Annotated in this window: 45 protein-coding genes and 2 riboswitches (2 of these 47 cut by a window edge); of the genes, 21 read left to right on the forward strand and 24 right to left on the reverse strand. The window is 70.9% G+C overall.

From position 1 onward, the window contains the following. On the reverse strand, window positions 1–507 hold the 5' portion of the coding sequence (locus tag BJ963_RS07400) for an ATP-binding protein (RefSeq protein ID WP_179455616.1). Its footprint begins 1,650 nt before the window's first position; only the first 507 of its 2,157 coding nucleotides appear in the window; it begins with the start codon at window positions 505–507; its stop codon lies off the left edge, out of view. A gap of 4 nt (window positions 508–511) precedes the next feature. After that, window positions 512–2,119, reverse strand: coding sequence for a carboxyl transferase domain-containing protein (locus BJ963_RS07405; protein WP_179455618.1), 1,608 nt, complete (start codon window positions 2,117–2,119; stop codon window positions 512–514). 120 nt (window positions 2,120–2,239) lie between these two features. Here BJ963_RS07405 and BJ963_RS07410 point away from each other — a divergent pair, with 120 nt between their 5' ends. After that, complete coding sequence (locus tag BJ963_RS07410; protein ID WP_179455620.1) at window positions 2,240–2,863, forward strand: SACE_7040 family transcriptional regulator; 624 nt, start codon at window positions 2,240–2,242, stop codon at window positions 2,861–2,863. An 80-nt stretch (window positions 2,864–2,943) separates the two neighbouring features. Here BJ963_RS07410 and BJ963_RS07415 read toward each other — a convergent pair whose 3' ends face one another. The 5 genes from BJ963_RS07415 to BJ963_RS07435 form a co-directional block, all read right to left on the reverse strand. After that, complete coding sequence (locus BJ963_RS07415; RefSeq protein ID WP_343037239.1) at window positions 2,944–5,553, reverse strand: penicillin acylase family protein; 2,610 nt, start codon at window positions 5,551–5,553, stop codon at window positions 2,944–2,946. Window positions 5,554–5,666: 113 nt separating this feature from the next. Beyond that, on the reverse strand, window positions 5,667–6,995 hold the full coding sequence (locus BJ963_RS07420; protein ID WP_179455623.1) for a citrate synthase: 1,329 nt from the start codon (window positions 6,993–6,995) through the stop codon (window positions 5,667–5,669). Window positions 6,996–7,152: 157 nt separating this feature from the next. Beyond that, complete coding sequence (gene dapC / locus BJ963_RS07425; protein ID WP_343037240.1) at window positions 7,153–8,271, reverse strand: succinyldiaminopimelate transaminase; 1,119 nt, start codon at window positions 8,269–8,271, stop codon at window positions 7,153–7,155. A gap of 32 nt (window positions 8,272–8,303) precedes the next feature. Continuing rightward, window positions 8,304–8,624: a ferredoxin gene (gene fdxA / locus BJ963_RS07430; protein ID WP_018191484.1), complete on the reverse strand. Its 321-nt coding sequence runs from the start codon at window positions 8,622–8,624 to the stop codon at window positions 8,304–8,306. Window positions 8,625–8,658: 34 nt separating this feature from the next. Next, on the reverse strand, window positions 8,659–9,039 hold the full coding sequence (locus tag BJ963_RS07435) for a hypothetical protein (RefSeq protein ID WP_179455625.1): 381 nt from the start codon (window positions 9,037–9,039) through the stop codon (window positions 8,659–8,661). A 100-nt stretch (window positions 9,040–9,139) separates the two neighbouring features. Here BJ963_RS07435 and efeU point away from each other — a divergent pair, with 100 nt between their 5' ends. The 3 genes from efeU to efeB all read left to right on the forward strand — a co-directional run bounded on the left by efeU (window position 9,140) and on the right by efeB (window position 12,637). After that, on the forward strand, window positions 9,140–10,000 hold the full coding sequence (gene efeU / locus BJ963_RS07440; protein WP_089909760.1) for an iron uptake transporter permease EfeU: 861 nt from the start codon (window positions 9,140–9,142) through the stop codon (window positions 9,998–10,000). Between the two features lie 62 nt (window positions 10,001–10,062). Beyond that, a complete protein-coding gene (gene efeO, locus BJ963_RS07445) occupies window positions 10,063–11,286 on the forward strand; it encodes an iron uptake system protein EfeO (protein WP_179455627.1) in 1,224 nt (407 codons plus the stop codon). A 4-nt stretch (window positions 11,287–11,290) separates the two neighbouring features. Continuing rightward, a complete protein-coding gene (efeB, locus tag BJ963_RS07450) occupies window positions 11,291–12,637 on the forward strand; it encodes an iron uptake transporter deferrochelatase/peroxidase subunit (protein WP_179455629.1) in 1,347 nt (448 codons plus the stop codon). Here efeB and BJ963_RS07455 read toward each other — a convergent pair. The 3 genes from BJ963_RS07455 to BJ963_RS07465 all read right to left on the reverse strand — a co-directional run bounded on the left by BJ963_RS07455 (window position 12,634) and on the right by BJ963_RS07465 (window position 17,260). Beyond that, on the reverse strand, window positions 12,634–13,098 hold the full coding sequence (locus BJ963_RS07455; protein WP_179455631.1) for a hypothetical protein: 465 nt from the start codon (window positions 13,096–13,098) through the stop codon (window positions 12,634–12,636). The genes efeB and BJ963_RS07455 overlap by 4 nt on opposite strands. A gap of 131 nt (window positions 13,099–13,229) precedes the next feature. Then, window positions 13,230–15,155: a translational GTPase TypA gene (gene typA, locus BJ963_RS07460; RefSeq protein ID WP_089909748.1), complete on the reverse strand. Its 1,926-nt coding sequence runs from the start codon at window positions 15,153–15,155 to the stop codon at window positions 13,230–13,232. Window positions 15,156–15,409: 254 nt separating this feature from the next. After that, the gene (locus tag BJ963_RS07465) at window positions 15,410–17,260 is read right to left on the reverse strand and encodes an ABC transporter ATP-binding protein (RefSeq protein WP_179455633.1); all 1,851 of its coding nucleotides are present in this window, start codon (window positions 17,258–17,260) and stop codon (window positions 15,410–15,412) included. A gap of 50 nt (window positions 17,261–17,310) precedes the next feature. On the opposite strand from BJ963_RS07465, the gene BJ963_RS07470 reads away from it, so the two are divergent. Then, entirely contained in the window at window positions 17,311–17,937 is a 627-nt protein-coding gene (locus BJ963_RS07470; RefSeq protein WP_179455635.1) for a PH domain-containing protein, read from the forward strand. Window positions 17,938–17,969: 32 nt separating this feature from the next. Here the strand turns inward: BJ963_RS07470 and BJ963_RS07475 are convergent, their stop codons facing one another. From BJ963_RS07475 to BJ963_RS07485, 3 genes are all read right to left on the reverse strand, one after another. After that, a complete protein-coding gene (locus BJ963_RS07475) occupies window positions 17,970–18,983 on the reverse strand; it encodes an ABC transporter permease (RefSeq protein ID WP_179455637.1) in 1,014 nt (337 codons plus the stop codon). Continuing rightward, the gene (locus tag BJ963_RS07480) at window positions 18,984–20,516 is read right to left on the reverse strand and encodes an ABC transporter permease (protein WP_179455639.1); all 1,533 of its coding nucleotides are present in this window, start codon (window positions 20,514–20,516) and stop codon (window positions 18,984–18,986) included. It abuts the gene before it with no gap. Window positions 20,517–20,707: 191 nt separating this feature from the next. Then, complete coding sequence (locus tag BJ963_RS07485; RefSeq protein WP_179455641.1) at window positions 20,708–22,498, reverse strand: ABC transporter family substrate-binding protein; 1,791 nt, start codon at window positions 22,496–22,498, stop codon at window positions 20,708–20,710. A 230-nt stretch (window positions 22,499–22,728) separates the two neighbouring features. Between BJ963_RS07485 and BJ963_RS07490 the strand changes: the two genes are divergently transcribed. Beyond that, on the forward strand, window positions 22,729–23,523 hold the full coding sequence (locus BJ963_RS07490) for a CPBP family intramembrane glutamic endopeptidase (protein ID WP_179455643.1): 795 nt from the start codon (window positions 22,729–22,731) through the stop codon (window positions 23,521–23,523). A 106-nt stretch (window positions 23,524–23,629) separates the two neighbouring features. On the opposite strand, the gene gcvP is transcribed toward BJ963_RS07490, so the two are convergent. From gcvP to gcvT, 3 genes are read right to left on the reverse strand one after another with little or no spacing between them, the layout of a single operon-like run. Continuing rightward, a complete protein-coding gene (gcvP, locus tag BJ963_RS07495) occupies window positions 23,630–26,545 on the reverse strand; it encodes an aminomethyl-transferring glycine dehydrogenase (protein WP_179455645.1) in 2,916 nt (971 codons plus the stop codon). 16 nt (window positions 26,546–26,561) lie between these two features. Further along, window positions 26,562–26,936, reverse strand: coding sequence for a glycine cleavage system protein GcvH (gene gcvH, locus BJ963_RS07500; protein ID WP_089909723.1), 375 nt, complete (start codon window positions 26,934–26,936; stop codon window positions 26,562–26,564). Window positions 26,937–26,938: 2 nt separating this feature from the next. Further along, on the reverse strand, window positions 26,939–28,126 hold the full coding sequence (gene gcvT / locus BJ963_RS07505; protein WP_179455647.1) for a glycine cleavage system aminomethyltransferase GcvT: 1,188 nt from the start codon (window positions 28,124–28,126) through the stop codon (window positions 26,939–26,941). Window positions 28,127–28,189: 63 nt separating this feature from the next. Then, a riboswitch (glycine riboswitch) is annotated at window positions 28,190–28,295 on the reverse strand. A 1-nt stretch (window position 28,296) separates the two neighbouring features. Then, window positions 28,297–28,389, reverse strand: a riboswitch (glycine riboswitch). Between the two features lie 229 nt (window positions 28,390–28,618). On the opposite strand from gcvT, the gene BJ963_RS07510 reads away from it, so the two are divergent. The 10 genes from BJ963_RS07510 (at window position 28,619) to BJ963_RS07555 (ending at window position 38,948) form a co-directional block, all read left to right on the forward strand. Next, window positions 28,619–29,347 (forward strand): NUDIX hydrolase, encoded by a 729-nt coding sequence (locus tag BJ963_RS07510; RefSeq protein WP_179455649.1) that lies wholly within the window; start codon window positions 28,619–28,621, stop codon window positions 29,345–29,347. Then, on the forward strand, window positions 29,344–30,639 hold the full coding sequence (gene nadA / locus BJ963_RS07515) for a quinolinate synthase NadA (protein ID WP_179455651.1): 1,296 nt from the start codon (window positions 29,344–29,346) through the stop codon (window positions 30,637–30,639). Before BJ963_RS07510 ends, nadA begins: the two co-directional genes overlap by 4 nt. Window position 30,640: 1 nt before the next feature. After that, the gene (gene nadB / locus BJ963_RS07520) at window positions 30,641–32,269 is read left to right on the forward strand and encodes an L-aspartate oxidase (RefSeq protein ID WP_179455653.1); all 1,629 of its coding nucleotides are present in this window, start codon (window positions 30,641–30,643) and stop codon (window positions 32,267–32,269) included. Then, complete coding sequence (gene nadC / locus BJ963_RS07525) at window positions 32,263–33,117, forward strand: carboxylating nicotinate-nucleotide diphosphorylase (RefSeq protein WP_179455655.1); 855 nt, start codon at window positions 32,263–32,265, stop codon at window positions 33,115–33,117. Before nadB ends, nadC begins: the two co-directional genes overlap by 7 nt. Further along, complete coding sequence (locus BJ963_RS07530; RefSeq protein ID WP_179455657.1) at window positions 33,114–34,256, forward strand: aminotransferase class V-fold PLP-dependent enzyme; 1,143 nt, start codon at window positions 33,114–33,116, stop codon at window positions 34,254–34,256. Before nadC ends, BJ963_RS07530 begins: the two co-directional genes overlap by 4 nt. Before the next feature lie 136 nt (window positions 34,257–34,392). Beyond that, on the forward strand, window positions 34,393–35,880 hold the full coding sequence (locus tag BJ963_RS07535) for a DHA2 family efflux MFS transporter permease subunit (protein WP_179455659.1): 1,488 nt from the start codon (window positions 34,393–34,395) through the stop codon (window positions 35,878–35,880). Between the two features lie 122 nt (window positions 35,881–36,002). Continuing rightward, complete coding sequence (locus BJ963_RS07540) at window positions 36,003–36,572, forward strand: carboxymuconolactone decarboxylase family protein (protein WP_179455661.1); 570 nt, start codon at window positions 36,003–36,005, stop codon at window positions 36,570–36,572. Continuing rightward, the gene (locus BJ963_RS07545) at window positions 36,569–37,603 is read left to right on the forward strand and encodes an ADP-ribosylglycohydrolase family protein (RefSeq protein WP_179455663.1); all 1,035 of its coding nucleotides are present in this window, start codon (window positions 36,569–36,571) and stop codon (window positions 37,601–37,603) included. Before BJ963_RS07540 ends, BJ963_RS07545 begins: the two co-directional genes overlap by 4 nt. Further along, window positions 37,596–38,525 (forward strand): PfkB family carbohydrate kinase, encoded by a 930-nt coding sequence (locus tag BJ963_RS07550; RefSeq protein ID WP_179455666.1) that lies wholly within the window; start codon window positions 37,596–37,598, stop codon window positions 38,523–38,525. The genes BJ963_RS07545 and BJ963_RS07550 overlap by 8 nt, the downstream gene beginning before the upstream one ends. 63 nt (window positions 38,526–38,588) lie before the next feature. Continuing rightward, window positions 38,589–38,948, forward strand: a complete 360-nt coding sequence (locus BJ963_RS07555) for a DUF488 family protein, N3 subclade (RefSeq protein WP_179455668.1) — start codon at window positions 38,589–38,591, stop codon at window positions 38,946–38,948. A gap of 86 nt (window positions 38,949–39,034) precedes the next feature. On the opposite strand, the gene aceB is transcribed toward BJ963_RS07555, so the two are convergent. Both aceB and aceA read right to left on the reverse strand, forming a co-directional pair. Then, a complete protein-coding gene (aceB, locus tag BJ963_RS07560) occupies window positions 39,035–40,678 on the reverse strand; it encodes a malate synthase A (protein WP_179455670.1) in 1,644 nt (547 codons plus the stop codon). Between the two features lie 118 nt (window positions 40,679–40,796). Further along, window positions 40,797–42,113, reverse strand: coding sequence for an isocitrate lyase (gene aceA, locus BJ963_RS07565; protein WP_179455672.1), 1,317 nt, complete (start codon window positions 42,111–42,113; stop codon window positions 40,797–40,799). A gap of 125 nt (window positions 42,114–42,238) precedes the next feature. Here aceA and BJ963_RS07570 point away from each other — a divergent pair, with 125 nt between their 5' ends. Beyond that, window positions 42,239–43,720 carry a helix-turn-helix transcriptional regulator gene (locus BJ963_RS07570; protein ID WP_179455674.1) on the forward strand — a complete coding sequence of 494 codons (1,482 nt, stop codon included), beginning with the start codon at window positions 42,239–42,241 and terminating at the stop codon, window positions 43,718–43,720. 113 nt (window positions 43,721–43,833) lie between these two features. Here the strand turns inward: BJ963_RS07570 and BJ963_RS07575 are convergent, their stop codons facing one another. The 5 genes from BJ963_RS07575 to BJ963_RS07595 all read right to left on the reverse strand — a co-directional run bounded on the left by BJ963_RS07575 (window position 43,834) and on the right by BJ963_RS07595 (window position 50,278). Further along, window positions 43,834–45,765, reverse strand: coding sequence for a cellulase family glycosylhydrolase (locus BJ963_RS07575; protein ID WP_179455676.1), 1,932 nt, complete (start codon window positions 45,763–45,765; stop codon window positions 43,834–43,836). A 37-nt stretch (window positions 45,766–45,802) separates the two neighbouring features. Beyond that, a complete protein-coding gene (locus tag BJ963_RS07580) occupies window positions 45,803–46,642 on the reverse strand; it encodes a carbohydrate ABC transporter permease (protein WP_018191516.1) in 840 nt (279 codons plus the stop codon). Then, window positions 46,635–47,621, reverse strand: a complete 987-nt coding sequence (locus tag BJ963_RS07585) for a carbohydrate ABC transporter permease (RefSeq protein WP_089909675.1) — start codon at window positions 47,619–47,621, stop codon at window positions 46,635–46,637. The genes BJ963_RS07580 and BJ963_RS07585 overlap by 8 nt, the downstream gene beginning before the upstream one ends. Before the next feature lie 78 nt (window positions 47,622–47,699). Next, window positions 47,700–49,004, reverse strand: coding sequence for an ABC transporter substrate-binding protein (locus BJ963_RS07590; RefSeq protein ID WP_089909672.1), 1,305 nt, complete (start codon window positions 49,002–49,004; stop codon window positions 47,700–47,702). 242 nt (window positions 49,005–49,246) lie between these two features. Then, a complete protein-coding gene (locus BJ963_RS07595) occupies window positions 49,247–50,278 on the reverse strand; it encodes a substrate-binding domain-containing protein (protein WP_179455678.1) in 1,032 nt (343 codons plus the stop codon). A 174-nt stretch (window positions 50,279–50,452) separates the two neighbouring features. On the opposite strand from BJ963_RS07595, the gene BJ963_RS07600 reads away from it, so the two are divergent. Continuing rightward, window positions 50,453–51,868 (forward strand): FAD-dependent oxidoreductase, encoded by a 1,416-nt coding sequence (locus BJ963_RS07600; protein WP_179455680.1) that lies wholly within the window; start codon window positions 50,453–50,455, stop codon window positions 51,866–51,868. 69 nt (window positions 51,869–51,937) lie between these two features. On the opposite strand, the gene BJ963_RS07605 is transcribed toward BJ963_RS07600, so the two are convergent. Further along, window positions 51,938–53,590 carry a PucR family transcriptional regulator gene (locus BJ963_RS07605; protein ID WP_246298207.1) on the reverse strand — a complete coding sequence of 551 codons (1,653 nt, stop codon included), beginning with the start codon at window positions 53,588–53,590 and terminating at the stop codon, window positions 51,938–51,940. A 191-nt stretch (window positions 53,591–53,781) separates the two neighbouring features. On the opposite strand from BJ963_RS07605, the gene BJ963_RS07610 reads away from it, so the two are divergent. The 3 genes from BJ963_RS07610 to BJ963_RS07620 all read left to right on the forward strand — a co-directional run. Further along, a complete protein-coding gene (locus BJ963_RS07610) occupies window positions 53,782–55,275 on the forward strand; it encodes a CoA-acylating methylmalonate-semialdehyde dehydrogenase (RefSeq protein ID WP_179455685.1) in 1,494 nt (497 codons plus the stop codon). 48 nt (window positions 55,276–55,323) lie between these two features. Continuing rightward, a complete protein-coding gene (locus BJ963_RS07615; RefSeq protein WP_218857038.1) occupies window positions 55,324–56,742 on the forward strand; it encodes an aspartate aminotransferase family protein in 1,419 nt (472 codons plus the stop codon). Between the two features lie 127 nt (window positions 56,743–56,869). Further along, window positions 56,870–57,671, forward strand: the 5' portion of a protein-coding gene (locus tag BJ963_RS07620) for an NYN domain-containing protein (RefSeq protein WP_179455687.1). 320 nt of this gene lie beyond the right edge of the window; the window shows 802 of its 1,122 coding nt (coding positions 1–802); its start codon is at window positions 56,870–56,872; the stop codon falls past the right edge of the window.

Consider the following 57,671-nt stretch of genomic DNA (forward strand, 5'->3'; position numbering starts at 1 on the left):
GCCCCCGCCGCCCGCCGACGGCTTCACCAGCACGGGATACCCGATGCGCTCGGCGGCCGCGATCAGCTCGTCGTCGCTCAGCCCGGGTTCTGCGATGCCGGGGATCGTCGGAACGTCGTGCTCGGCGACCGCGTGCTTCGCCGTGATCTTGTCGCCCATGACCTCGAGCGCGTGGACGCCGGGGCCGACGAAGACGATGCCGGCCGCCGCGCACGCCTCGGCGAGCGCGGGGTTCTCGGAGAGGAAGCCGTACCCGGGGTGGACGGCTTCGGCGCCCGTGCGGCGGGCGGCCTCCACGATCCGGTCGACGTCGAGGTAGCTCTCGCGCGCGGCGGCCGGCCCGATGCGGACGGCGACGTCGGCGAGCGCAACGTGCGGAGCGTCGCGGTCGGCGTCGCTGTAGACGGCGACCGAGCGGATGCCGAGGCGCTGCAGGGTGCGGATAACGCGGCAGGCGATCTCGCCGCGGTTGGCGACGAGGACGGTGCGGAAGGGGGTGGAGGTCACGCGATCACATCCGGAAGAGCCCGAAGGCGGTGTCGGGCAGCGGAGAGCGGGAGACGACGTCGAGCGCCAGGCCCAGTACGGTACGGGTCTCGGCCGGATCGATCACCCCGTCGTCCCAGAGCCGGGCGGTCGAGTAGTACGGGTTGCCCTGCTCTTCGTACTGAGCGGCGATCGGGGCACGGAACGCGGCCTCGTCGCCGGAGGACCACTCCTCGCCGCGCGCCTCCAGCTGGTCGCGCTTGACGGTGGCGAGCACACTGGCCGCCTGCTGGCCGCCCATCACCGAGATGCGGGCGGCGGGCCACATCCAGAGGAAGCGCGGCGAGTAGGCCCGCCCGCACATGGAGTAGTTGCCGGCCCCGAAGGATCCTCCGATCACGACAGTGAGCTTCGGAACGCGAGCGGTCGCGACCGCGGTGACCATCTTGGCGCCGTTCTTGGCGATCCCGCCCGCCTCGTAGTCGCGGCCGACCATGAAGCCGGAGATGTTCTGCAGGAAGAGCAGCGGGATGCCGCGCTGATCGCACAGCTCGATGAAGTGCGCGCCCTTGAGCGCCGACTCGCTGAACAGCACGCCGTTGTTCGCGACGATGCCGACGGGGTGCCCGTGGATGTGGGCGAAGCCCGTCACGAGCGTCGTGCCGTACTCGGGCTTGAACTCGTGGAAGCCGCTGCCGTCGACGATGCGGGCGATCACCTCGTGGACGTCGTAGGGCGCCTGCACGTCGACCGGGACGACGCCGTACAGCTCGGCCGGGTCCGCCGCGGGCTGGACCGTCTCCGCCACCGCCCAGGCGGGCGCGGCGGGCGGCGGGAGGGTCGCGACGATGTCGCGCACGATGGCGAGCGCGTGCTCGTCGTCCTCCGCGAGGTGGTCGACCACCCCCGAGGTGCGGGCGTGCAGGTCGCCGCCGCCGAGCTCCTCGGCGCTGACGATCTCGCCGATGGCCGCCTTCACGAGCGGAGGGCCGCCGAGGAAGATGGTGCCCTGGTTGCGGACGATCACCGTCTCGTCGCTCATCGCGGGCACGTACGCGCCGCCCGCGGTGCAGGAGCCGAGCACGGCCGCGATCTGCGGGATCTTCGCGGCCGAGAGCCGGGCCTGGTTGTAGAAGATGCGGCCGAAGTGGTCGCGATCCGGGAACACCTCGTCCTGCATCGGCAGGAACGCGCCGCCCGAGTCGACCAGGTAGATGCAGGGCAGCCGGTTCTCCAGCGCGACCTCCTGCGCCCGCAGGTGCTTCTTCACGGTCATCGGGTAGTAGGTGCCGCCCTTGACCGTCGCGTCGTTGCACACGACCATCACATGGCGTCCGGCCACCAGGCCGATCCCGGCGATGACGCCCGCCGCCGGGCTCTCGTCGTCGTACATCCCGGTCGCCGCCAGTGGCGCCAGCTCGAGGAACGGGCTGCCCTCGTCGAGGAGGGCGTCGATGCGGTCGCGCGGGAGCAGCTTCCCGCGGGCGACGTGGCGCTCGCGGGCGCGCTCCGGGCCTCCGGCGGCCGCGACGGCCAGCCGCCTCCGCAGATCGGCGACGAGCTCGCGCTGGGCGGCGTCGTTCTGCTCGAACCGGGCATCCGTCGCGGACGCCTCACTGGTCAGGGTCGGCATGCTGCTCCATATGTCGTCGTCGACATCCGGTTAGTGGTCACTAACTCGGTTTTTAGGTTAGTGTTCATTAACCGAAAAGTCCAGCGTCGCCGACCGGGCGGCCCGACCCCATCGAGGACGATGACCCAGCCGAGCCCCGCCGCTCCCCTCGAGCGGCCGACGCAGCGCAGCCAGGCCAAGGCCGACCGCCGCGCGGCGCTGCTCGACGCCGCGGCCACCCTGTTCGCCGAGCGCGGCTTCAACGGCGTGTCGATCGAAGACCTCGGAGCCGCCGTCGGCGTGAGCGGACCGGCGGTGTACCGGCACTTCTCGTCGAAGCAGGCCGTGCTCGGAGCGCTCCTGATCGGAGTCAGCGAGCGCCTGCTCGCCGGCGGTCAGGCGGTCGAGGAGGCCGCGACGGATGCCGCGACGGCGCTGCGCGCGCTGATCGGATTCCACATCGACTTCGCGCTCGGCGAGCCCGACACCATCCGCGTCCAGGACCGCGACCTCGACGCGCTCGACGACGACGCCCGCCGCCAGGTCCGCCGGCTCCAGCGCCGCTACGTCGAGGTGTGGATGGGCGTGCTCGGCGCCCTGCAGCCCGCTCTCGCCGACGACGAGCTGCGCGTGCGCGTGCAAGGCACCTTCGGCCTCCTCAACTCGACGCCGCACACCGCGCGCGTCGGCGCGCTGCACGTCGCCCCCGGGGTCGTGCGCCCTGTCCTGGAGCGCATGGCCTGGGCGGCTCTCACCTCCGCCTGAGCGGCATCCCCCGCCGCCATTCGTGACGAATGCGCGCCGTTCGGCACGAATGCGGCGCATTCGGCACGAATCGTCGCGCGTCAGCGCGCCGGGCGCAGCGTCAGGGTCTGGTCTGCGGCCTTCTTCACGGCGGCCGGGGTGAACGGCCAGGGGCGGGTCTTCCCCACCGCCCACAGGTCCGTCTGGTCCGTGTAGTGCGCGTCGAACGCGTGACCGGACGCTCCCGTGAGATTGATCCACGTGCTCTTGTCGAAGTCGGACAGGTCGACGACCATCCGCATCGACGGCACGCGCTGCACCGCGAACCCCTCCGTCGCATCCCAGCCGATCGCATCCACCACACTGCTGCCGCCGCCGACGTGCCACGGGCCGCGGTTGAGCAGCGCCTCGATCGGCGCGACACCCGACTCCCCCAGGCTCGCGTTCTTCAGCGTGAGCGTGTGGAGGCGGTCCCAGCGCCACGACGACACGTCGCCGCCGAGCAGTCGGCCGGTCTCCTTCCACGCCCGGCCGGCCGCGTAGGCCACCATGGCGTCGCGATCGGTGATGCCGAGGTCGGCCTCCGCCCACCACGACGACTCCGGCTGGCCGACGAGGGATCCGACGACGCTGAACCAGCGGTCGCCGCCGGTCGGCGCCGTCGCCGCCGGGATCTTGCGGGCGAACATGTCGTGCAGCAGCTCGCGCCAGAACACCGCGAAGTAGGCCGCCGCCGCGCTGTCGGCGTCGTCGCGATAGTCCCAGTCCGCCAGGAGGCGGGCCGCCTGCTGAACGTCGGCGGACGCATCCGGCTTCTCCGCCACCGCGCGGATCACCGGGACGAGGTTCGCCGCGTTGGCGTCGTAGGTGTCGGCCTGGATGGCCGACATGTCCTTCGCCGTCAGCTTCCTGCCATCGCCCATCAGGGCGCTCAGCCGCACCTCGATCTGGTTGGCGCGGTAGCCCTGATCCCAGTCGGCCGTGATCAGCTGAGGGAAGCCCGGCCCGACGGCGGCGTTGTTGGCCGTGACGATGTACCCGGACGGCGGGTCGAAGACCGACGGCAGCTGCCCGAACGGGATGCTGCCCGTCCAGCCGTACGCGCTGGTCCACCCGGGCTGCGGCGTCGTGCCGTCCCCGCCGGCGCGGGTCGGGATGAGACCGGGCGCCTGGTAGCCGATGTTGCCGTCCACGTCCGCATAGACGAGGTTCTGCGACGGCACCTGGAACTGCTCGGCCGCCGCCCGGAAGCTCGGCCAGTCGCGGGCCGTGTCGAAGGCGAAGATGGCGTTCGCCGTGGTCCCTGGAGTGAGCGCCGTCCACGCCAGCGACAGCTGGAACTGCTGGGCCGGAACGCCGAGCTTGCCCGCCTGGTCCTTCGCGATCACGGCGTACGCATCGCCGATGTCGGTGACGATCGGGCCGTGCCGCGTCGACCGGACGGTGATCGTGACGTCCTTCCCGCCGGCGACGCGGATGCGCTCCGTGCGCTTCTCCAGCGGCACCTGCTGGCCGTCGTACTCGTACGTGTCTCCGGTCACCTTCTCGACGAACAGGTCCGCGACATCCGGTCCGAGGTTGGTGAACCCCCACGAGATGCGGTCGTTGTGGCCGATGATGACGCCGGGGAAGCCCGAGAAGCTGAAGCCGGACACGTCGAACGGGCATGCCGGCCCGACGGTCGTGCAGTGCAGGCCCATCTGGTACCAGACCGACGGGAGCGCGGCGCCGAGGTGCGGGTCGTTGGCGAGCAGCGGCTTGCCGCTCGCGGTGTGCGCCCCGCCGACCACCCACGAGTTGGATCCGATGCCATCGCCGGCCGGACCCATCAGCTGCGGCAGCCGGTCGACGCTCGCCGCGACCTGCTCCAGCTGCGACGCGTACGCCGTCGGCGACAGCGCGGCATCCCCGGCCGCCGCGTCGCCGGACGCGGAGTCGGCGACAGCGCCGGGCCGGGCGTCGGGCGTCACGGTCCGCGGGTTCCCGCCGCCGAGATCGGTGATCGTGGGGTGGCCCGTGTAGGGGTAACCCGGATGGAGCTCCGCGACCTGCTCCGGCTTCAGCTTGGTCGCCAGCAGCGCGCGGTCGATCTCGTCCTCGAGGTTCGACCGGAGGTCCCACGCCATCGCCTTCAGCCAGGCGATGGAATCGGCGGGCGTCCACAGCTCCGGCTTGTACGACGGATTCTGCAGACCGAGGATGGCGTACTCCAGCGACAGCCCGGCGCCCGACCGCTGCTTCAGGTACGCGTTCACGCCGTCCGCGTAGTCCTGGTAGTACCGCAGCGAGGTCGGGTCGAGGAGCTTCACCTCCTGCTCGGCGACGCGGCGCCAGCCGAGCGTGCGGATGAACGTGTCGGTGGGCACCTGGCTCGCACCGAACATCTCCGACAGCCGGCCGGCCGTGACATGGCGGCGGAAGTCCATCTCCCAGAAGCGGTCCTGCGCGTGCACGTAGCCCTGCGCGCGGAACAGGTCGTCCGCGGTGGAGGCGGAGAGCTGCGGAACGCCCGCGTCATCCCGGTAGACCGTGACCGGCGTGGTGAGGCCGGGCACATCCACCGTCCCGGCGGTCTGCGGGAACGATCGCGTGATCGTCCACACGCCGACCCCGCCGGCGACGACCACGAGGACGAGCAGCGCGGCGAGGACGCCGCCGACCACCCGCAGGACACGATGATGCCGTCTCAGCCGGGGGGTGTCGTCGCCCACATCGCTCCTTCGTCGGCCGGTGCCGCGTCTCCGATGACGTCGAGTCGTGACCAGATGTCCGAATCCGGACCGAATGGTGACATCAGATCACGACTCGGTGCCGGACGCACGGTTCAGCGGCCGAGGTCGCGCTCCGGGGAGCCGACGTACAGCTGCTGCGGACGGCCGATCTTCGTCGCCGGGTCGAGGTTCATCTCGCGCCAGTGGGCGATCCAGCCCGGCAGGCGGCCGATCGCGAACAGCACGGTGAACATCCGCGTCGGGAAGCCCATGGCCTTGTAGATCACGCCGGTGTAGAAGTCGACGTTCGGGTAGAGCTTGCGGTCGACGAAGTACTGGTCGGCGAGGGCGACCTCTTCCAGCTCCTTCGCGATGTCGAGCAGCGGATCGTGCACGCCGAGGGCCTCGAGCACCTCGTCGGCCGACTGCTTGACGAGCTTGGCGCGCGGGTCGAAGTTCTTGTAGACGCGGTGACCGAAGCCCATGAGCTTGACGCCGGACTCCTTGTTCTTGACCCGCTCGACGAACTTCTGGACGCTCTCGCCCGAGTCGCGGATGCCGGCGAGCATCTGCAGGACCGCCTCGTTGGCACCGCCGTGCAGCGGGCCGTACAGGGCGTTGATGCCGGCGGAGACGGAGGCGAAGAGGTTGGCCTGCGTCGACCCGACCAGGCGGACGGTCGAGGTGGATGCGTTCTGCTCGTGGTCCTCGTGCAGGATGAGCAGACGCTCCAGCGCCCGCGACAGCACCGGGTTCACCTCGTACGGCTCCGCCAGGGTGCCGAAGTTGAGGCGCAGGAAGTTGTCGACGAAGCTCAGCGAGTTGTCCGGGTACAGGAAGGCCTGGCCCAGGCTCTTCTTGTGCGCGTAGGCGGCGATGACCGGCAGCTTCGCGAGAAGACGGATCGTCGAGAGCTCGATCTGCTCCGGATCGTGCACGCTCAGCGAGTCCTGGTAGAAGGTCGACAGCGCCGAGACCGCGCTCGACAGCACCGACATGGGGTGCGCATCGTGCGGGAGCGCGTCGAAGAAGCGTCGCAGGTCCTCGTGGAGCAGGGTGTGACGGCGGATGCGCTCGTCGAAGTCCGCCAGCTCCGACGCCGACGGCAGTTCGCCGTGGATGAGCAGCCACGCCACCTCGAGGAACGTGGAGTTCTCGGCCAGCTGCTCGATCGGGTAGCCGCGGTAGCGCAGGATGCCCTGCTCGCCGTCGATGTAGGTGATCGACGAGCGCGTAGCCGCGGTGTTCACGAAGCCGTAGTCCAGGCTGGTCAGCCCCGTCTGCTTCGTCAGGGTCGAGAAGTCGATGCTCGACGCCCCGTCGACGCTCGGCCGGATCGGGAACTCTGCGACACCGCCCGGATAGGTCAGCGAGGCCGTCGCGAGGTCGGCCTCCGATACGGCCTTCTCGGTGCCAGTGCTCTCGGTGCCGAGTCCGCTCACAACGCCTCCTGGTGGGTTAGTCGCCCATATGGGTGGTCAAAGGTGCGCGCCGATCGTGGCAGCGCTGCCCGGCGCCGTCCGCTCGACAGGCCGTGCCGGTACAGCCTAACGAACGCCGGCGACAACTGCGGCATCGGGCAAAGGCCGCCCGGACCCCTTAGAGGTTGTCTCCAAAGGATCGCAGGCGTTCCGCCGCGGCGGCCACGCGCTCGTCCGTCGCCGTGAGCGACAGCCGCACGTGCTCCGGGTAGACGTCTCCGTAGAAGTGGCCGGGGCCGGCGAGGATGCCGAGGTCGGCGAGCCGTCCGATGCTCTCCCAGGCGTCGCGTCCCTCGGTCGCCCACAGGTAGAGCCCGCCCTCGCTGCGGTCGATCCGGAACCCCGCCGCTTCGAGCGCCGGCTTCAGCTGCTCGCGGCGCGCGCGGTACCGCGCCTTCTGCGCCTCCACGTGCTGCTCGTCGCCGAGCGCGGCGACCATGGCGGCCTGCAGCGGCGCGGGAAGCATGAGTCCGGCGTGCTTCCGGACGTTGACCAGCCGCGCCACCACTGTGCGGCAGCCCGCGACGAAGGCGGCGCGGTAGCCGGCCAGGTTGGACTGCTTGCTGAGGGAGTAGACGGCCAGGATGTCGCGGCGGTCCTGCCCGATCACCCGTGGGTCGAGGATGCTCGGGACGCGCTCCGCATCCCACGGCGCCTCCCAGCCCAGCTCGGCGTAGCACTCGTCGCTCGCGAGGTAGGCGCCGAGCTCGCGGGCGCGGGCGACCGCGGCGCGCAGCTCGTCGACCGAGAGGATGCGGCCGTCCGGGTTGCCCGGCGAGTTCAGCCAGATCAGCCGCGTGCCCTCTGGCCACTCGGCCGGGTCGTCGCTCGCGACGGCGGTCGCTCCGGCCATCGCGGCGCCGATCGCGTACGTGGGGTAGGCGGCGCGCGGGTGCACGACGATGTCGCCGTCGCCGAGCCCGAGCATGAACGGCAGCAGCGCGACCAGCTCCTTCGAGCCGATGGTCGGCAGCACGTTCTCGACCGTCAGCCCGGGAACGCCGCGCCTGCGTTCGAACCAGTCGACGATCGCCTCGCGCAATGCGGGCGTCCCGACGGTCTGCGGGTAGGCGTGCGCGTCGGTCGCGGCGGCGAGCGCCTCACGGATGAGATCGGGCGTCGGGTCGACCGGCGACCCGATCGACAGGTCCACCAGGCCGCCGGGATGCGACCGCGCCCGCTGGGCGTACGGCGCCATCTGGTCCCACGGGTAGTCCGGGAGCTCCTGCAGCGCCACGTCAGCGCTCCTTCGTCATCGGTGCGCCGGGGTCAGTGCGCCTGCGGCGGCAGCGCGGCGATCAGCGGGTGGTCCTTGGAGATCACGCCCACCTTCGACGCTCCGCCGGGCGAGCCGATGTCGTCGAAGAACTCCACGTTCGCGCGGTAGTAGTCCTTCCACTCCTCGGGCAGGTCGTCCTCGTAGTAGATCGCCTCGACCGGGCAGACCGGCTCGCAGGCGCCGCAGTCGACGCACTCGTCGGGGTGGATGTACAGCGACCGTTCGCCCTCGTAGATGCAGTCGACCGGACACTCGTCGATACAGGCCCTGTCCTTCACATCGACGCACGGGAGAGCGATGACATAGGTCACAGTGGATCGGATCCCTTCAGGTGGAGCTGTCCCTCTAGCTTAGGCCGTCGCGGGCGGGCTGCCGGGTCTTCACGTCGGGCCACGCGATCACGACGGCCGCGATCAGGATGGGGCCGACCAGCCAGACCTGTCCGGCGAGGTCGTTCTGGATGAGCACGGAGCCCCCGGCGCTCTGCTGCGCGAACACGAGGATCACGGCGATGCAGCCGAGCGCCGCCAGCAGCGCGGGCAGCCGGCTGGGGCCGAGGAGCCGCAGACCGACGAGCAGCGCCGTGAAGGCCAGGAGCGAGCCGATCAGACCGAGCGGGATGGCGATCCCCCAGGTCACGGAGTACTGGTGGGCGATCGTCCCGATCGCCCCGAAGACCGCCCCCGCCAGCACGAGGAGGATGGCGCTGACGATCCGGCTGAGCATCCTCGCATCCTATCTGGACAGTTCCAGGAGCGTGCTCTACGCTCGGTTGGGTAAGGTTAGCCTTACCAATCATCATCCCCTCCCCCGACGAAGGTCCCCCGTGCTCGCGAACTACCTGATCGGCCTCCGCGAAGGCCTCGAGATGGCGCTCATCGTCACCATCCTGGTGGCCTACGTGGTCAAACTCGGCCGCACCGACGTTCTGTCCAAACTCTGGATCGGCGTCGGCATCGCGCTCGTCGTCCCGCTCGGCATCGGGGCCGTCCTCACCTGGGGCCCGTACGGCATGAGCTTCCAGGCGCAGGAGATCCTGGGCGGCTCGCTCTCGCTGGTCGCGGTCGGGTTCGTCACCTGGATGGTGTTCTGGATGGGCAAGACCGCCCGCAGCATGAAGTCCACCCTCCACTCCCGGCTCGACTCGGCCCTCGTCGGCGCGGGCTGGGGCGTCGTCGTGCTCGCCATGCTCAGCGTCGGGCGCGAAGGGATCGAGACCTCGCTGTTCGTCTGGGCCACCGTCGCCAGCACCGGCGGCAGCTGGGAGCCCGCGGTCGGCGCCCTGCTCGGCATCGCCACCGCCGCGGTGATCGGCTTCCTGCTCTACCGCGGCATGGTGAAGATCAACCTCGGCCGGTTCTTCACCTGGACCGGCGCCTTCCTCATCCTGGTCGCCGCCGGCGTTCTCGCCTACGGCCTCGGAGACCTGCAGGAGGCCGGGCTGCTCCCCGGCGGCGGCGTCCACGCGTACGACATCAGCCGGGCGATCCCCGCCTCCAGCTGGTACGGCACGCTCGCCGCGGGCATCCTCAACTTCAACCCGTCGCCGACCGCCCTCCAGGTCGCGGCGTGGTTCATCTACCTCGCGGTGGTCGGGTACTTCTACATCCGCCAGCACCGCTCCGCGAAACGGCCGGCTCCGACGCCGACCGCGGCCGCAGCGCCGCACGCGCCGATCCCGTCCTGATCCCCCTTTCCAGCCCCGTTCCCGACCCCTCGCCGCCCCACGAGAGAAAGCACAGCACACCCATGCCCCGATCGCGCCAGGCGACCACCCGCACGCCCGTCTCCCGTCCGGCCCGCCGCCGCCTCACGGCCGCCGCCGGCTCCCTCGCCGGAACCGCCGCCCTCGCCGTCGCGCTGACCGGCTGCGTGCCGAACCAGGCCACCGCCTCGGATGAGGCCATCGCGGTCACGCTGAGCGACGACACGTGCACGGTCTCCACCAACACCGCGAAGGCGGGACCGATCACGTTCCAGGTGACCAACACCGGCACCGACGTGAACGAGTTCGAGCTGCTGGCCACCGACAAGCTGCGGATCGTCGGCGAGAAGGAGAACATCGGCCCGGGCACGACCGTCAACTACGTCGTGCAGCTGGCCGAGGGCGACTACTTCTCGGCGTGCCGCGTCGGGATGGTGGGCGAGCCGGCGCACGTCGCGAAGTTCACCGTGGCGCCGGGCTCCGGCACGACCGTCTCGCAGAGCGAGAGCAAGCAGGTCGCCCAGGCCGTCGCCAACTACGCCGGCTACGTGAAGGATCAGTCCGGCGCGCTGCTGACCGCCACCAAGACGTTCGCCGCCGCCTACGCGGGCGGGGACGACGCGGCCGCCCGCGCGCAGTACGCCGCGGCACGCTCCTTCTACGAGCGCATCGAGCCCACCGCCGAGCAGTTCGGCGACCTCGACCCGGCGCTCGACCTGCGCGAGGCCGACCTGGCCGAGGGCCAGGAGTGGACGGGCTGGCACCGTATCGAGAAGGACCTGTGGGCTCCCGCCGGCTACACGCCGTCCGACGCCGCCACGCGCACGCAGCTCGCCGACAAGCTCGTCACCGACACCCAGCGCCTGTACGACCTCGTGCACGCCAAGGACTTCACCCTCACGATCGACCAGATCTCCAACGGCGCCATCGGCCTGATGGAGGAGGTCGCCGGGTCGAAGATCACCGGTGAGGAGGAGGCCTTCTCGCACACCGATCTGCAGGACTTCCAGGCGAACCTCGAGGGCGCCCAGGTGGCGTACGGCGTCGTCCGCGACATCGCCGAGCAGAAGGGCAGCAGCGGCAAGGATGTCGTCGCCAAGCTCGACGGCGAGTTCCGGACCATCGAGAAGACGCTCGCGCAGTACCGCTCCGGGGACGGCTTCGTCAGCTACACGGAGCTCAGCACCGAGCAGGTGAAGGAGCTCTCCGACCAGGTCAACGCGCTCAGCGAGCCGCTCAGCCACCTGACCTCGATCATCGTCAAGTAGTCACGTGAGCACGAAGAACCACGACGCCGAGCGCCCGGAGACCGAGCGCCAGGAGACGGAGCACCCTGAGACCGACCAGGTCGGCGGGCGCTCCGGCCTGTCCCGCCGCGGGATGCTCGGCCTCGCCGGCGCGACCATCGGCGCCGGGGTCGTCGGCCTGGGAGCGGGCGTCGCGGTCGACCGCGCGGTGGTCGGCGCGACCTCAAGCTCGGGGACGACGTATCCGTTCTACGGCCCGCACCAGGCCGGCATCACGACTCCCGCGCAGGACCGCCTCCACTTCGCCGCGTTCGACGCCTCCCCCGGCCTCGACCGCGACGGGCTGATCGAGCTGCTGCGCGACTGGACGGTCGCGGCGGCACGCATGACCCAGGGACGCCCGGCGGGAAAGTACGGCCCGGCGTCCGGTCCGATGGACGCCCCGCCGGACGACACCGGCGAGGCGCTCGACCTCCCGCCCGGCGGCCTGACGCTGACCTTCGGCTTCGGCCCGACGCTGTTCCGCACCGCGAGCGGCGACGACCGGTTCGGCATCGCCTCCCGCCGGCCCGCGGCGCTGGTCGACCTGCCACGGTTCCCCGGCGACGCGCTGCTCGAACCGATCAGCGGCGGCGACCTGTGCGTGCAGGCGTGCAGCGACGACCCCCAGGTAGCGGTCCACGCCATCCGCAACCTCTCGCGCATCGCCTTCGGGCGCGCGGCGATCCGCTGGTCGCAGCTCGGCTTCGGCCGCACCTCGTCGACCTCGCGCGCCCAGGTGACACCGCGCAACCTGTTCGGCTTCAAGGACGGCACCGCCAACATCAAGTCGGAGGACCAGACCGTGGTCGACGACCAGGTCTGGGCGTCCGGCAGCGACGGCGCGGGGTGGATGGCCGGGGGCTCCTACCTCGTCGCGCGCAAGATCCGCATGGTCATCGAGACCTGGGACCGCCAGCAGCTCGGCGAGCAGGAGCGCATCATCGGCCGCGACAAGGGCGAGGGGGCGCCGCTCTCCGGCGGCAGCGAGTTCAGTGACCCCAACTTCCTGGCTCTGGCGAAGGACGGCGGGACCGCGATCGACCCGGACTCGCACGTGCGGCTCGCGCATCCCACCACCAACGGCGGCGCGCAGCTGCTGCGCCGCGGCTACAACTTCGTCGACGGCAACGACGAGCTGGGCCGCCTCAACGCCGGTCTGTTCTTCATCGCGTTCCAGCGGGATCCGCGCACGCAGTTCATCCCGATCCAGCAGCGGCTGGCGCAGAACGACCTGATGAACGAGTACGTCCGTCACGTCGGGTCCGGCGTGTTCGCCGTCCCGCCCGGGGCGCACGAGGGCTCGTACGTGGGGGCGGGGCTCTTCGCCTAGCCGGCCGGGGGCGTCGGGCTCGGCGCGCTGCCCTTCGACACCGAGTAGTTGGCGACCCAGCCGTTGCTGCCTGCGTCGGTCACGACGACGAGCACACCGTAGGTTCCGTTGCTGAAGGTGCCCGTTCCGCCGCCGTTCGGGCCGCGCGTGCCGAACTGACCGGTGAACCCGGCATCGGTGAGCTGCTTCTCGATGGCGGTGTACGCGTCGCCGTTCTCGACCTTGACGGTCACGTTCCACACCTTGTCGGCGCCCGAGCCGAGGCCGGCGCCGAACACGACGTCGCCGGAGGCGAGCGGCACCTCCTTCGGGAAGTCCGCCGGGACGGATTTGCCACCCAGATCGACGTTGCCGCCCGACACATCCTTCACGACGCCCTGGAAGCTGCACGCGGTCAGCGCGGGCGCGGCGCCCAGGAGCAGGACGGCGGCGAGGGGCAGGGCGACGAGACGGCGTTTCATGCTGTCCATTCTCCCGGATGACCGCCCGGCCCTGGCTAGGCAGTGCCGTCCGCGGCCATCCGGTTGACGCAACACGCCGTCCCGGCCGGAGCCGGAACGGCGTGTCGCGTCAACGGGGTGGTGCGCCGGGATCAGACGGCGGCGGCGTCCTGGCGCTTGAGGCGGGCGGCGGCGCGACCGCGGGCGGTCGCATCCAGCTCGACCTTGCGGATGCGGACGGCCTCCGGGGTCACCTCGACGCACTCGTCGTCGCGGGCGAACTCCAGGGACTCCTCCAGCGTCAGCTGACGGGACGGCGTCATCGACTCGAACGTGTCGGCCGTGGAGGAGCGCATGTTGGTGAGCTTCTTCTCCTTGGTGATGTTCACGTCCATGTCGTCCGCGCGCGAGTTCTCGCCGATGACCATGCCCTCGTAGACCTCCTCCGTGGGGTTCACGAAGAACGTCATGCGCTCCTGGAGCGCGATGATGGCGAACGGCGTCACGACGCCCGCGCGGTCGGCCACGATCGAGCCGTTGCTGCGGGTGACGATGTGACCGGCCCACTCGTCGTAGCCGTGCGAGATCGCGTTCGCGATGCCGGTGCCGCGGGTGGTGGTGAGGAACTCGGTGCGGAAGCCGATCAGGCCGCGCGACGGGACGATGAACTCCATGCGCACCCAGCCGGTGCCGTGGTTCGCCATGTTCTCCATGCGGCCCTTGCGGGCGGCGAGCAGCTGCGTGATCGCGCCCAGGTACTCCTCGGGGGCGTCGATGGTCAGGTGCTCGTACGGCTCGAAGGTCTTGCCGTCGACCTTCTTGGTGACCACCTGCGGCTTGCCGACGGTCAGCTCGTAGCCCTCGCGGCGCATCTGCTCGACGAGGATGGCCAGGGCCAGCTCGCCGCGGCCCTGCACCTCCCACGCGTCGGGGCGGCCGATGTCGAGGACGCGCAGCGAGACGTTTCCGACCAGCTCGCGGTCGAGGCGGTCCTTCACCATGCGCGCAGTGAGCTTGTGGCCCTTCACCTTGCCGACCAGCGGCGAGGTGTTGGTGCCGATCGTCATCGAGATCGCGGGCTCGTCGACGTGGATCGCGGGGAGCGGACGCACGTCGTCCGGGTCGGCCAGAGTGTCGCCGATCATGATGTCGGCGAACCCGGCGACGGCGACGATGTCGCCGGGGCCGGCGGACTCGGCCGGGTAGCGGTCGAGGGCCTTCGTCATCAGCAGCTCGGTCACGCGGACGTTGTGCACGTCGCCGTCATGACGGACCCACGCGACCGTCTGGCCCTTCTTGAGGGTGCCGTTGAAGATGCGGAGCAGCGCGAGACGGCCGAGGAACGGCGATGCGTCGAGGTTGGTCACGTGCGCCTGCAGCGGCGCCTCGGGATCGTAGCTCGGGGCCGGGATGTGCTCGAGGATCGCCTCGAACAGCGGCTCGAGGTCGTCGTTGTCCGGCAGCTCGCCGTTCGCGGGCTTGTTGCGGCTCGCGGCGCCGGCGCGGCCGGAGGCGTACACGACGGGGACGTCGAGGATCGCGTCCAGGTCGAGGTCGGGGACGTCGTCCGACAGGTCGCTCGCGAGGCCGAGGAGGAGGTCCTGGCTCTCGCCGACGACCTCGTCGATGCGGGCGTCGCCGCGGTCGGTCTTGTTCACCGCGAGGATGACGGGGAGCTTCGCCTCGAGCGCCTTGCGCAGCACGAAGCGGGTCTGGGGCAGCGGGCCCTCGGACGCATCCACCAGCAGCACGACGCCGTCGACCATGGAGAGGCCGCGCTCGACCTCTCCGCCGAAGTCGGCGTGGCCGGGGGTGTCGATCACGTTGATGGTGATCGGGCCGTTCGGGGCGTGCTTTCCCTTGTACGAGATCGCCGTGTTCTTGGCGAGGATGGTGATGCCCTTCTCGCGCTCGAGCTCGTTCGAGTCCATCGCGCGCTCCTCGACGTGCGCGTGCGCGTCGAAGGAGTTCGTCTGCTTGAGCATGGCGTCGACCAGCGTGGTCTTGCCGTGGTCGACGTGGGCGACGATCGCGACATTGCGCAGATCATCGCGGCGGGCGACGGCGTTCTCGGACATGCGTACAGACTCGACTCTCGTCAGAAGGAAGAAGGGGAACAGTCCATTCTATCGTGGATCCGCGCCCCTTCCTCCGTGTCCGCTGTCAGCGAGCCGCTCCGGCCGAGCGAAACGGAGGAGATCCGACGCGCCGCTCGGGACGATGTCGCGAAAGGGAGGAGCCTTCGAGCGGCCCGTGCAGGGTTTCCTCCGCCGCAGACGCACAAGAGGGCCGGTCCTGGTGGACCGACCCTCCCCTGTGTCGTCGAAGCGGCTCAGAGCCCCTGCGCGACCGGCGGCTCGGGCTGCTGCGACCCCGGCGTCGCCGCGGTGTCGTCGGAACCCGCGGCGAGCAGCTCGAGCCGCAGCGCGCGGCGGGCGCGCTGCTGCTCCGGGTCCGGAAGCGGCACGGCCGCCAGCAGGCGCTGCGTGTACGCCTCCTTCGGGTAGCGGAGGATCTCGTCGCGCGTCCCCACCTCGACCAGACGACCGTGGTGCATCACCGCGATGCGGTCGGCCAGCACGTCGATGACGGCGAGGTCGTGGGTGATGAACAGGCAGGCGAAGTTCATCTCCTTCTGGAGGGTCTGCATCAGCTGCAGCACGCGCGCCTGCACCGACACGTCCAGCGCGCTCGTCGGCTCGTCGGCGATGAGCACCTGCGGCTTCAGCGACAGCGCTCGGGCGATGCCGACGCGCTGCTTCTGGCCGCCCGACAGCTCGTGCGGGAACCGGCTGCGGTAGGCGCGCGGCAGCTCGACGCTGTCGAGCAGGCGGTCGACCTCCTTCGAGAGCTCCGCACCCTTGAGCTTCTTGGCGAGGCGCAGCGGCTCGGCGATGGAGTCGGAGATCTGGAGGCGCGGGTTCAGCGACGACGACGGGTCCTGGAAGACGATGCCGACGTTGCGGTGCAGCTTGCGGATCTCGTCGCGGCTCGGGCTGCTGATGTCCTGTCCGGCGACGACGAGCTGACCGGAGTGGATGGGCAACAGCCCGATCGCGGCGCGGCCGAGCGTCGTCTTGCCGGAGCCCGACTCGCCGACCAGGCCGACGACCTCGCCCTCGTGGATCTTCAGGTCGACGTCGCTCGCCGCGCGGAACGCAGGCACGCGGCCGTGCTTCGGGTACTCGATCGCGACGTTGCGGAAGTCGACGACGACCTCGCGCTTGTCCATCTCGGCCTTCTCGTGCTCGGCCTGCGCCGCGCGTTCGTTCGCACGGATGCGCTCGACGAATGCGGCGTCCGGGTGCTCGGTGCCGGCGGCGAGGGCGGCCGTCGTGTCGATCTCCTCGTCCTCGCGCTGGCCGAGGTGCGGCACCGCGTCGAGCAGGGCGATCGTGTACGGGTGCTTCGGCTCGGCGAAGACCTGCGCGACCGTGCCCGACTCGACGATGTCGCCCTTGCGCATCACGACGATGTTGTCGGCGAGGTCGGCGACGACGCCCATGTCGTGCGTGATCAGCAGGATGGCGCTGTCGAGCCGGTCGCGGAGGCTGCGCAGCAGCTCCAGGATCTCGGCCTGCACCGTCACGTCGAGCGCGGTGGTCGGCTCGTCCGCGATCAGCAGCTTCGGGTCGCACGAGATCGACTGGGCGATCATCGCTCGCTGACGCTGGCCGCCGGACAGCTGGTGCGGGTACGAGTTGAACGCCTTCTTCGGGTCGGGCAGCTCGACCATGGCGAGCAGCTCGAGCGCGCGCTCCTTGGCCTCGTGCGGCGACATGCCGAAGTGGATGCGCAGCGTCTCGACGATCTGGAAGCCCACCGTGTACACGGGGTTCAGCGCCGTCATCGGCTCCTGGAAGATCACGGCGACCTGACGACCGCGCACGCGCCGCATCTGCGGCTGGCTGAGGCCGGTCAGCTCGCGGCCGTCCAGCTTGATCGAGCCGCGGACGCGCGAGTTCTTGGGCAGGAGGTCGAGGATCGCCATCGAGCTCGCACTCTTCCCCGAACCGGACTCGCCCACGATCGCGAGCACTTCGCCCGCCTTGATCTGGTAGTTCAGGTTCTTCGCGGCGGGCACCCAGACGCCGTCCACACCGAAGTCGACGGAGAGGTCGTTCACCTCGAGGACGGGGCCGCCGGCCTGCGCCGTCGCCCGGACCGGGTTGGTCTCGGTCATGATTCGTGGTTCCTTTCGGGGGCGTTCCGGCGGGATGAGAGCATGGACCCATGCCCTACGTCTCCCCCGCCGAACGCGAGGTTTTCGTGTCCCGGTTCAACCGGGTCCTTGCCGTTCTGATCTGGGCGGCCGCTGCCGCGCTGACCATCGGCCTGCTGTTCAGCGTCCACGACGCCCGGCTGCTCTACATCGTGCCCGGCGCGCTGTTCGCATTCGTCGCCTGGGCGATGCTCTGGCGTCCGCAGCTGACGGTCGCCGACGAGGGCATCACGGTCGTCAATGTCACCCGCACCGTCCGCATCCCGTGGGAGGCGCTGATCGCGGTCGACACCAAGTACGCCCTGACGCTGTACACCCCTGGCCGCAAGATCCCGGTGTGGGCCGCTCCCGCGCCCGGAACCGGCAGCACGCTCCGCGCCACCCGCAACGAGACGAAGGGCCGCATCGGCCGCCCGCGGGTCGAGGACAGCGTGCGCCGCCCCGGCGACCTGCTGGGCACCGAGTCGGGTGCGGCCGCCGAGGTCGTGCGCCGCCGCTGGGGCATGCTGCAGGACGCGGGGGCCATCGACGCCGGCCGTGCCGATGAGACGCCGGTCACGGTGCGCTGGCACCTCGCCGGACTCGCGGTGCTGGTGCTCCTGCTCGCGGGCACCGTCGCCGCGCTGCTCCTGGCCTGAGCGGGCCGGGAGCAGCGCGACGCGGGCGGGCGTCACAGCACGTCCTCCGCGAGGGCCGCTCCGGTCTTCGGGCTCCGGCCGTCGCCTTCGCCCTCCTCCGGCTCCTCCTCGCGCATCTTGCGGAGGTTGAACCGGCGGTGGCGCGGGTCGAACGCGTCGCGCAGGCCGTCTCCGACGAAGTTGACGAGCAGCGCGAGCGTCACGATGAACGCACCGGGCCACCAGAACAGCCACGGACGGGTCTGGAACGCCGACTGGTTCGAGCTGATCAGGAGGCCGAGCGAGACGTCCGGCGGACGGATGCCGTAGCCGAGGTACGACAACGCGGTCTCGAGCAGGATGGCCGAGGCCATGATCAGGGTCGAGGCCACGATGACGACACCGATGGCGTTCGGCAGGATGTGCTTGAAGATGATGCGCGCGTCGGAGGCGCCGGCGACCCGCGCCGCCTCGACGAACTCCCGCTCGCGCAGCGACAGGAACTCGCCGCGCACCAGACGGGCGATGCCCATCCACGAGAAGAACCCGAGCATCAGCGCCAGGAAGAACGCGCCGAGACCGCCGAACGCGTGACCCACGACCGAGCCGATCACCAGCGCCGGGATGACGATGAAGACGTCGGTGATGCGCATGAGGATCGCGTCGACCACGCCGCGGAAGTACCCCGCGACGGCGCCGACGACGACACCCACGACGCTCGCGATCAGGCCGAGGACGACCATCACGAGGATCGAGTTCTGGATGCCGCGCATCGTCAGCGCGAAGTAGTCCTTGCCGATGCGGTCCTGACCGAACGGGTGCTCCCACGTCGGCGATCCCTGCTGCACCTGGTCATTGAGCTCGGTGAAGTTGTACTTCCACCAGCCGGGGATCGGGCCGAGGCCGATCGCCGAGATGGAGAACAGCAGGATCAGGATGAACAGGATCGCGCTGGCGACGGCGATCTTGTTGGAGAGGAACCGTTTCCAGACGAGCTTGCCCTGGCTCACGGGCGGGGCGCTCGGCGCCTGCAGCTCGTCGGCGATACGTGTGTCGTTGACGGACATTTATCGGACCCTCACTCTCGGGTCGAGTGCGGCGTACGCGAGGTCTGCCAGGAAGTTGAACAGGATGGCCATGGCCGCGATCACGAGGAAGTAGGCCATGACGGGGTTGAGGTCGCCGCGCTGAAGTCCCGCGTTGAACAGGGAGCCCATGCCGGGGATCGCGAACACGCGCTCCGTGATGACGGCACCACCGAGCAGCGCTCCCACGTCGAACGCGACGAGCGTCGTGATCGGGATGAGCATGTTGCGGAACGCGTGCCGCACGACCACCGTCCGCTCCGGCAGGCCCTTGGCGCGCGCGGTGCGGATGAAGTCCTGGTTGAGCACCTCGAGCATCCCGGCCCGCGAATAGCGGGTGTACGACGCGAACGAGATGAGCAGCAGGGCGATCGTCGGAAGCACGAGGTGCGTGAACGTGTCGAGTCCGGTCACCCACATGTCGCCCTCGAGGCCGGGGGTCGAGGAGCCGACGGTCGCGATCGGGCGGCCGTTGGTGTCCTGGAAGTACTGCGGCCAGGCCTGCATGAAGCGGTCGACGATGATCAGGAAGCCGGAGACGATCGTGACGATCACCGAGATCCGCATGTTCTGGCCGCGGTCGTAGCCTCCGACGAACCAGCCGATCGCGAGGCTCACGATGATGGCCACGATCGCGAGGATCACGATCGTGCCGACCGTCGACACGGTGAACAGCGGCTGCAGCGCGAAGTAGCAGACCAGGCTCACCGCTCCCGCGATGGCCGCCGAGATGAGCGCCCGCCGGTTCTGCAGGCCGGAGATCAGCGCGGTCACGCCGATGACCGTCGCGGCGATGAGGATGATCATCACCACCGGGCCGAGACCCGGAACGAGGAACCAGTTCATCGCCGACATCAGCAGCAGGACGCCCGCGGTCGCGACGCCGGAGATGACGAACGTCAGCAGCCGCCGCCTCCGATCTCCGCCGATCAGCGACTGCCAGATGAGGCCGGCGACCACACCGATGAGCACGGCCACCCACCACGGGATCGTCGGATGCGCGAGGAAGTTGTTGAAGCCGATCGCGACGAACTCCTTCAGCAGCACCGCCACGAGGAACGCGGGCAGCGAGTACAGGAAGAAGCTGAGGAACGTGACGACGTTGTCGAGTCCGCTGTACTGCCGCAGGGCGGTGACGATGCCGATGGTGACACCGAGCAGGATCGCGAGGATGAGGGCGAACGTGACCAGCTGCACCGTCGACCCGAGGGCCTGCGGGAGGATGTCGACCACCTTCGCGTTGGAGACGGTGGACCCCAGGTCGCAGGCGTTGGCGAACGGGATGAGGCACTTGGCCGCACCGCCCAGCCAGAGCAGCCAGCGCAGCGGCGGCACGACGTCGAGCTGCAGGAGCTGGATGCGCGCGTTGATGAGCTGCGTCTTATTCGGGGAGTTGCTGCTTCGCAGGTCCTGGAGCGGGTCGGCGCTGTAGGCCACCAGCATGTACATCAGGAACGAAGCGGCGATGATGATGAGCACTGAGACCAGAAGGCGTCTCAGGATGAAACTCGCCATAGGTTCAAAACCTTCACTGACAGGACGCGCCGATCGGGGGTGCGGCGGAGGGGGTGCCGCCTGGCGCGTATCTCAAGGGTGGACGGATCGCGTCCACCGAGTACATGATACGGGGCGCCGGCACGAGAACCGACGCCCCGCCGCAGGGAGAGTGCCCGGGGTTCTCCCGGGCACTCTCTCTGACGGAGGTGTTACTTGGAGGAGGAGGACTTGACCGACCACTCCCAGAAGTTCCAGAACGGACCGTTCTGGTTTCCGTTGTACTTCACGTTCTCGACACGGTTCGTCGCGCCGAAGACACCCGGCAGCTGGAACAGCGGGAGGCCGTAGGCGTCGGAGAACGTCTGCTTGTCGATCTGGTACTCGATCTTCGTCAGCTCATCCTTGTCCAGGGTGGTCTGCGACTTGAGCGCCAGGTCGTTGGTGCCGGTGTAGCGGTTGTAGTTGCCGCCACCCTGCGAGGCGAAGATCTGCGGAAGGGCAGAGGTACCTGCACCCGGGCTGATCCAGCCGAACAGCGAGGCGTCGTAGTCGCCACCCGGGAGCAGCTTGCTCCAGTCGGGCGATCCGGCGTCGACGATCTTGAAGCCGGCCTTCGACGCAGATGCCTGGATCGACTGGAACTCGTCGACACGGTTCGGGTTGTTCGTGTTGTACAGGATCCGCACGGTCGGGGTGGCACCGGCGAGGAGCGCCTTGGCGCCGTCGATGTCGACCTTGTCGTACTTGTCCGACCCGTTCTGCTTGACGGTGCCCGCGTACTGCTCCTGGTTCGGCAGGAAGATCTGCGAGTTCAGGACCTTGGCCTTCGAGTCGACCGGGGTGACGATCGAGTCGAGGATCTGCTGGCGCGGGATGGTCTTGAGGAACGCCTCCCGGACCTTCGGGTCGGAGAACACCTGCGAACCGAAGTTCAGGTCGAGGTGGTCGTACGACGCCTGCGCACCGGTCAGGATCTTCGCGCTGGTCTGCTTGAGCGCGGAGATCGTGTCGGCGGACGCCTGCGGGTTGATGATGTCGACCTCACCGTTCTGGAGAGCGGTGACCTGGGCGTTCGCGTCGGGGATGATGCGGAACACGATCTTGTCCACGTTCGGCTTGAGGCCGCCCGCGTAGTACTTGTTCGGCACCATCGTCAGCGACTGACCCGGGGTCCACGACGAGACGACGAACGCGCCGGAGGAGACCAGCAGGTCCTTGTCGGTCGGGAACGCGGTGACGTCGTAGCCGGTGTTGACGAAGTCAGCCGCCTTCTTCAGCGTCGGGTCGGCCGGGGCCGGGTTCGCCGGGTCGCCCTTCGGCAGGCCCTTGAGCAGCTTCGTCAGGTCGGCGGCCGAGGAGAGGCCCGCCTTCTTGGCGACGATGTGCGCGGGCTGCGCGATCGGGTTGACGAGCTCCCAGTCGACGTACGGGGTGGCGTACTTGAGGGTGATCGTGCGGTTGTCGTTGCTGACCGTCGGGAAGTCCGTCGAGTCGATGCCGGCCGTGGATCCCGCGATCTGGAAGTACTGGGTTCCGCTGGTCACGTTGCCGTCGCTGTCAAACTTGGCCGAGTCGTAGTGACCGGAGGCGATGGCCCAGGCGAGGATCATGTCATCGGCGGTGACGGGCTCACCGTCGGACCACTTGTCGTCCTTGTTCAGGGTGTACTTGACCGTCAGCGGGTCGTCCGAGGTCTTCTCGAACGTGCCGAACTTGTCGTCGTGGACGATCTTGTAGTTGTTGTCGATGTACTGGAACCCGGTTCCGTACGAGCCGTCGAGGTAGCCGACCTGGCCGTTGGTGTCCAGGTTGCCCTGCGGCGTCTGCGAGTTGAACGAGGTGAAGTCGTTCACGACCGCCACCGTCACGGTGCCGCCCTTGGCAGCGGACGAGGTGCCGGTGCTCCCGGACGTGGTGCAGGCCGACAGCGCGAGTGCTGCGACGCCGGCGACGGCGACCGCGCTGACCGCGAACCTGCCCTTTCTTCCGTTGATGTGCAATGTTCCTCCTGTGCGAAGTGTGCGTCGGAACGGGCATGCGAGAAGCCTGGTCCGCGCGGGATAAGAATGACCCTAGGTATCGCTGCCAGCGATTGCAAAACAGCGCGGGAAAACGTTACAGAGTGGTAACTCAGTCGGTGGATTCCTGCACGATGCGCACAAAAACGGTGGATTTGATCGTGCAATGCAATGATTCAGTGGTTTGCCCTCCGGGCTGGCAGGATGCCGGTATGGCTGACGCGCTGACCTGGGCCGGAGAGACCCCCGTGGAGCGCGCCGCGCGCCCGCGGCTGTGGTGGGAGGTGGCGATCGTGCTCGGGCTCTCGCTCGGGCAATCGGCGATCTACTCCATCGTCACGATCATCGACCGGTCGACGCAGAGCACTCCCCTGGCGGACCAGAAGGCGGACGTCAACCCGGTCCAGTCCAGCCGCGAGGTGTTCGACTTCCTGTACCAGGTGCTCGGCAACCTGTTCCCCCTGTTCGCGGTCGCCCTGGTGGTCTACCTGCTCTGGCAGCCGCACCGTAGCGGCTTCCGGCGGATCGGCTTCGACCTCACCCGGCCCGCCCGCGACCTGGGCGGCGGGGCGTTGCTGTTCCTCGTGATCGGCATCCCCGGCATCCTCTTCTACGCCATCACCCGGCTGCTCGGGATCACCGTCGCCGTGCAGGCCTCCACACTGGACGCGCACTGGTGGACGGTGCCGGTGCTCGTCCTCGCCGCCCTTCGTGCCGCGCTGCAGGAGGAGGTCATCGTCGTCGGGTACCTCTTCACGCGGCTGCGTCAGCTCGGCTGGGGGACCTGGTCGATCATCCTGGGGGCCGCGGTGCTGCGCGGCAGCTATCACCTGTACCAGGGCTTCGGGCCGTTCGTCGGCAACGCGATCATGGGGACCGTCTTCGGCTGGTGCTACACGCGCTGGGGCCGCGTGATGCCGCTGGTCGTGGCCCACACGATCATCGACATCGTCTCGTTCGTCGGCTATCCCGTCGCCGTCGCCCTCTTCCCCCACATCTTCGCCTGACCTCCCACCGTCGAGTCCGCGATCTTTGCACGCTTCGCGGGGCGATTCTGTGCAAAGTTTGCGGACTCGACGGTGGGGGGCGAGGGGCGGGGAGGTGGGGTACGGGTCAGGCGAAGGCCTCGGGGGGCGGGCAGGCGCAGAAGAGGTTGCGGTCGCCGTACGCCTGGTCGATGCGGCGCACCGGCGGCCAGTACTTGGTGCGGACCAGGGCCGGGACGGGGTACACGGCCTGCTCGCGCGAGTACGGGTGCGTCCAGTCGGACGCGACCGCGGCCTCCGCGGTGTGCGGAGCGTTCCGCAGCGGGTTGTCGTCGGACGGCCAGTCCCCCGCCGCGACGGCGTCGGCCTCCTCGCGGATCGCGATCATCGCGGCCACGAATCGGTCGAGCTCGCCGAGGTCCTCGCTCTCGGTCGGCTCCACCATGAGGGTGCCGGCGACGGGGAACGACATCGTCGGAGCGTGGAAGCCGTAGTCGATGAGCCGCTTCGCGACATCGTCGACCGTGACCCCGGTGCGCTCGGTCAGCGGACGCAGGTCGAGGATGCACTCGTGTGCGACCAGGCCGTCCTCCCCCGCGTAGAGCACCGGGAAGTGCTCCCGCAGCCGGGCGGCGACGTAGTTGGCCGACAGCACGGCCGCTCCGGTCGCATCCTTCAGCCCATCTGCCCCCATCATCCGGACGTACGCCCAGCTGATCGGCAGGATGCTCGGGCTGCCGTACGGCGCGGCCGAGACCGGCGCGCCGCCGTGCTCGACCCGGCCGCCGCCCGCGAGCGGATGCGTCGCGTCCTGCGCGAGCGGATGCCCGGGGAGGAACGGCGCCAGGTGCGCCTTCGCGGCGACCGGCCCGACGCCGGGGCCACCGCCGCCGTGCGGGATGCAGAACGTCTTGTGCAGGTTGAGGTGGCTGACGTCGCCGCCGAAGTCGCCGAACCGGGCGTAGCCGAGCAGCGCGTTGAGGTTCGCGCCGTCCACGTACACCTGGCCGCCCGCGTCGTGCACGGCCCGGGTGATCGCGACCACCTCGTGCTCGTACACGCCGTGGGTCGACGGGTAGGTGATCATCAGCGCGGCGAGGGTGTCCGCGTGCTCCGCGATCTTGGCGCGCAGGTCGTCGAGGTCGACGTTTCCGAGCTCGTCCGTCGCCACGACGACGACGCTCATGCCCGCGAGCACGGCGGAGGCCGCGTTCGTGCCGTGGGCGGACTGCGGGATGAGGCACACCGTGCGCTGCAGGTCGCCGCGCGACCGGTGGTAGCCGCGGATCGCGAGCAGGCCGGCGAGCTCGCCCTGGCTGCCCGCGTTCGGCTGCAGCGAGACGGTGTCGTAGCCGGTGACGTCGGCGAGCCAGCGCTCCAGCTGGTCGATGAGCTCGAGCGACCCGGCGACGTCGGCCGCGGGCGCGAAGGGATGCAGCGCAGCGAACTCCGGCCAGGTCACCGCCTCCATCTCGGTCGCCGCGTTGAGCTTCATGGTGCACGAGCCGAGCGGGATCATGCCGCGGTCGAGCGCGTAGTCGCGGTCCTGCAGCAGCCGCAGGTAGCGCATCATCGCGGTCTCGGAGTGGTGCGTGTTGAACACGGGGTGGGTGAGGTAGCCCGACTCACGGGTGAGCGCCGGGTCGTACGAAGCCTCGCCCGTGAGGGCGAGCGTCGCCGTCCCGTCGACCGTCCCGCCGAGCACCTCGATGAGGTCGCCGAGCGGGAAGTCGCCGTCACGCAGGTCTTCGGCGGACTCCTCGTCGATGCTCAGCGAGACGAGACCGGCGTCCGTCGCGTGCAGCAGCAGGCCGCGGTCGTGCGCCCGGGCGACGACGGTGGACGCGTCGTCCACCTCGACCTGCAGCGTGTCGAAGAAGGAGCGCGAGACGACCTCGACACCGGACGCGCGCAGCGCCTCGGCGACCGCGGCCGTCGTGAGGTGCACCTGGCGCCCGATCGCGCGCAGCCCGGCCGGCCCGTGGTAGACGGCGTACATCGCCGCCATCACGGCGAGGAGCACCTGGGCGGTGCAGATGTTGGAGGTCGCCTTCTCACGCCGGATGTGCTGCTCGCGGGTCTGCAGAGTGAGCCGGTACGCGGGCTTGCCGACCGCGTCCTGCGAGACGCCGACGAGGCGGCCGGGGAGCTGCCGCTCCAGGCCCTTCCTGACGGCCATGTAGCCGGCGTGCGGGCCGCCGAAGCCCATCGGGACTCCGAAACGCTGGCTGGTTCCGACCGCGACATCCGCCCCGAGCTCGCCGGGGGCGCGCAGCTGGGTGAGGGCGAGCAGGTCGGCGGCGGCCACGATGACGGCCCCCGCCTCCTTCGCGGTGCGGATGACGGCGCTCGGGTCCCACACGCGCCCGGAGGCGCCGGGGTACTGCACGAACAGGCCGAACGCGTCGCTCAGCTCCGGGGAGTCGGCCGGCAGGCCGGCCAGGTCGAGGACGACCAGCTCGATGCCGACCGCCTCCGCCCGGTTGCGCAGCAGCGCGAGCGTCTGCGGGAAGGTGTCGACGTCGACGACGAAGCGCGGCGACTTCGCCTTGGATGCGCGGCGCGCCAGCAGCATCCCCTCGACCACCGCGGTCCCCTCGTCGAGCATCGAGGCGTTCGCCGTGTCGAGGCCCGTGAGGTCGGAGACCATGGTCTGGAAGTTGATCAGCGCCTCCAGCCGGCCCTGCGAGATCTCCGGCTGGTACGGCGTGTACGCCGTGTACCAGCCCGGGTTCTCGAGCACGTTCCTCTTGATGACGGCGGGCGTGATGGTGCCGTAGTAGCCGAGCCCGATGAGGCTGCGATTGACGGTGTTGCGGGCGGCGAGCGCACGCAGCTCGGGGAGGGCGGCGCGCTCGCTCAGCGGGGCCGGGAGCGCGGACACGCGGTCGTCGTCCACGCGGATGGAGTCGGGGACGGCCGCGTGGACGAGGTCCTCGACGGAGGCCCACTCACGGGAGGCGGCCGCGCCGATCGCGGACAGCATGGTGCGCTGCGCGTCGCCGTCCGTGCCGATGTGACGCGTTGGGAAGAGGTCGGTCATGTGAGGTGGGGGAACCTTACTCGCCGGTCAGGGCGGCGTACTCGTCGTAGCTCAGGAGGGTGTCGGGCAGCTCGGTGAAACGGACCTTCACGAGCCAGCCGGCGCCGAACGGGTCGGAGTTGACCAGCTCGGGGGCGTCGACCACGGCGCTGTTGGCCTCGGCGACCGTGCCGTCCACCGGGGCGAACAGTTCGCCGACGGACTTGGTCGACTCGATCTCGCCGACCACGCGGCCGGCGGTGACATCGCTTCCCTCCTCGGGCAGCTCGACGAACACGACGTCGCCCAGCTTCTCGGCGGCGTACGCGGTGATGCCGACGGTCGCGACGTCGCCGTCGACCAGGAGCCACTCGTGCTCGGGCGTGTACTTCAGGTCTCGTTCTGCGGCCATGGCTAACGCTTCTTTCTGCTGTAGAAGGGGAGGGCGGTGACGGTGAACGGCAGGCGGGTGCCCCGCACATCCACCTGGAGCAGGGTGTTCTCACGGGCGAAGCGCGGCGCGACGTACGCCATCGCGATGGGCCTCCCGAGCGTCGGGGAGAGCGCACCGGACGTGACGACGCCGACCTCGGCGTCGTCGCCGGTCACGTCGTCCTTCGCGAAGACGGGGTAACCGGCACGGGCGGCGCGCTTGCCCTCGCCGGTGAGGCCGACGAGCACGCGGGCGTCGGGATGCGGGCCCCCCTCGCTGGCCGCGCGGCCGATGAAGTCGGTGTCCTTCGCCAGGTTGACGACGCGGCCGAGCCCGGCCTGCGCCGGCATCGTGTCGAGGCCGAGCTCGTGGCCGTACAGCGGCATCCCGGCTTCGAGGCGGAGGGTGTCGCGGCTGGCGAGACCCGCGGGGACGAGCCCCTGCTCGGTGCCGGCCTCGACGAGCGCGTCCCACAGCGCCCGGGCGTTGTCGGGGGCGACGTAGAGCTCGAAGCCGTCCTCGCCGGTGTACCCGGTGCGCGCGATGAGCACGGGATGCGTCTCGAACTCCGCCGGGAGCGACCAGTAGTACTTGAGGGCCGAGAGGCGCTCGCCGAAGTCGGAGCCGCCGATGGCTCCGGCGTCCGCCGACAGCCCCGGGGTGGCGAGCAGGACGGAGAGCGCGGCGGGCCCCTGAACCGCGATCAGCGCGATGTCGTCGGACTCGTCGAAGACCTCGACGTCGAAGGGGGCGGTGCGGTCGCGCAGCTCGGCGGCCACCGCATCCCGGTTCGAGGCGTTCGCGACCACCATGTAGCGGTCGTCGCCGGTGCGGTAGACGACGAGGTCGTCGACGATGCCGCCGGAGCGCGACAGCAGGAGGCTGTACTTGGCCTGGTCGACGGCGAGCGCCGAGAGTCTGCCGGCCAGCGCGTAGTCGAGGGCCTGACCGGCCTCGGGGCCGATGAGCACGATCTCGCCCATGTGCGAGAGGTCGAAGAGACCGGCCGCGGTGCGCACCGCGTGGTGCTCGGCGAGGTCGGAGGAGTACCGGACGGGCATCTGCCAGCCGGCGAAGTCCGTGAAGGAGGCGCCCGCGGCGACGTGGGCGTCGTGAAGCGGGGAGGTGCGCTCGGCGTCCGTACCGTTTGGCGTGCTCTGCGAGGTCATGAGTTCTCCGATCGCCGGCCGTCGGCCGGGGGCTGCGGAAGCGTCGCCGCTCCCGGGAAGAACTCCCCCTCTGTCATCCGGCCTGAGAGTTTCACCTCGCTTCCCGGACGGGATGCGCGGCTTTCACCGTGGGCGAGGGCGGCGGGCGCCGTCCTGCTTTTCAGAGTGGCCAGTCCGATGCGGTACGCGTACCTGAGAGATTGTCGGGGAGGATTGCTCCTTCGGTGCCGCGCTCGTGCGCGCGACTCTCCCGCATCGACCTCGTTGGCCCGGTATTCGGTTGTCCGGCCAGCATATCCGCTCCCGCCGTCCCGTGCGCACGCGTCTTCGCTCCTCGCGCCATTCGTCACGAATGGGCGCCATTCGTGACGAATGGCGCCCATTCGTGACGAATCAGCGGCGGTGTTCGGGGGCGTTCGCGTTTTGGTCGCAGTGACACTAAGATGGAGAAGCGTTAGAGTCACACTGACCTTTAGGTGACGGGAGTGGAGCATGACGGCACGGCACGAACGCGCGAGTGCGATCCTCGCCGTGTCGACGGTCATCTTCGCCCTGCGCACCGACGACGAGACGGGCGGCGTCCCCCAGGTGTGGCTGCCGCTCGTGCGCCGCATCCGTGAGCCGTTCGAGGGACGCTGGGCGCTGCCCGGCGGGCCGCTTTGGGTCGGCGAGGACCTCGCCTTCGCCGCCGCCCGGACGCTCAGCGACACGACGGGCCTGACGCCGAGCTACCTGGAGCAGCTCTACGCCTTCGGCGATGCCGACCGCTCCCCCGGCGCCGAGCGCGTGGTCTCCGTCGTCTATTGGGCGCTCGTCCGGAGCGAGGAGGCCGAGCGCGCGAGCGTCGGCGACAACGTGCGCTGGTTCCCCGCAGACGACCTCCCCGAGCTCGCGTTCGACCACAACGTGATCGTCGAGTACGCGCTCTGGCGCCTGCGCACGAAGATGGAGTACTCCCGCATCGCCCACGCCTTCCTCGGCGAGCGCTTCACGCTGGCCCAGCTGAGGGGCGTGCACGAGGCCGTGCTCGGCAGGGCGCTCGATCCCGCCAACTTCCGCCGCACGATCGAGGCCTCCGGCACGGTCGTCGCCACGGACGAGTACCTCACCGGAACCCCGCACCGCCCGCCGCGGCTGTACCGCTACAACGACCAGATCGACCTCGCCGACGCGGGGCCGCTCCCCCGCCAGCAGCACCCGTTCGAAGGAAGAAACGCATGACCATCGCTTCGGTCGACACCACCATCCGGCTCATCGCCGCCGGACAGCTCGACGGCGACACCTGCACCCCCGACCTGGTGGAGGCGCCGTGGACGTTCGACGCCGCCGCCCCCTCCTACGGCCCCGGCGCGTCGCTCGGCGACCCCATCCCGGCGAACGCCCCCCGCCAGGGCGAGCTGCCCGAGGAGTACCGCACCGCGACCGCGCAGGAGCTCGGCGACCGCATCCGCGCCGCGAAGGAGACCCTCGGCGACCGTGTCGCGGTGATGGGCCACTTCTACCAGCGCGACGAGGTTGTGCAGTACGCGGACTTCGTCGGCGACTCCTTCCAGCTCGCCAACGCCGCGAAGGCCCGCCCGGAGGCCGAGACGATCGTCTTCTGCGGCGTCCACTTCATGGCGGAGACGGCGGACATCGTGTCGCGGCCGGAGCAGCGCGTCATCCTCCCGAACCTGGCCGCCGGCTGCTCGATGGCCGACATGGCCGACCTCGACTCGGTCGAGGAGTGCTGGGAGCAGCTCGAGGAGCTGTACGGCACCGAGCCGGACGCCGACGGCCGCGTGCCGGTCATCCCGGTCACCTACATGAACTCGTCGGCCGCGCTGAAGGCGTTCTGCGGCGAGCACGGCGGGATCGTCTGCACCTCCTCCAACGCCGCGACCGTGCTGGAGTGGGCGTTCGAGCGCGGGCAGCGCGTCCTGTTCTTCCCCGACCAGCACCTGGGCCGCAACACGGCGAAGGCCATGGGCGTCCCCGTCGAGCGGATGCCGCTGTGGAACCCGCGCAAGGCGTGGGGCGGGACGGACGCGCAGACGCTCCAGGACGCCCAGGTCATCCTGTGGCACGGCTTCTGCTCGGTGCACAAGCGCTTCACCGTCGGCCAGATCGACCACGCGCGCGCCGAGTTCCCCGGCGTCCGCGTGATCGTGCACCCCGAGTGCCCGATGGACGTGGTGGATGCGGCAGACGAGTACGGTTCCACCGACTACATCGTCAAGGCGATCCAGGCGGCGCCCGCGGGCTCGACCTTCGCGATCGGCACCGAGATCAACCTGGTGCAGCGGCTGGCCGCCCAGTTCCCGCAGCACACCATCTTCTGTCTCGACGCCGTCGTCTGCCCCTGCTCGACGATGTACCGCATCCACCCCGGCTACCTCGCCTGGGTGCTCGAGGGGCTCGTCCGCGGCGAGGTCGTCAACCAGGTCAGCGTGCCCGCGTCGGTCGCGGAGCCGGCCCGGGTGGCGCTCGAGCGGATGCTGGCCGCCCGGCCCGACACCACGATGGCGGCCTGACATGAGCAGCGTGGTGGTGGTCGGGAGCGGCATCGCCGGGCTCACCGCGGCGCTGCGCGCGCACACGCTCGGCCACGACGTCACGGTCGTCACCAAGGCGTCCGTCGCCTCCGGAAGCACCCCGTACGCCCAGGGCGGGATCGCCGCGGCACTCTTCCCCGACGACTCGGTCGACGCGCACATCGCCGACACCCTCCGCGCCGGAGCCGGGCTCGCCGTCCGGGAGGCCGTGGAGGCGCTCTGCACCGACGGGCCGGACCGCGTCCGCGAGCTGATCGCCCGCGGCGCTGCGTTCGACCGGGACGGCCACACGCTCGCGCGCGGGCTCGAGGCGGCGCACTCGTCGGCCCGGGTGCTGCACGCCGGCGGGGATGCGACGGGGGCCGAGCTGGAGCGCGCGCTGGTCGCCGCGGTGACGGCGGCGCGCATCCCGGTCGTCGAAGGGGCGTTCCTCCGCGACGTCATCGTCGAGGGCGGCCGGGCGGCCGGGGTGTCGCTGACCGTCGAGGGCGAGGCGCTGACCATCGAGGCCGACGCGGTGGTGCTGGCCACGGGAGGCTGGGGCCGGCTCTACGCGCACACCACCAATCCGTCGGTCGCCACCGGGGACGGCGTGGCCGCGGCCTGGCGGGCGGGAGCCCTGCTCGCCGACCTGGAGTTCACCCAGTTCCATCCGACCGCGCTGCAGGGCGGTGCGGACGACGGCGCGGCGGACGACGGCGCGGCGGACGACGGCGCGGGCGCGTTCCTGGTCTCGGAGGCCGTGCGCGGAGAGGGCGCCGTGCTGCGGAACGCCGCGGGCGAGCGCTTCATGCTCGACGTGCATCCCGACGCCGAGCTCGCGCCGCGCGACGTCGTCGCCCGCGGCATCGCGGTCGAGATGGCCGCGCAGGGCGGCCGCCCGGTGCTGCTCGACGCGACGGCGCTGGGCGCGGAGTTCCTCGCCGCGCGGTTCCCGACGATCGACGCCGCCTCGCGCGCCGCCGGCCACGACTGGGCGCGCCGCCCCATCCCGGTCACTCCCGCCGCGCACTACGCGATGGGCGGCGTCGTGACGGACGCGGAGGGGCGCACCAGCGTCCGCGGGCTGTTCGCCGTCGGCGAGGTGGCCTGCACCGGCGCCCACGGCGGCAACCGGCTGGCGTCCAACTCCCTGCTCGACGGCCTCGTGTTCGCCCACCGCGCCGCCGGCGCGATCGACGCCCCCTGGGCCGAGCCTCCGGCGTGGACGGAGGAGGCGGTTCGTGTGGAGGCGGATGCCTCCGGGTCCGCCGTTCGGTCGAGTTCGGTCTCCACCGGCATCGTGCGTCCCGCACGCGCCTTCGACCGCGGCCGGCTGCGCGCGCTGATGTGGGAGGCCGCCGGCGTCCACCGCGACGGCTCCCGTCTCGCCGAGGCCGCCGACGAGCTCGCCGCCACCGCGATGCCCGCCATCGACGCGACCCCGTCCTCCGGAGAGGATGCCAACCTCCTCACCCTCGCCCGCCTCGTCGTCGCCGCGGCGCTCGCCCGCGAGGAGTCGCGCGGGGCGCACTTCCGCTCCGACTTCCCGCTCCCGGGCTCCGGAGAGCCCGCCCACACCGTCCTGCTCCCCCAGCCGACCCGTCTCGAGGTTCCCGCAGCATGCTGACCCGCCCGCTCATCCACACCGTCGTCCAGGCCGCCCTCGTCGAGGATGCGCCGTGGGGAGACGTGACCAGCCAGCTGCTCATCCCCGAGACGGCCCGGGCGACGGCGCGCCTGGTGGCGCGCGAGCCGGGCACCTTCGCGGGCGGCGAGGTGTTCGCGGCCGCGATGACGCTGACCGATCCGGCGATCGCCGTGACTGTGCACATCCCCGACGGCGCGACGTTCGCGACCGGCGACGCCATCGCGACGGTCGAGGGACCGGCCCGCTCGGTGCTGCAGGCCGAGCGCGTCGCCCTCAACTTCGTGCAGCGGATGAGCGGCATCGCCACGCAGACCGCCGCCTTCGTCGCCGAGGTCGCCGGCACCTCCGCCCGCATCGTGGACACGCGGAAGACCACGCCGGGCCTGCGCGCCTTCGAGCGGCACGCGGTCCGTGCGGGCGGCGGCCACAACCACCGCTACTCGCTGTCGGACGCCGTCATGGCGAAGGACAACCACCTCGCGGTGCTGACCGCCGAGAGCGGCCTCTCGGTGACGCAGGCGCTGCTCCGCGTGCGCGAGCAGCTGTCGCACACCACCCACCTGGAGGTCGAGGTGGACCGCATCGACCAGATCGAGCCGGTGCTCGCGGCCGGCGTCGACACGATCATGCTCGACAACTTCACCGTCGACGAGCTGCGGGAGGGCGTCGCCCTGATCGCCGGCCGCGCCATCGTGGAGGCGAGCGGCACCGTGAGCCTGGCGACGGTCCGCGCCATCGCGGAGACGGGCGTCGACGTGATCTCGTCCGGCGCGCTGACCCACAGCGTCCGGTCGCTCGACCTCGGACTGGACGTGGTGGTGGAGTGATCTACCTCGACGCGGCCGCCACCTCCCCGGTCCGCCGGGAGGTGCTGGAGGCGATGTGGCCCTACCTGACGGGCGACTTCGGCAACCCGTCGAGCCACCACGCCGTGGGCGAGTCCGCCGCGCGCGGCCTGGCCGACGCCCGCGCGGCCGTGGCGGAGTGGCTGGGCTGCCGCCCATCCGAGGTCACCTTCACCTCGGGCGGGACGGAGGCCGACAACCTCGCCGTGAAGGGCATCGCGCTGGCGAATCCGCGCGGACGCCACCTCGTGACGACGCCGATCGAGCACGAGGCCGTTCTGGAATCGGTGGACCACCTCGTCCGGCTGCACGGCTTCGAGGCGACGATCGTCCCGGTCGGCCGGGACGGGCTCGTCGACCCGGCGGCCTTCGCCGCGGCGCTCCGGCCCGACACCACCCTCGCGAGCGTGATGCTCGCCAACAACGAGGTCGGGACCGTGCAGCCGATCGCCGCGCTCAGCGCCATCGCGCACGAGCACGGCATCCCGTTCCACAGCGACGCCGTGCAGGCGGCGGGATGGCTGCCGCTCGACGTGCGGACGCTGGGAGTGGATGCGCTGAGCGTCTCCGGCCACAAGCTCGGGGCGCCGAAGGGCGTCGGCGCGCTGTACGTGAAGGGGCGCATCCCGCTGGAGCCGGTGATCCACGGCGGCGGCCAGGAGCGCGGGCGCCGGTCGGGGACGGAGAACGTGGCCGGTGCGGTGGCGCTGGCGACGGCCGCGCGGCTCAGCGCCTCCGGTCTGGAGGAGCGTGCGACGGCCGCTGCTGCGGCACGCGACGCGTTCGTCGCGGCCGTGCTCGCTGAGGCGCCGGGCGCATCCCTGACCGGGCATCCCACGTCGCGGCTCCCCGGCACGGCATCGTTCGTCTTCCCCGGCATCAACGGGGAGGCGGTGCTGCTGGAACTCGAACGGCGCGGTGTCGTGTCGTCCAGCGGATCGGCGTGCGCCGCGGGCAGCGAGGACGCCTCCCACGTGCTGCTGGCGCTGGGCTACCCGGAGGACGTCGCCCGGACGGCCGTACGGTTCTCGTGGGGGCCGGAGGTGACGGCGGAGCAGCTCGCCGCCGTGGCGCCGGCGGTCGGCGAGGCGGTGCGAGCCGTGGCGGGGCTCGGCGGATAGGCGCGGCCGGACGGCGTCGGACGCGATTTATTCCCCCGTTCTGCGGTCAGCGAACTCATCCACAGTTCAGGTCGCGGACACCCCGAGCGTCGGTGGTCACCGATAGGTTGTACCGGTGACTGAGAGGACCTCACCTGTGCCTTCGGTCGATGCCGGCGCCATCGGGCAGCCGGCCACGCCCGCTGCCGCGCCGCGCATCGCCCCGCGCGACCAGCGCGTGATCTGGCTGCTGCTCGCGGCCACGTTCGTCGTGATCCTCAACGAGACGATCATGACCGTCGCCATCCCCAAGCTGATGGACGACCTGCACGTCGACGCGCTCGCCGCGCAGTGGCTGTCGACGGCCTTCATGCTGACGATGGCGGTGGTCATCCCGATCACGGGCATCCTGCTGCAGCGGTACACGACGCGGCAGATGTTCATCGCCGCCATGTCGCTGTTCTCCCTCGGCACGCTGTCGGCGGCGCTCGCGCCCGGATTCCTGGTGCTCGTGGCCGCCCGCGTGGTCCAGGCGTCGGGCACGGCGATCATGATCCCGCTGCTGATGACGACGCTCATGACGCTCGTCCCTCCCGCCATGCGCGGGCGGACGATGGGCAACGTCTCGATCGTGATCTCGGTCGCCCCGGCCATCGGCCCGACCATCTCCGGCCTCATCCTGAACTTCCTGCCGTGGCGCTGGATCTTCCTGATCGTGCTGCCGATCGCCCTGATCATGCTGCTGATCGGCATGAAGTTCGTCGAGAACGTGACCGAGACCGAGAAGGTGAAGATCGACGTGCTGTCGGTCATCCTCTCGGCGCTCGGGTTCGGCGGCCTCGTCTACGGCCTCACGCTCTCGGGCGAGTCCGGCGGCGCGTCCGCGAGCCCGGTCATGCTGTGGGGGTCGCTCATCGTCGGCGTGCTGGGTCTGGCCGCGTTCATCACGCGCCAGCTGCTCCTGCAGCGCCGGGATCGGGCCCTGCTCGACCTGCGCACGTTCCGGTTCCCGATCTTCACGATCTCGATCGTGCTGATGGCGATCACGACCGCGTCGATGTTCGGCGTCATCATCGTGCTGCCGCTGTACCTCCAGCACGTGCTGCACCTCGACACGCTCTCGACCGGTCTCATCCTGCTCCCGGGCGGGCTGATCATGGGGCTCGCGGCGCCGTTCGTCGGCCGCTTGTACGACCGGTTCGACCCGCGGGTGCTCGTCGTCCCCGGCTCGATCCTCGTGAGCCTGGTGCTGTGGTCGCTCACGATGGTGACCGAGCACACCCCGGTGGGTCTCGTCATCGCCGCCCACGTCGTCATGAGCCTCGGGCTCGCGATGATGTTCACGCCGCTGTTCACCGCCGGTCTCGGCGCCGTGCCGCCGCACCTCTACTCGCACGGCAGCGCCATCCTCGGCACCATCCAGCAGGTCGGCGGAGCCGCAGGCACGGCCCTCCTCATCGCGGTGCTGACGCTGCAGGGCACGGCCCTGGCCGCGGGCGGGGCCGGAGTGGATGCGGCGCAGGCCGGCGGCATCCGCGCGGCGTTCTTCGCAGGCGCGATCATCTCGCTGTTCGCGGTCGCCGGCTCGTTCTTCCTCCGGAAGCCCGCCGACTCCCCCTCCGAAGCCGGAGCCTTCGCCCACTGACCCCACCGTCGAGTCCGCGATCTTTGTACGCTCGCCCGGCGAGGCGCGTGCAAAGATCGCGGACTCGACGGCAGGGATCGGCGCGCGTGAGAATGAGACGGACCTCACGGGAGGAGACCGCCGTGTCCATCATCGAGAGCCCCGAACCGTCCGACGCGACCGGCGCCGTCGCCGAGCTGTACGCCGAAGACCTCGACGACCTCGGCTACGTCGCCGAGTACACCCGCGTGCTCAGCACGAACCCGGAGGCGTTCCACGCGTTCGAGGACCTCGTACACGCGATCGTGCCAACGCTTGGCAAGCGGCGGTACGAGCTCGTCACCCTCGCCGCCGCCCAGGCGCTCCGGTCGCAGCAGTGCCGCCTCGCGCACGGGCGCAAGTCGCTCACGATCATGGACGAGGACGAGCTCGAGCGCATCGCCCGCGACTACCACGACGCCGGGCTCAGCGAGGCGGAGGTCGCGATGATGGAGTACGCCGAGCGCCTCAGCACGGACTCCTCCACGATGACCCCCGACGACGCCGGGCGGTTGCGCGACCTCGGATTCACGGACCGCGAGATCGTCGACATCACCCTGGCCGCCGCGGCGCGCAACTACTTCAGCCGCGCCATCCAGGCGCTGGGCGTCGGCGTCGAGGTCCCGCCCGACTTGAGCGAGCGGCTGCGCGGGGCGCTCCTGGCGCCGCTGTGAGAGACACCGCGCGCGCCCGGGCCCTGAGCGCGTTCCAGGGCCTGGCGCTCGGCGACGCCCTCGGCATGCCCACCCAGTCGATGTCGCGCGAGCGGATCGCCGCCGACCACGGCGCCCTCCGCGGGTTCGTCGCAGCCGGCCCGCACCAGCAGATCGCGGCCGGGATGCCGGCGGCTTCCATCACCGACGACACCGAGCAGGCCGTGCTGCTCGCGCGCCTCCTCATCGACGGCGGCGGCACCGTCCGTCCCGCCGTCTTCGCCGGCGAGCTGCTCGCGTGGGAGCGCGCCATGGAGTCGCGCGGCTCGCTCGACCTGCTCGGCCCGAGCACCCGCGCCGCCCTGCAGCGCCTGCAGGACGGCATGCCGCCGGAAGAGGCCGGCCGGTTCGGGGCGACCAACGGCGCCGCCATGCGCATCGCGCCGGTCGGCATCGCCGTGCCCGTCGAGCCGCTCGGCGGCTTCGTCGATGCGGTCGTGTCCGTCAGCGCCCTCACCCACAACACCGGCATCGGCATCGCCAGCGCCGCGGCGGTCGGCGCCGCGGTGAGCGCCGGCATCGACGGCGCCGACACCCCGGAGGCGCTGGATGTGGCGGTCGCCGCCGCACGCGAGGGCGCCAGGCGCGGCCACTGGGTGACCGGGGGCGACATCGCCGCGCGACTGGAGTGGGCCATCCCCTTCCTCCTGGGCCTGCCGCCGCGAGAGCAGGACGACGCCATCGCCGACGTCGTCGGGACGTCGGTCGCCGCGCAGGAGTCCGTGGTCGCCGCCCTCGCGCTCGTCGCCGTGACCGTCGCGGGGGCGGAACCGGCGCATCCCGAGCCGGATGCCGCCTGGGACACGCTCTGCCGCGCCGCCGGGCTCGGCGGGGACACGGACACCATCGGCGCGATGGCGGGAGCCGTGCTCGGGGCCACGGGAGCGGCCACGTGGCCGCGCACGGCCGTCGAGACGGTCCGAAGGGTCAACGCGCTCGACCTGGAACCCCTGGTCGACGGACTGCTGGAGCTGCGGAGGCGACATGGCTGACGGACGCCTCATCTTCACCGGGACGGTCGTCGTCGACCTCCTCCTGACGGTGGATGCGCTGCCGGAGCGCGGCGGCGACGTCCTGGCCTCCTCGGCGGGCATGGCGGCCGGCGGCGGTTTCAACGTCATGGCCGCCGCCGCCCGCGACGGCGCGGACGTCGTGTTCGCGGGCCGTTCCGGGAGCGGACCCTTCGGCGAGGTCGTCGCCGAGGCGCTCTGGCGCGAAGGCATCTCGGTCGCGAACCCGCCGCTCGACGGCGTCGACAACGGCTACTGCGTCGTCCTCGTCGACAGTGCGGCGGAACGCACGCTCGTCACCGCCCCCGGCGCCGAGGGGATGCTGAGCCGCGCCGACCTGGATGCCGTCCAGCCCCGCGCTGCGGACGTCGTGTACGTCTCCGGCTACAGCCTCGCGCATCCCGGATCCGGACCGGCCGTCGCGGGCTGGCTGACGGCGCTCGGCCCGGAGACGCGCGTCGTCTTCGACCCGTCCCCGCTGGTCGGAGCGCTCAACCCGGAGCTCCTGGAGACGACACTGCGCCGCACCGACGTGCTGAGCGCCAACGCCCGCGAGGCGCGCCTCCTGCGCACGCACGCGCATCCCGCCCCGGCCGCCGGGTCGCTCCGCGGCTCGTTGCGGGAGGGCGGGGTCGCCGTCGTCCGCGACGGCTCCTCCGGATGCTGGGTCGCCACCGACGACCCCGCGCCCGCGCACCTGCCGGCCTTCCCCGTCGACGCCGTCGACACCACGGGTGCGGGCGACGCGTTCGGGGGCGTCCTCGCGGCGGCTCTGGCCCGCGGCGCCACACCGCTCGACGCCGCACGGCGGGCGAACGCGGCGGCCGCGATCGCGGTCACGCGACGCGGCCCGGCGACGGCGCCGACGGCCGCCGAGACCGACGCGCTGCTGGCCACCGGCTGAGCTGCGCGCGACACTGGCCCCAGAACGACCGCACTCGGACACTCCGGCCGAAGGAGGCATCCCGTGTTCACGGTGAAACGCATCTACGATCCGCCCGCGGCCGACGACGGCTTCCGGGTGCTCGTCGACCGGCTCTGGCCGCGCGGCGTGAGTAAAGCCCGCGCCGACATCGACGAGTGGCTCAAGGAGGTCGCCCCGTCGACAGAGCTGCGCCGCTGGTTCCACCAGAGTCCGGCGGATAAAGCGGAGGTGTTCGACGAGTTCCGCCACCGGTACGAGACGGAGCTGGACGGCAATCCGGCGGTAGATGCGCTGCGTGAGCTCGGCCGGACGCATCCGACGGTGACGCTACTCGTCGGCGCACGCGACCCCGAACTCAACCACGCCACCGTGCTCCGGCAGTACCTCGAACACCATCCCTGACCTCCCACCCCCGTCGAGTCCGCAGACTGTGCACGCGACACGCGGCGGATGTGTGCACAGTTCGCGGACTCGACGGATTCGAGGCGTCATCCGGCGAGGGGGAGCTCCTGCGAGGACGCGTCGGGTGTGTCGACCAGGTAGCGCGCGTACGCCGGGATGGTGAGGAAGGTCGGGAACTCCTCCCCCAGCGCCACCTCGCGCAGCAGCTCCGCCGCGTCCGCGAACCGATCGCCCGCGGGGGCAACGGCACTCAAGCGAGCGAGCTCCTCCTCCAGGATGCGCGCGACGGCCTCGCGGTCCACGGCCGTCCCCTCGGCGGTGACGACCCGGTTGTCGATCCACTGCCGCAGCAGCGAGCGCGAGATCTCGGCCGTCGCGGCATCCTCCATCAGGCCGTCGATCGCGACCGCGCCCGTCCCGCGCAGCCAGGCCTCGATGTAGCGGAGCGCGACGGACACGTTCGAGCGCACCCCGGCGTCCGTCACGGTCGCGTCCGCGCCGCGCACGTCCAGCAGATCGTCCGCGCTCACCTGCACGTCGTCCCGCAGGCGGTCCACCTGGTTCGGCCGGTCCCCGAGCACGGCGTCGAACTCGGCGAGCGCGGTCGGGATGAGGTCGGGATGCGCGACCCAGGTGCCGTCGAAGCCGTCGCCGGCCTCGCGCCGCTTGTCGTCGGCGACCCGGGCCAGCGCCCGCTCGGTCGCCTCCGCATCCCGGCGGTTGGGGATGAAGGCGCTCATCCCTCCGATCGCATGCGCCCCGCGCCGATGGCAGGTGGCGACCAGCAGCTCCGTGTATGCGCGCATGAACGGGACGGTCATCGTGATGCGGTCGCGGTCGCCGAACGCGAACCGCCGGCCGCGGCCCTGGAACGTCTTGATCATCGAGAAGATGTAGTCCCAGCGGCCGGCGTTGAGGCCGGCGCAGTGATCGCGCAGCTCGAACAGGATCTCCTCCATCTCGAACGCCGCCGGGATGGTCTCGATCAGGACCGTGGCCCGGATGGTGCCGACCGGCATCCCGATGCGCTGCTGCGCGAAGACGAAGATGTCGTTCCAGAGCCGAGCTTCGTGGTGCGACTCCAGCTTGGGCAGGTAGAAGTACGGTCCGCGGCCGTTCGCGACCAGCTCCGCGGCGTTGTGCCAGAAGTACAGGCCGAAGTCGGTGAGGGAGGCGCTGGCCGGCGCCGTGCGCCCGGCCCGGTCGGTGAACGCGAGGTGCTTCTCGACCAGGTGCCAGCCGCGGGGGCGCATCACGATCGTCGGCGTGTGCTCGAACGGGGTCGTGACCCGGTACTCCTTGCCCTCCGTGCTGGTGAAGGCGAGGCGGCCGCGCACCGCGTCGTGCAGCGTCCTCTGGCCGCCGACGATGTTCGCCCAGGTCGGGCTGGTGGCGTCCTCCAGGTCGGCGAGCCACACACGGGCTCCCGAGTTGAGGGCGTTGATCGCCATCTTCGGGTCTGTCGGGCCGGTGATCTCGACCCGGCGGTCCTCCAGCCCGGGCCCGGCTCCGGCCACCCGCCAGGTGCGGTCGTCGCGGATCGCCTCCGTCGTGCTCAGGAAACGCGGGTCGCGGCCGTTGCCGGCCTCGGCGCGGTGGCGCTGACGCTCGGCCAGCAGCTCCTGCCGCCGGGCGGCGAACGCCTGGTGCAGGTGGTCGACGAAGGCGATGGCCTCCGGCGTCAGGATGGTGTCGGTCGCGTCGTCGCGCGGCCCGGTGATCTCGATCATGTCTTTCTTCCTTGTCGTCGTGGTGTCGTGCGCCGCCCGCAGCTCCTGAGTTTTTCCGCTCCGCCACGGCGTGTCGGGCGAAAAACTCAGGAGCGGATGGTGGGGCGCGCGGGAGGGGTCAGAACTGGTGCTCCTCGGTGGAGCCGGTGAGGGCGAGCGTCGCGCTGTCGGGGTTGAGCGCGGTCGCGACCCGGTCGAAGTAGCCGGTGCCGACCTCCCGCTGGTGGCGGGTGGCGGTGTAGCCGTCGCTCTCCGAGGCGAATTCCGCCTCCTGCAGATCGACGTAGGCACTCATGTGGCGCCGCCCGTAGTCGCGGGCGAGCGTGAACATGGAGTGGTTCAGGGCGTGGAAGCCGGCCAGCGTGATGAACTGGAAGGCGTATCCCATCGCAGCGAGCTCCCGCTGGAACCGCGCGATCGTCTCGTCGTCGAGGTGGCGGCGCCAGTTGAACGACGGCGAGCAGTTGTAGGCGAGGCGCTTGTCCGGGTACTCCGCGTGCACCGCCTCGGCGAAGCGCCGGGCGAGCTCCAGGTCCGGCTCGGCCGACTCCACCCACAGCAGGTCGGCATAGGGCGCGTACGCCAGCCCGCGGGCGATGACCGGCGCGATGCCGTTCTCGACCTCGTAGAACCCCTCGGCCGTGCGCGTCCCGGTCAGGAAGCGGGCGTCGCGCTCGTCGTGGTCGCTGGTGAGCAGCGTCGCGGCGAGGGCGTCGGTGCGGGCGATCACGATGGTGGGCACGCCTGCGACGTCGGCCGCCAGCCGGGCCGCGTTGAGGGTGCGGATGTGCTGGCCGGTCGGCACGAGCACCTTGCCGCCCATGTGCCCGCACTTCTTCTCGCTGGCCAGCTGGTCCTCCCAGTGCACGCCGGCCGCACCCGCCTGGATCATCGCGTGCATCAGCTCGTAGGCGTTGAGCGGGCCGCCGAAGCCCGCCTCGGCGTCGGCGACGATGGGCGCCATCCAGTCGGCCACCGGCCCGTCGGTGCCCTCGACCTGGCCGGCGCGCAAGAGAGCGTTGTTGATGCGGCGGACCACGGCGGGGACGGAGTTGGCCGGGTACAGGCTCTGGTCGGGGTACGTCTGGCCCGCGAGGTTAGCGTCGGCGGCGACCTGCCAGCCGGACAGGTAGATCGCCTCGAGTCCGGCGCGGACCTGCTGAACGGCCTGGTTCCCGGTGAGGGCTCCGAGCGCGGCGACCCAGCGCGGGTCGTCCGCGCTGCTCTCGCGACGGATCAGCTCCCAGAGGCGCTCGGCGCCGCGGCGCGCGAGGGTCTGCTCCTCGCGGACCGGTCCGCGCAGGCTGACGACGTCGTCGGCCGTGTAGTCGCGGCGGATGCCCGACCAGCGCGGGTCGGCATCCCACTCCAGCTGCAGCTCGGCGGCGGTCTGGGTCGTGTCGCCGGGGCGGGGCTCTGTCGTCCGGTTTTCCATGTCTGGACCTCCATCGGTCGGATCGGATGACTCGATCCTTCGCCCGCCGCGCACCGCCCGACCCGGATCGGTCGACAGAAATTCACAGGTTCTTCTGTTTGCCAGAACTTCGCGCGACTGTCAGCATGGCCACTATGACCGTCATCGACGACGTGCACGACGACCAGCCCGCAGCCGACGCGCTCACCCTCGGGCGGCGCATCCGCGCGTTCCGGCAGCGGCGCGGGATGACGCTGGAGGCACTCGCCTCCGCCGTCGACCGCGCGCCGTCGCAGGTGTCGACCATCGAGAACGGCAACCGCGAACCGCGGCTCGCGCTGCTCCGCGCGATCGCCGACGCGCTCGGCGTGACCGTCGACGACCTGCTCGCCCCGGAGCCCCCGGACGAGCGCTCGGCCCTCGAGATCGCCGTCGAGCGGGCGCAGCGCGGACCGGTGTTCGCCTCCCTCGGGATCGATCCCGTGCGCGTCGGCAAGACCGTGCCCGACGCGACGCTGCAGGCGATCCTGGCCCTTCACCAGGAGGTGGAGCGGCTGCATCGCGAGCGCGCCGCGACCCCGGAGGAGGCGCGCCGGGCCAACGCGGAGCTGCGGGCGACGATGCGGGCGCGCGACAACCACTTCCCCGAGCTGGAGGCGATCGCCGCCGACCTGCTGGCCGCCGTCGGGCACGCCGGCGGCCCCGTGTCGCACCAGACGGTGACCGACATGGCCGACCACCTCGGCTACGAGCTGCACTACGTCGGCGACCTGCCGCACTCCACCCGCTCGGTCACCGACCGGCGGAACGGGCGGATCTACCTTCCGACCGAGCAGTCGGCCTCCCGCGACTCGCGCTCCCCCATCCTGCAGGCGTTCGCCTCGCACGTGCTCGACCACGACGAGCCGAGAAACTACGCCGATTTTCTGCGTCAGCGGATCGAGACCAACTATCTGACGGCCGCGCTGCTGCTGCCCGAGAAGGATGCGGTGGCCTTCCTGACCGAGGCCAAGAACTTCCGGCGCATCTCGATGGAGGACCTCCGCGACGCGTTCGCGGTGTCGTACGAGACCGCGGCGCACCGGTTCACCAACCTCGCCACCGCACGCCTCGGCATCCCCGTGCACTTCATGAAGGTGCACGAGTCGGGCACCATCATCAAGGCGTACGAGAACGACGCCGTGTCCTTCCCGTCGGATGCGCTCGGCGCGGTCGAGGGGACGCCGGTGTGCCGCAGCTGGACCGCGCGCACGGTGTTCGACGTCGCCGACCGGTTCAGCCCGTACTACCAGTACACGGACACCCCGAGCGGCACTTTCTGGTGCACCTCCCGCGTCGAGAAGGCCAAGGAGGGCGACTACTCGGTCAGCGTCGGCGTGCCGTTCGCGCACGTGAAGTGGTTCCGCGGCCGTGAGACGACGCACCGCGCCGTGTCACGCTGCCCGGACGAGTCGTGCTGCCGCCGGCCGCCCGAAGCTCTCGCCGAGCGCTGGGAGGGGATGGCCTGGCCGGCCGCGCGAACTCCCACGTCCCTGCTCGCCGCGCTCCCGACCGGGACCTTCCCGGGCGTCGACGCCACCGAGGTGTACGCCTTCCTCGACCGCCACGCCCCCGCTCCCCGCCCCTAGCCCCCACCCCCTAGCCCCCACCGTCGAGTCCGCGATTTTTGCACGCGACACGCGGCGCGGGCGTGCAAAGTTTGCGGACTCGACGGGGGCGGAGACCCGCGGGAGACGGGGCGTCAGTCGAGGGCGAGGAGGCGGATGGCGACGCCGTAGGGGTCGAGCGCGATGGACGGGGATGCGTCGCCGTCGAGCGTGCGCAGCTCGCCGCCGGTGACGGTCGGCTCGACGGTGACCGCGGTGTCGTGCTGCGACACGAAGAACACGAAACGGCGGCCGTCCTCGTGCACCAGCGCGTCGGTGAACACGCGCGGATCGTCGATGCGGACATCCCGCTCCACGTCCGCGACGGCGGCGAGGGCGTCGTACAGCCGCCAGGTCTCCTCCGGGTTCACCCGGGCCTGCGCCGACGCGAAGTACTCGAGCGGATAGGTCGACAGCACCGCGCGCCCGGCGCCGTGATCGCGCACCACGATCGCCGGCCGGCCGTGCGCATCCACCGCGACGACGCGGCCCGCGGTCGCCCGCACCGGGAGGTACGTGCGTCCGTTCTCGTTCCCCGCCGCCGCGAACGACAGCTCGGTCCCCGCGGCGATCGACCCGAACGCCTCCGTGAACCGCACGGTCACGGTCGCGTCCGTCACCGGCTCGGCGAGCCCGTACGCGCTGTCGGACCGCACGCCGAAGAGCTCCTCCGTGTGCGCCCACCACGGGCCGCGCTGCACACCGCTCGGCCCGTGCGCGTACGACGCGTACACGGTCGCGCCGTCGCGGGCGAGCGACACCAGCTGCTCCCACGAGGTGGCGCACAGCTGCTTGACCGACGGGAGCAGGTACAGCCCGTACCCGGCCGGCAGACCGCCGTCCTCCTTCTCGCGCACCACCGCGACGGGGATGTGCGCCTCGTGCGCGGCGACGTAGGCCTGCTCCCCCGTCGCCACGATGTGGGCGCGCTCCTCTTCCTGCGTGAACGGGTAGTCCTCGGCGAGGTGCGAGGGGACGACGAGCGCCGCATCCACCGGGGCCCTCCGCACGGCGGGCAGCTCGATCGCGGCGAGGTCCTGCGCGAAACGCGCGAGTTCGCGCAGCGGGGGCTTCGGGTTGCCGTGCCGGTCGGTGATCCCGAAGTGCATCTCGAAGGGATGGTGCGAGTACGGCCGCTGATCGGCGAGGTCGTCGTAGTCGGTGTTGTTCCACGCGATCCAGCCGGTCGCGCCGGCCAGGAGGGTCGAGTACAGCAGCTGCCGGTAGTAGGAGGCCGCCCCCGCATCCGAGACGAAGTCGCTGGTCAGGCCGAACTCCTCCATGATGACCGGCAGACCGTCGGTCGCCGCCAGCTCCGCGATGAACGCCGCCTTGAGGTGCTGCCGCACCTGGTCGGTCTCCATCCGGTAGACGTGCGGCCCGATGAAGTCGGTGAACGCCGCCAGGTCGCGCACCGAGAAGCCGTTGTCGTGGCCGGTCGTCTCGATGCCCCAGGCGCCGTCGCCGACCGCGACCGGCTGCGTCCCTCCGCCTGCGCGCACCGCATCCACCAGCAGCGACGCCCACGCGTCGACGATGGGACGCGGCGCCTCCCCGCCGTAGATCGGCACCTCATTGGTGAGCAGCCAGCCGGCGACCGCGGGATGCGCGGCGAACCGCGCCGTCAGCTCCCGCACGTACCAGGCCTGCCGGCCGACGAACCAGACGTCCCGGTACAGGTCGCGGCCGTCGCGCCAGGCCGGATCCCAGTTCTCTCCGGACATGTGCCCGACGAGGAACGTCGGGACCGTCGTCATCCCGGCCTCCGTGTGGGCGTCGAGGAAGTCGGCGAAGTTCGCGACGCACTGCTCGTCGAGCGAGTCCGGGGTCGGATGGAAGTCGGGCCAGTAGAAGAAGGAGCGGGTCATGTTCAGGCCGTGTTCGGCCAGTACGCGCAGCTCCTCCCGCACGAGCGCCGCGTCGTACCGCGTCCACATGAGCGGGCCGCCGCTGCGCGACCAGAAGTTGGCGCCGAGCCACACCACGGGGGCGTCGTCGACCTGCAAGACCGGGGATGGGCGATCCATGGTGCCTTTCAGAGGGAGGAGGGGATGCGGGCGCGCGTCACTTCACGGCGCCGGCGGTCAGACCGGCCACGAAGTTGCGCTGCAGCAGCAGGAACGCGACGACGATCGGGATGGACACGACCAGCGACGCCGCCATGATCTGGTTCCAGTAGACGTTCGTCTGGGTCGAGTACAGCTGCAAGCCGACCGCGAGCGTCCTGTTCTCGTCCGTCGTCATCACGGATGCGAACAGCACCTCGCCCCAACTGGTCATGAACGAGTAGATCGCGACCGCGATCAAGCCGGGGCGGGCGGCGGGGAGCACCACGTGCCACAGCGCGCCCATCGGACCGGAGCCGTCGACCTTCGCGGCCTCGTCCAGGTCGCGCGGGATGCCGTCGAAGTATCCCGCGAGCATCCAGATCGAGAAGGGCAGCACGAACGTGAAGTACGTGATGATGAGGCCCCACCGGGTGCCGACGAGCTGGATGCCGGTCGCCTGGTTGATGTTCACGAAGATCAGGAACAGCGGGAGCAGGAAGAGCACCCCGGGGAACATCTGCGTCGACAGCACCGTCGTGGTGAACACGTTCCGGCCCTTGAACCGGTACCGCGAGACGGCGTACGCGGCGAACACCGCGATGACCAGCGAGATCAGGGTGGCGGCGCTCGACACGATGAGCGAGTTCACGAAGTACGACGCCAGGGGGACGGTCGACCACATGTCGATGAACGGCTGGAACGTGATCGTCTGCGGCCACCACGTGAAGGCGGACTGCACCTCCGAGAGCGGCTTCACCGACGACGTGATCATGACGTACAGCGGCACGACCGTGAACACGGTCAGCACGGCGATGGTGACCCAGCGGAAGACGTGGGAAGAGCGGGTCTCACGCATTGCGGTTCCTCCGGTTGACGGTGAGCAGGTAGACGCCGGTCACGATCAGCAGGAACAGCAGCAGCAGGACGCTCATGGCGGCTCCCGAGCCGAAGTTCCAGGTCAGGAACGAGGCGTTGTAGATGTGGAAGGAGATCAGGTCGCCCGCCGCGGGTTGGGCGGTGCTCCCGAACAGCACGAATGGTGTGTTGAAGTCGTTGAAGGTCCACAGGAACATGACGAGCAGCAGGACCGAGTTGACCGGACGCAGCATGGGCAGCGTGATCGCCCGCCACTGCCGGAAGGGCTTTGCGCCGTCGACCGCGGAGGCCTCGTACACCTCGGCCGGGATGGACTGGAGTCCCGCCATCAGCATCAGGAACGCGAACGGCCAGAGCCGCCAGATCGCGACGATCACGATCGACCAGAAGGCGTTGCCGCCGATCAGCCAGAACGGCTTGTCGCCCGGCAGCCCCAGGTTGTCGAAGAGGAAGTGGTTGATCGCGCCGGTGTCCTTCTGGAACATGAACTTCCAGGTGATGATGCCGGCGTAGAGCGGGAGGGCGTACGGCACGAGGAACAGCGTGCGGAAGAACGCGCGCCCCCGGAACCGGCCCTGCAGCGAGACGGCGGCCGCCATCCCGAGCACCCAGGAGAGGCCGACGACGAGGATGGTGAAGCCGACGGTCACGAGGAACGAGCGCAGCAGCCCGGCGCCGACCGACCCGTTGAAGTCGAGCGCGACCGCGTAGTTCTTGAGGCCGACGAATGGCGCCTCGCCCCAGTTGGCGATGTAGAACTTGGTCAGCTGCGTGAAGCTGATCCAGATGCCGGTGAGCATCGGGACGACGTGGATGAGGAGCTCGAACACGATCGCCGGTGCGAGCAGGATGAAGGGCAGCCACCATCCCTTGGGGCGGCGGCGCTTGGGCTGGGGCGGTGCTGCTGCGGCGGCCGGAACGCTGCGCGCCGGGCCGCGGACGTCTGTCGTCGTCGACATGAGTCTCCTTGGGGGTGTGGCTGTCCGCCGGGCGGGGCGCGGTGGCCGCGTCCCGCCCGGCGAGCTGGTCTCCGGGTGTCAGCCGCCGAGCGACTGCTTGACCTGGTCCTGAGCGTTCTGCAGCGCCGACTTGATGTCGGCGTCGGAGACCGTGCTGCCGGTGGCGATCTTGGCGAACATGTCGTTCATCGCCTTGCCGACGGTGTTCTCGAACTGGTCCTCGGCCGGCACCAGCGGGAGCGGCTTGGACATGTCGTTGTAGATCTTCTGGAACGTCGCGGCCTCTTCGGCGTTGTCGGTGAAGACCGGCTTGGCGTCCTTCAGCACCGGCAGGCTCGCGTACGGCTTGCCCAGCGTGGACTGGACGTCCTCGCTCGTCATGTACTTGACGAACTTGAGCGCCGCATCCTTCTGCTTGGTGTTCTTGAAGATCGACAGGTTGATGCCCGCGATGAAGGTGGCGATGTCCTTGCCGCCCTCGGGAGCCGGGAACGGGACGACGCCGTACTGGTCGTTCTTCATGCCGTTGGCGACGATCGAGGCGTCGGCGTTGTTCTGGCTGAGGATCATCGCGACCTTGCCGGTGGCGAAGTCGTTGACCGCCTGCACGCCGTTGTCGTACTGCGCGTTGGACGGGTTGACGACCTTGTCGGTCTGCATCAGGTCGAGGTAGCGCTTGATCCCGTCGATGTTCGCCTGGCTGTCGAACGTCGGGTTGCCCTTCTTGTCGAACCACTCGCCGCCGTTCTGGGCCGAGTTGATGAACGCGAAGTGGACGTTCTCGGTGTAGCTGCCCGCTGCGAGGGCGAAACCGTACTGGCTGCCGTTGGTGAGCTTCTTCGCGGCGGCGACCAGCTCCTCCCACGTCGTCGGCGGCTGCACGCCGGCGTCCGTGAACATCTTCTTGTTGTAGTACAGGCCGTAGGCGAGGCCGTACAGCGGGACGCTGGTGACGGGCTTGCCCTCGGCGCCGCCGGTGTCGAGCGCGGCCTTCACGAACTTGTCGCTTCCGCCGATCGCCTTCATGTTGGCGTCGTCGAACGGCAGGAACGCGCCGGTCGCCTGCAGGGAGGCGGCCCAGGTGTTCCCGATGTTCAGGACGTCCGGGCCCTGGCCCGAGGTGACCGCCGTCTGGATGCGGGTCTGCAGGTCGTTCCAGCCGATGACCTCGAGCTTGACCTTGATGCCGGTCTGCTTCGTGAAGTCGTTCAGGACGGGGGTGAGGACCTGCTTGTCGTTGTCGAGGCTCGTCCCCTGGTTGCTCGCCCAGTACGTGAGCGTCGATCCGCTGGACGACCCTCCGGATCCCGAGCTGCTGCAGCCCGCGACCACGAGCGAGACCGCTGCGGCCAGTGCCGCGACGGCGATGGCGCGTTTCCTCATTGTGACTCCTTCGTCTCTTGATGGGGGCGATCCCGGCCCTGGTGCGAGAGCCGGACCCGGGAGCGCCACGCTGAGCCTAACTTAACCGGTTCAGGTGTCAATCCTTGACTTCACCTCGTCCGAGGGTATACCGCCCGTTCGCCCCTCCGTCCGGGATGCGGCGCGAAGTGCTCGCAGATGCGGCGCGACGCGGCGTGTTGCCCGCGACTGCGAGCACCTCGCGGGCGAGCGGGCGGGCGCGCTCAGCGGGCGGCGTGCTCGCCCGCGCGGATGCTCGTCGCGCGCGGCACGAGCCGGCTCGGCCGAGCTCGGCGGTCGAACGCGGGCCGGCCGGCGAGCTGATCGAGCAGCAGGCGCGTCGACCGGCGCCCCTGCTCCTCCGGGGAGCGGTCGAGGGCGGTGATCGGGCGGGTGCCGAGCCGGCAGAGCAGGGAGTCGTCCCAGCTGACGATCGCGACATCCTCGCGCCCGGCGTGGGTGAGCGCGGTCTGCGCCCCCAGGGCGAGCAGGTCGTTGGACGTGAGCACCGCCGTGATCGACGTGTCGGCGGTCAGGAGCTCCGCCGCGATCCGCTCCCCCGACTCCATCGAGTAGTCGGAGGCCGCGAACGAGAACGCGAGCCCGAGCTCCTCTCCGCGGGCGGCGACGGCGTCCCGCCGGTCCTGTTCGTGCTCGAACTCGGCGGGTCCGGCGATGTGCAGCGCCCGCCGGTGGCCGAGGGAGGCCAGGTGCTCGACGAGCAGGCCGGCGTCGGCCCGCGCGTCGTAGAGCAGCACCTTGCCCGGCGCGACCGCCTCCCGGTTGCCGTGCAGCACGAACGCGAGACCGAGCTCCTCCAGCAGCCGCGGCCGCGGGTCGTCGAACGTGATGTCGAAGAGCATCACGCCATCCACACGCGCCTCCGCGCTCCACCGGCGGTAGGCGGCGACCTCCTGGCCCGAGTCCGTGCCGACCATGCGCAGCAGCAGCGACTGGCCGGTCTCCGCCAGCTCGGACTCGACGCCGGCGAGCAGGCTCATGTAGTACGGTTCCGCACCGAGCAGGCTGGGGTCGCGCCGCAGGACGATGCCGATCGTGTCGGACCGCGCCCGCGACAGGGCGCGCGCGGACGAGCTGGGATGCCATCCCAGCTGCTCCGCCAGGGCGAGCACGCGCTCGCGCGTCTCGTCGCTCACACCGGGAAGCCCGTTGAGGGCGTACGACACGGAGGCCTTCGAGAGGCCGAGCTGTTCGGCCAGCCCCGCGATGGTCACGCGCCCCGCTCCGTGGTTCACGTCCGCCTCCCTTCGTGGTGCGCGGCCAACATTACTTGTTCGGACGATTCGCGCACCCGCCGCGTCGTGCGAGAACCCTCAGGCGCAGATCCCGGTCCGCCGGCCGGACGGATTGGACGGCGCACCGCGACTTTCCCGACGAACGGCCGACGCGCGGTCGGGCAGAATGGCGGCGTGAGCCCATCCCGGACCAGCACCGTCTTCGAACGACAGCGTCCCGACGCCTCCGTCGTGCGGCACGCGCTCGCCCCCAGCAGGCAGGCCGTGTTCTGGACGGAGGACGCCCCCGCCGAGCGCCATCCCCGCCTGCACGGCGACATCAGCTGCGACCTGGCCGTCGTCGGCGGCGGGTACACCGGGCTCTGGACGGCGCTGCTCGCCAAGCGCGAGGATCCGTCCGCACGGGTCGTCCTGCTCGAGGGCCGGCGCGTCGGCTGGGCGGCGTCTGGCCGCAACGGCGGCTTCTGCGAGGCGAGCCTCACGCACGGCGACGAGAACGGCCGCACCCGCTGGCCCGGCGAGTTCGACGAGCTGCAGCGGCTCGGGATGCGCAACCTCGACGAGATCGAGCAGACGGTCGCCGAGCTGCGGCTCGACGCCGAGTTCGAGCGCAACGGCGCCTTGGATGTCGCGACCGAACCGCACCAGGTCCCGTGGCTCCGGGAGTCGGAGGGGCCGGATGCGACCTTCCTCGATCGGGATGCGGCCCAGGCGCTCGTGCACTCGCCGACCTACGAGGCCGCCCTGCTGCGCACGCGCGACTCGGCGCTCGTCCACCCCGCGAAGCTGGTGCGCGCGCTCGCGCAGGCGTGCAGCGACGCCGGCGTCGAGATCTTCGAGCGCAGCCCGGTGGAGAGCATCGGCGACGGCACGGTGCTCGAGACGCCGACCGGCACCGTGCGGTCGCGGCGCACCGCGCTCGCGACCAACGTCTTCCCGAGCCTGCTGCGGCGGAACCGGCTCGCGACCGTGCCCGTGTACGACTACGTGCTCATGTCCGAGCCGCTCAGCGCATCCCAGCGCCGGTCGATCGGCTGGGAGGGCCGGCAGGGCATCGGAGACTCGGCCAATCAGTTCCACTACTACCGTCTGACCGCCGACGACCGCATCCTGTTCGGCGGCTATGACGCGGTGTACCACTACGGCGGCCGGGTGCGGTCGGCGTACGAGGACCGCCCGGCGTCGTTCCAGCGCCTGGCCGGGCATTTCTTCACGACGTTCCCGCAGCTGGAGGGGCTGACGTTCACGCACCGCTGGGCGGGCGCGATCGACACCTGCAGCCGGTTCTGCGCGTTCTTCGGCTCCGCGCGGGAGGGACGCGTCGCCTATGCGGCCGGCTACACCGGCCTCGGGGTCGCGGCGACGCATTTCGGCGCGAAGGTGATGCTCGACCTGCTCGCCGGGCGGACGACCGAGCGGACCGAGCTGGAGATGGTGCGCACCCGTCCCCTCCCGTTCCCGCCGGAACCGGCCGCGGCGATCGGCATCAACCTGACCCGCTGGTCGCTCGATCAGGCCGACCACCGGGCCGGCCACCGCAACGCCTTCCTGCGCACCCTGGATGCGGTCGGCCTCGGCTTCGACTCCTGACCCGCCGCGCCCCCGCCCCCAACGCCTCTGGCTGAGATTTGGCGCAAATCTGCGCGCGCAGCGGCCCGCTCAGGTCGCCGCGCGGCCCCGGGTCAGCACCGCGGCGTGGAGGGCCGCGACGGTCTCGCCGTCGTCCAGGTCCATCCCGAGCAGGTCCTCGATCAGGGCGATGCGCTGGTAGAAGACCGACCGCGACAGATGGCTCGCCGCCGCCGCGCGCGTCCGGTTGCCGGGGTGGCTGAGGTAGGCGCGCAGCACCTCGACGAGGTCGCCGCCCGTCGCGAGGTCGTGCTCGATCAGCGGCCGCAGCAGCTGCTCGGTGTGCTCCAGCAGCCGCGGATCGCTCCCGAGCGCATTGACCAGCCGCAGCAGGGGGCGGTGCTGCACGCGCTGGATGAGCGGGCGCCGGCCGAGGCGGGAGTCGGTGCGCGCGGCCGACCCGGCCGCCAGTTCGACCGCCTCCTCCAGGGATGACAGCAGCCCGGTGATCCCCCGGGCGTCCGAGCCGACCGCGACGCCCGCCGCCGGGTCGTCGAGGCGCACAGAGCCGATGGCGTCCGCGATCGAGCCGAACAGCGCATCCCCGAGCTGCCGTCCCGGCCGTGCCGAGACCGCGACGACGAGGGTCCCCGGCTGCTCGGGATGCCGACCGGCGACCGCGTCGACGCCCGCCGCCCGCGCCGCCTCCACCGCCCGCGCGGCGGCGGAGACGGGCAGCGTGCCCGAGCGCAGCCGCACCGCCACCCCGGCGACCGGCCGCCCGGCGAGGGGGAACCCCGCCGCCTCGAACCGCGCGGTGACCCCGCCCTCCCCCGCGAACCGGCGGCCGAGCAGCGCCGCGAGCAGCGCGTCGTGGCTGCGCCGCGTCCACTCGTCCTCGTCGCGGTCGGAGAGCCGGCTGAGCGCGAGCGCGACCGCGGCCTGCTCGAGCACGTTGGAACGTCCGGCGGGATGCGGCTCCCCCGGCAGCCCGACGAGGTGTCCCCAGCGCATGCCCCGCGCCTCGACCGGGACGATCGTCCACCCGGCCTCCGCCGACCGGTGCGCCGCCCGCGACCGCTGCTCCCAGCCGGCCAGCTCGTCCTCGCCCGATGCGTTCGCGGGAGCGGACGCCGCACCGCCGCCGCTCGCCGCGACTCCACCCATCCCGGTCCCGCTCGCGGCAACGCCGCTCGCCGCAACTCCACTCGCCCTCAGCCCGCTGGCCGCGATCACCCGGTGGCTGGTGTCCTCCAGCACGACCGGCGACCCCAGCACGCGCGCCGCCTGCTCCACGATGAAGTCGGCCGGGCTGCCCCGCAGGCTCAGGCCCGTGAAGAGCGCGTGGATGTCGTCCCGCGCCCGCAATGCCACCATCTGCTCCGCGATGATGCGGGAGTGCACGGCCTCCGTGATCGCGACGAACCGCGCCTCGCGGTGCAGAACGACGAACGGCAGCCCCGCGGCCTGGAACTCCTTCACCAGGGCGGTCGGTGCGGCGGGCATCGGCACCCCCAGCTCCAGCACGAGCCCGGCGACCCCGGCGTCGACCAGCACGCGTCCGAGCCGGCGGAGGGCCGCGTCGTCGGACGGCCAGCCCACGCCGGTGGCGAGCAGCAGCTCGCCCCCCGAGCCCAGCCGGGCCGCCTCCGCCGTCTCGGCAACGTGCACCCAGCGCACCGGCGCATCCAGCCGCTCGCGGCCGGTGAGCACCTCGGGCAGCGCGACGGCGACGGGTTCCATGCGCAGCACTTCGCGCACGGTCGGCAGCACGGAGGACGACGGCGCGGAGGCATCCGGACGAACTGTTCGGCCCGCCTGCGGGTCCCGACGATCTGGCATCCCTGCTACCGCCCCTGCTCTGTGATCATTGGGAGACAAGCTTACTGTCAGTGCCGGGCAGAACGTCCGGCCGAAGCACGAGGAGGATCCCCGTGGCCCTGATCCGTCACGTCATCGCCGGCGAAGAGACCGCCGAGCCGGCCGGCGCCCTGCGCACCGGCCCGGTATTCAACCCGGCCACCGGCGAGCGCCAGCACGAGGTCGCGCTCGCCGACGCCGCCGAGACGGAGCGGGCGATCGCCGCAGCGCGCGCCGCCCTCCCCGGCTGGCGCGCCACCAGCCTCACCAAGCGCGCCGACGTGATGTTCCGGCTCCGCCACCTGCTCACGGAGCGCCGCGACGAGCTCGCCGCGATCGTCACGAGCGAGCACGGCAAGGTGCTCTCGGACGCCGCGGGAGAGATCGGCCGCGGGCTCGAGAACGTGGAGTTCGCCAGCGGTCTGATCGACAAGCTCAAGGGCGAGTACAGCGAGCAGGTGTCCACCGGCATCGACGTGCACAGCGTCAAGCAGCCGGTCGGCGTCGTCGCGTGCATCACCCCGTTCAACTTCCCGGTCATGGTGCCGCTGTGGATGGTCGCGAGCGCCATCGCGTGCGGCAACACCGTCGTGCTGAAGCCGAGCGAGAAGGACCCGAGCGCGTCCGTCTTCCTGGCGAAGCTGTTCCGCGAGGCCGGCCTGCCCGACGGCGTGCTCAACGTCGTGCACGGAGACAAGGAGGCGGTGGACACCCTGCTCGACTCCCCCGATGTCGCCGCGGTCAGCTTCGTCGGCTCCACGCCGATCGCCCGCTCGATCTACCAGCGCGCCTCGGCCAACGGCAAGCGCGTCCAGGCGCTCGGCGGCGCGAAGAACCACATGGTCGTCCTGGCCGACGCCGACATCGACGCGGCCGCCGACGCGGCGGTCTCGGCGGCGTACGGCTCGGCCGGCGAACGCTGCATGGCGGTCAGCGTGGTGGTCGCCGTCGGCGACGTCGGCGACCGGCTGGTCCCGGCCATCCAGTCGCGCCTCGGCGCCCTGCGGATCGGCCCCGGCACGGATCCGGCCAGCGAGATGGGACCGCTGATAACGCGCGAGCACCGCGACAAGGTGGCCTCCTACGTGACGGGCGCCGCGGCGGAGGGCGCGACGGTCGTCGAGGACGGCACCGCCCGCTCCTTCGACGGCGACGGCTTCTTCGTCGGCGTCAGCCTGCTCGACGGCGTGAAGCCCGGGATGAAGGCGTACGACGACGAGATCTTCGGACCGGTGCTGTCGGTCGTCCGGGTCGACACGTTCGACGAGGCGATCGAGCTCGTCAACGCCAACCCGTACGGCAACGGGGTCGCCCTGTTCACCCGCGACGGCGGAGCGGCGCGCCGCTTCGAGTTCGAGGTGGAGGTCGGGATGGTCGGCATCAACGTGCCCATCCCCGTCCCGGTCGGCGCGTACTCGTTCGGCGGCTGGAAGAACTCGCTGTTCGGCGACTCGCACATCTACGGCCCCGAGTCGTTCCACTTCTACACGCGGAGCAAGGTGGTCACCACGCGCTGGCCCGATCCCCAGCACTCGCGCATCGAGCTGGCGTTCCCCGGGAACGCGTGAGCCCCCGGAACGCGTGAGCCCCCGAGACGCAGGAGCGAGGAGACGACGATGACAGACACCATCCCGACCACCGGAACACGGACCGGCTACCTCGACCGGCACGGCGTCGAGCATCCGTTCGGCGATGCGGAGGCCGAACGCCAGGTGCGGAGCGACGACCGCGCGCACGTCTTCCACTCGTGGAGCGCGCAGGCGAAGATCGACCCGCTGCCGATCGCCGCGGGCGAGGGCTCCACCTTCTGGGACTACGAGGGCAACGCGTACCTCGACTTCAGCTCGCAGCTGGTGAACCTCAACCTCGGGCACCAGCATCCCGACCTCGTCGCGGCGATCCAGCAGCAGGCCGGACGCCTGGCGACGGTGCAGCCGTCGATGGCCAACGACGTGCGCGGCGAGCTCGCACGGCGCATCGCCGAGGTGGCGCCGGGCACGCTGAACAAGGTCTTCTTCACGAACGGCGGCGCCGACGCGAACGAGTACGCGGTGCGCCTCGCGCGCCGGGTGACCGGACGCCGCAAGGTGCTGTCGATGTACCGCTCATACCACGGAGGCACCTCCACCGCGATCGCCCTCACCGGCGACCCGCGGCGCTGGGCGAACGAGCCGAGCGACCCGTCGGTCGCGCACTTCTTCGGCCCGTACCCGTACCGGAGCGCGTTCCACTCCACCTCCCCGGAGGAGGAGACGCAGCGCGCACTGGAGCACCTGGAGAACGTCATCGTGCTGGAGGGCGCCGGCACGATCGCGGCGCTCATCGCCGAGACCGTGGTCGGCACGAACGGCGTGCTCGTGCCCCCGCCCGGCTATCTGGCGGGCGTCCGGGAGCTGTGCGACCGGTACGGGATCGTGTACATCGCCGACGAGGTCATGGTCGGCTTCGGCCGGGTCGGCGAGTGGTTCGCCGTCGACGCCTTCGACGTGGTGCCCGACCTCATCACCTTCGCGAAGGGCGTCAACTCGGGGTACGTGCCGCTCGGCGGTGTCGTCATCTCGGATGCGATCGCCGCGCAGTTCGACGATGTCGCGTTCCAGGGCGGCCTCACCTACTCCGGGCATCCGCTCGCGTGCGCGGCCGGCGTGGCCACGTTCGACGTGTTCGACCGGGACGGCATCCTCGACCGGGTCCGCGACCTGGGTTCGCGCGTGGTCGAACCCGAGCTGCGCTCGTGGCTGGAGCGGCATCCGTCGCTGGGCGAGGTGCGCGGCCGCGGGCTGTTCTGGGCGCTGGAGCTGGTGCGCGACCGCGAGACCCGGGAGCCGCTGGTGCCGTTCAACGCGGCCGGGCCGGATGCTGCGCCGATGGCCGAGGTCGCGGCGGCGTGCAAGGCGGCCGGCGTCTGGCCGTTCACCCACTTCAACCGCGTGCACGTCGCGCCACCGCTGGTCATCGGCGAGGACGAGCTGCGACGCGGTCTCGCCGCGATCGACGCGGCGCTCGATGTGGCGGACCGGTACGCACGGGCCTGACGGGCGCGCAGACCCCACCGGCGGGTGGATGGGCGACCCGGCCTGGCGCCCATCCACAGCCCCGCCGGCCGTCCACACCTCGCGTCCACCCGGTCTGCTCACGGCGGCCGCAAGCTATCGTGGCAGCATGAGTGAACCCGGAGACGGCCGTGTCGCTGTCTACATAGACTTCGACAACATCGTCATATCCCGCTACGACCAGGTGCACGGCCGCGGCTCGTACATGCGCGACCGCCCCAAGTCGAGTTCGACGGCACCGAAGGCAGGCTTCGCCGAGAAGCTGGCAGAGGCGCGCGTCGATCTGGGCGCGGTGATCGACTTCTCCTCGTCGTTCGGAACGCTGGTGCTGACCCGGGCGTACGCCGACTGGTCGTCGGCCGTCAACGCCGAGTACCGCGGCCAGCTCGTCGGCCGCGCGGTCGACCTGGTGCAGCTCTTCCCGGCCGCCGCCTACGCCAAGAACGGCGCCGACATCCGGCTCGCGGTCGACGCGGTCGAAGACCTCTTCCGGCTCCCGGAGCTCACGCACGTCGTGATCGTCGCGGGCGACTCCGACTACATCCCGCTGGCCCAGCGGGTGAAGCGCCTCGGCCGCTACGTGATCGGGATCGGCGTGGCCGGCTCGACGGCCAAGACGCTCGCCGCGGCATGCGACGAGTTCGTCAGCTACGACGACCTCCCCGGCATCGCCCGCGACGAGGCGGCGGACGCCGACGACGTCGAGGTCGCGCCCGGCATCGAGCCGGTCACGGCGGTCGCCGCCGAGAACGCCGGCGAGCAGGAAGCACCCGATGGCGCCGCCGCCGACGGCGCCGCTTCCGGCTCCGGCGAGGCCGACTCGTCCGCTCCCACCACGGAGGCCGTCGCCGAAGCGGCGCCGCGCGCGAAGCGGGGCAGCCGCAAACGGTCCACCCCGGCGGCCAGCGTGG

The sequence above is a fragment of the Leifsonia soli genome (genome assembly GCF_013408745.1).
Classification (GTDB): Bacteria; Actinomycetota; Actinomycetes; order Actinomycetales; family Microbacteriaceae; genus Leifsonia; species Leifsonia soli.

Excerpts from the sequence above, each read along its gene's own strand:
- BJ963_RS07615 (WP_218857038.1), top strand. The coding sequence starts at position 55,324 with ATGACAGACACCATCCCGACCACCGGAACACGGACCGGCTACCTCGAC.
- BJ963_RS07580 (WP_018191516.1), bottom strand. The coding sequence starts at position 46,642 with ATGCGTGAGACCCGCTCTTCCCACGTCTTCCGCTGGGTCACCATCGCC.
- BJ963_RS07405 (WP_179455618.1), bottom strand. The coding sequence starts at position 2,119 with ATGCCGACCCTGACCAGTGAGGCGTCCGCGACGGATGCCCGGTTCGAG.
- BJ963_RS07585 (WP_089909675.1), bottom strand. The coding sequence starts at position 47,621 with ATGTCGACGACGACAGACGTCCGCGGCCCGGCGCGCAGCGTTCCGGCC.
- nadC (WP_179455655.1), top strand. The coding sequence starts at position 32,263 with ATGCTGACCCGCCCGCTCATCCACACCGTCGTCCAGGCCGCCCTCGTC.
- BJ963_RS07455 (WP_179455631.1), bottom strand. The coding sequence starts at position 13,098 with ATGAAACGCCGTCTCGTCGCCCTGCCCCTCGCCGCCGTCCTGCTCCTG.
- nadB (WP_179455653.1), top strand. The coding sequence starts at position 30,641 with ATGAGCAGCGTGGTGGTGGTCGGGAGCGGCATCGCCGGGCTCACCGCG.
- BJ963_RS07570 (WP_179455674.1), top strand. The coding sequence starts at position 42,239 with ATGGCCACTATGACCGTCATCGACGACGTGCACGACGACCAGCCCGCA.
- BJ963_RS07605 (WP_246298207.1), bottom strand. The coding sequence starts at position 53,590 with ATGGAACCCGTCGCCGTCGCGCTGCCCGAGGTGCTCACCGGCCGCGAG.
- BJ963_RS07590 (WP_089909672.1), bottom strand. The coding sequence starts at position 49,004 with ATGAGGAAACGCGCCATCGCCGTCGCGGCACTGGCCGCAGCGGTCTCG.
- BJ963_RS07480 (WP_179455639.1), bottom strand. The coding sequence starts at position 20,516 with ATGGCGAGTTTCATCCTGAGACGCCTTCTGGTCTCAGTGCTCATCATC.
- BJ963_RS07470 (WP_179455635.1), top strand. The coding sequence starts at position 17,311 with ATGCCCTACGTCTCCCCCGCCGAACGCGAGGTTTTCGTGTCCCGGTTC.
- nadA (WP_179455651.1), top strand. The coding sequence starts at position 29,344 with ATGACCATCGCTTCGGTCGACACCACCATCCGGCTCATCGCCGCCGGA.
- typA (WP_089909748.1), bottom strand. The coding sequence starts at position 15,155 with ATGTCCGAGAACGCCGTCGCCCGCCGCGATGATCTGCGCAATGTCGCG.
- BJ963_RS07510 (WP_179455649.1), top strand. The coding sequence starts at position 28,619 with ATGACGGCACGGCACGAACGCGCGAGTGCGATCCTCGCCGTGTCGACG.
- BJ963_RS07550 (WP_179455666.1), top strand. The coding sequence starts at position 37,596 with ATGGCTGACGGACGCCTCATCTTCACCGGGACGGTCGTCGTCGACCTC.
- BJ963_RS07575 (WP_179455676.1), bottom strand. The coding sequence starts at position 45,765 with ATGGATCGCCCATCCCCGGTCTTGCAGGTCGACGACGCCCCCGTGGTG.
- aceB (WP_179455670.1), bottom strand. The coding sequence starts at position 40,678 with ATGATCGAGATCACCGGGCCGCGCGACGACGCGACCGACACCATCCTG.
- BJ963_RS07490 (WP_179455643.1), top strand. The coding sequence starts at position 22,729 with ATGGCTGACGCGCTGACCTGGGCCGGAGAGACCCCCGTGGAGCGCGCC.
- efeO (WP_179455627.1), top strand. The coding sequence starts at position 10,063 with ATGCCCCGATCGCGCCAGGCGACCACCCGCACGCCCGTCTCCCGTCCG.
- aceA (WP_179455672.1), bottom strand. The coding sequence starts at position 42,113 with ATGGAAAACCGGACGACAGAGCCCCGCCCCGGCGACACGACCCAGACC.
- BJ963_RS07435 (WP_179455625.1), bottom strand. The coding sequence starts at position 9,039 with ATGCTCAGCCGGATCGTCAGCGCCATCCTCCTCGTGCTGGCGGGGGCG.
- gcvT (WP_179455647.1), bottom strand. The coding sequence starts at position 28,126 with ATGACCTCGCAGAGCACGCCAAACGGTACGGACGCCGAGCGCACCTCC.
- BJ963_RS07475 (WP_179455637.1), bottom strand. The coding sequence starts at position 18,983 with ATGTCCGTCAACGACACACGTATCGCCGACGAGCTGCAGGCGCCGAGC.
- BJ963_RS07410 (WP_179455620.1), top strand. The coding sequence starts at position 2,240 with ATGACCCAGCCGAGCCCCGCCGCTCCCCTCGAGCGGCCGACGCAGCGC.
- gcvH (WP_089909723.1), bottom strand. The coding sequence starts at position 26,936 with ATGGCCGCAGAACGAGACCTGAAGTACACGCCCGAGCACGAGTGGCTC.
- gcvP (WP_179455645.1), bottom strand. The coding sequence starts at position 26,545 with ATGACCGACCTCTTCCCAACGCGTCACATCGGCACGGACGGCGACGCG.
- BJ963_RS07465 (WP_179455633.1), bottom strand. The coding sequence starts at position 17,260 with ATGACCGAGACCAACCCGGTCCGGGCGACGGCGCAGGCCGGCGGCCCC.